Source organism: Streptomyces sp. NPDC058457 (genome assembly GCF_042720695.1).
In the GTDB taxonomy this organism is placed as follows: domain Bacteria; phylum Actinomycetota; class Actinomycetes; order Streptomycetales; family Streptomycetaceae; genus Streptomyces.
Map to the genome: position 1 here is coordinate 54,513 of NZ_JBHXLU010000009.1, position 55,572 is coordinate 110,084.

Consider the following 55,572-nt stretch of genomic DNA (forward strand, 5'->3'; position numbering starts at 1 on the left):
GTGTCCGCCCCGGGGCCCTGGGCCTACATGGGGGTCTACTCCTGTTGCGCGGCCCCCGCGCGACCGCGGGGGGGGGGGGGGGGGGCCCGGGGGCCCGGGCCCCCCCCCGCGCCGATGCACGAGCCACGGGTACGGGGGGAACCCCGGCTCTGTGCGACGGCCGATGACCAGTCGGCTCACTCAGTACTGCGCCGTCGCCGCCGAAAACGTCACACCCTGCGGGAAAAAAGTTCAGCGACTTTCAAAACCGCAGGTCACAGCGGTGCGTAAAGGTCAAAGTGCGCTGTAGGTGGGGCTGGGCGAGGTGGCGGGCTGGTTCGGCAGCAGGGGCACGAAGCCGGTCGGGGCGGGTGTGGCCACGCCGTTCTCGCGGGGGTCGTTGCCCTTGCCGCCGCTGGTGTCCCTGCCGGGCCGGCCCTCGTCGCCGCCCTGGCTGTTGCTGCCACCCTGGCCGTCGTTCTTGCCGCCCTGGCCGTTGCCGTCGACCTGACCGCTGCCGTCGCCCTTGTCGTCGCCGGAGACGTCGTACTTGCCGTTCAGTCCGGTGCCGAGGACGGCCTTGCAGAACTTGTCGACCCGGCCGGCGCCGCCCGCCAGGCCCTCCAGGGCGCGCTTGCGGTCGGCGCCCAGGGTCTTGCCGTTCTGGATCGCGCGGCAGGACGTCAGCGCACCGCTCCAGCCGCCGACCGGGAGGCCGGGCGAGCCGGTGCCCCTGCTCTTCGGCTCGCCGGACGGGGAGGGCGAGGTCTGCCCGGAGCCGCCGGACGCGGCACCGGAGGAGGGCGTGCCGGTCTCGCCGCCGAGCAGGGACTCGGGCGAGGACGAGCCGTCCGGGCGTGCCGGGGTGCCGGCGGCCGAGACGGAGGCGGCCGGTCCGGGATGGTTGTCGTCGAACGGCGTCGGCAGCACTCCGGTGCCGGCGGCCACCGCCACCCCGCCGAGCATGCCGGCGGTCAGCGCGGCGGCGAGGCCGAGCCGTGCGGGGCGGGCCCAGCCCGGGACCCGGGTCGGCCGGGAACCGGCGCCGAGGCGGAAGAGACCCGCGTCGGCGTCCCGCCCGCCCTTCGCCGGCTGTGCGGCCGCACCGGTCCGCATGGCCGCGGCGGTCCGTGCGTCCTCGGCGGATTCGCGCGCTTTGCGGAAGGCAGCCAGCGCGGCTTCCTCACCGGGGAGTTCAGCGGTGCCCGACTTGGCCGGCGCGGAGAGCGCGCCGAGCGTCCTGGCGAGGCGTTCTGCCTGGTCACGGGCGGAGGCATCGACGGTTTCGAGCGACTCACCGCGCAGCAGACGTTCCGCCGTCACCCGGTTCAGCCACTTGTACTGCTCGTCGGCCATCACATGTCCTTCTGCGTCCGCGAACGCGTATGCGTCACACTCGCGGACGTCACCGCACGTTCATTCGGTTCTCGCTGGGGCGGAAGCGCGTCGAGTACACCCGCCTTCTCCGGGTCGGCGCCGAGCAGTTCCGCGAGTTTCTTCAGGCCGCGGTGGGCGGCCGTGCGGACGGCGCCGGCGCGTTTGCCGAGGGTCTCGGCCGCGGTCTTGGCGTCGAGGCCCACGACGACCCTGAGGACGACCGCCTCGGCCTGGTCCTGCGGCAGCCGGGCGATGAGGGAGAGGGTGGAGTCGGTGGTCAGCGCCTCGATGGCCTCGCCGGCGGTGTCCGAGTCGGCGGCCCGGCCGGCCAGTTCCGTCTCGTCGCCGCCGATCGCGGGGCGGCGGCCGCGCATCCGTATGTGGTCGAGGGCTCGGTTGCGGGCGATCCGGGCGGCCCAGCCGCGGAACCGGTCCGCGTCACCGCTGAACCGGTCGAGGTCGCGGGCTATCTGCAGCCAGGCCTCGGAGGCGACGTCCTCGGCGTCCGGATCGCCGACCAGTGTGCGGACGTATCCGAGCAGGCGTGGCTGGACCGCGCGATAGACGATGCGGAACGCGGTCTCGTCCCCGTCCTGTGCCGCACGCACCGCCGCGGTCAACTCCGCGTCGTCCCCCAGCACCCGATACCTACTCTGCGCCTAAACCGGCGCCGCTCTCGCGGACGTGGTTCTCGCCGTCGTGGTTCCTCAATTGATGGTTGCGGCAGTCGGGACGCAGATGGTTGCGGTGGTCATGCGGCCTCCGCGGCCCGGCGCGAACTGCACGTTACGACCTGAAACCGTTCGCCGTCCACGTCCGTACAAAGTGCAACTACTTCGTGACGCCCTGGGGTGTGACAGAAAACGCAGTCATGGCGCTGAACAGAGTACGGGCCGCCGCGCGGTCCGTGCCGCGCGACGGCCGGGGCCTCTCCTGTGGGGGGTGGCGGCCCCGGCCGTTGCTTCGGTTCAGCTGCTCTGGCCTGCGTCGATGGACGAAATCGGCGGCCGGTACGGCCACCACGCGACCGACCGGTCAGACGCCTCAGGCGACCCTTCCCAGCACGATGCAGCGAGCCGTCCCGGACACCGGCCTGCGCACCTCTTCGACTCACGCTTGCCGTGCCCGGCCGCGCTCCAGCCCGATGTGTGGTGCCTCACATCGACCGAGACCTACGTGGGGTTCGTCCCGTGGCGACGGGAAGGGCGGCGCTCCCCGGCAGCTCGGCGTCCGGATCAGCCGGCCGTCGTCCGGGCGGGCCGCCAGTCGTCGCGGCGGCGGGGCCGCGCCCGGTGGGCGCAGGTGTCCCGGGCGGTGCGGAAGGCGGCCATCGCCCGCCGCTCGCCCTCGGTGTCGACGTCGTCCTCGCGGATGGCGGCGGCGAACAGGGCCTCAAGCAGCGGCCCGGCGGGCCCGGATCCGGGTCCGCGCACCGTGTGCCGACGGTCGCGGTCGGCGTCGTGGCCGTGCCGTTCACCCATGTCCCGGTCCCTCCCTCTCCGGCGGCGGCCGTCGTGGCCGCCCCTGACGTCCGCGACGCCGTCGGCGTTCAGTCCGGCTCCCCCGGCGTCCGGGGGTCCTCCCGCGTCCCCTCCGTGACACCGAGCCGCCTGGCCAGGGCCTTGAGCCCGCGGTGGGCGGCGGTGCGCACCGCGCCCGGGCGCTTGCCGAGGACCCGGGCGGCGGCGGGGCCGTCGAGTCCGACCACGACGCGCAGCAGCACGGCCTCGGCCTGGTCGGGGGGCAGCGAGCGGACCAGGTCCAGGGCGCGCTCGGTGGAGAGCGCCTCCAGCGCCTGCTCGTGGGTGCTGTGGAGGGCGGGCAGGTCCAGCAGGTCGTGCTCCGGTGCCGACGGCCGGGGCCGTACCCGCTGCCGGCGCAGGTGGTCCAGGGCCCGGTGCCGGGCGATGGTCGCCGTCCAGCCGCGGAAACCGGCCCCGGCGCCCTGGAACCGCCCCAGGTCCCGGGCGATCTCCAGCCAGGCGTCGGCGGCCACGTCCTCGGCGTCGTCCCCGACGATCCCGCGGAGGTAGCCGAGCAGACCGGGCTCAGGTGGCCGAGTCCACCGGTTCCGGGGCCCGCTCCGGCGCGGCCTGCGGGGTGGGTGCCCGGTCCGCGTTCACGACCACTCCGGCGATCAGGGCACCCAGCAGCAGCGCGGCCATCGCCCACCAGGTGGCCACGTTGAAGCCGTGCACCGCGGCCTTCGCCGCCAGCAGTGTCTTGTCCGGGATGCTCGCGGCGTGCGCGGTGGCGTACCGGGTGGTGACGCTCGCGGCAATGGTGTTGAGCAGTGCCGTACCGATCGAACCGCCCACCTGCTGGGCGGTGTTGAAGGTGGCCGAGGCCGCGCCCGAGTCCCGTGGGGCTACGTTGCCGGTGGCCAGGGAGACGGAGGTCATCATCGCCGTGCCCATGCCGAGGCCGAGCATCAGCATGCCGGGCAGGATGTGCGAGGCGTACGCCGGCTCGACCCCGACCTGGGCGATCAGCGCCAGCGCCCCGGCGGCCAGCAGCAGCCCGGGCACCAACAGCACACGGGGCGGAACACGGTGCAGCAACCGTGCGGCGACCTGGGTGGAGCCGGTGACCATGCCGACGGTGATGGGGAGATAGGCGACGCCGGTCTTCACGGGCGAGTAGCCGAGGACGCGTTGCATGTAGTACGTCAGGAAGAGGAAGACGCCGAACATGCCGACGGTCACCAGCAGCACGGTGAGGAACGCGCCGATGCGCTGCCGGTCCCGTACGACGGTCATCGGCAGCAGCGGGACCGGGGCGCGGGTCTGCCAGAACCCGAAGAGGCCGAGCAGCGCGACCCCGCCGATCAGCAGTGTCAGGACCAGGCCGTCGGTCCAGCTCCGGGACTCCGCCTCGGAGAAGCCGTAGACCAGGGCGAGCATGCCGGCCGAGCCGAGCAGTGCGCCGGGGACGTCGAGGCGGGCGTCGGGATGGCGGCCGCCGCCGGGCAGCAGGACCCAGGCGCCGGCGAAGGCGGCCAGTGCGATCGGCACGTTGACGTACAGGCACCAGCGCCAGTCCAGGTACTGGGTGAGGAAGCCGCCCGCGAGCAGCCCGACCGCGGCACCCGCGCCGATGATGGCGCCGAAGATGCCGAACGCCTTCCCGCGTTCCTTCGGGTCGGTGAACGTCGTCGCGAGCAGCGACAGCGCGGCCGGCGCGAGCAGCGCGGCGAACACGCCCTGCAGGGCCCGCGCCCCGAACAGCATCCCCTGGTTGGCCGCGGCCCCGCCGAGCGCGGAGGCGGCCGCGAAGCCGACCAGGCCGGTCATGAACGCGATCCTGCGTCCGGCGAGGTCGGCGATCCGGCCGCCGAGCAGCAGCAGTCCGCCGAAGGCGAGGGTGTAGGAGGTGATCACCCATTGCCGGTTGGCGTCGGACATGTGCAGAGCGACCTGGGCGGAGGGAAGCGCGATATTGACGATGGTCATGTCGAGCACGACCATCAGCTGGGCCAGTGCGATGACGACGAGGGCCCACCAGCGTCGGTTGTCGGCCATGGGCCAATCGTGCTCCCCCACCGACCACTTGGGAACGCCCGCGTCTCTTATTACGGTGTTTTTGCCGACCCGCTCGCCGCCGCTCGCCGCCGCTCGCCGCCATTCGCCGCCATTCGCTACCCCAGGGCGTCCCGGCACAGCAGCCGCAGCGAGCCCTGGCCGCCGTAGCACCGCCGGGCCTCGTCGATCGGGTCCCACAGCCGGCCGTCGGGGGTGCGGATCCAGTGGTCGCCGCCGGACGCCCACCACTCGGCGCCGGCCTGACGGACGATCACCTCACCTGCGTAGGCCCCGAGACCGCGCAGGGTCTCCCGGACGGCTTCGTACGGCGCGCCCTCCCGGCGTATCTCCTCGATCACCCGGTCGACCCGCCACAGGCTCTGCGCGGAGTAGTCGAGCCGGACCCGGGCGCCTTCGCGCATCACCGCCACCGCGTCCGCCGCCCACCGGGCCGGTCTGGCGGCGGCGTGCGGCCTGGTCTGCTGGTGCGCGGTCCCCTGGCGGGGTGTCACATGGCGGGCTGTCGCACGGGTCACATAGGTCACACAGGGAAGAGCGAGGCCGGCGGCGGTTTCGTCACCCGGATCCGGGTGAGTTCCCGCAACCGGCGCAGGACCCGCGCACCGCCCTCACGAATGGTTCACCCGCGCCCGCGGGTCCGCCGCGACACCACCGCGCGCAGCACCCGGCGGCCCTCGGTGGAGACGTCCAGCGCGCGGCGCAGCCCGGCCGCGCCGTGCCCCGCGAGCAGTTCGAGCACCGTGACCTGGCGGCGCAGTTCGGCGGCGACCAGCGGGGACATGCCCTCGGTGCCGCCCTCCCGGCGGCTGTCCACCGAGGGCGCCCTGTCCTCGGCGGGGTCGAGGAGCCGGTGGATCTGCAGCGAGGCGACGGAACAGGCGTCGGCCCACAGGCGGATACCGGCGGCCTCCTGCGACGCGGGCACTGCGTCGAGCATCCGCCGGGCGAGCGCCTCGGCCGCGTCGGCCTGCCCGCCGATCCCCTCGCCGGACTCCTCGCCGATGCCTAGCGAGCCGCGCGCCTTCTCCAGGCCCTCGCTCCAGTCGGAGCCGTCGGCGAGGCTCGCCCACAGCGGCCGCAGCACCAGGTCGTCCCCGCCCAGCAGGGGCACGCACCGATCCAAACAGGCCAACCCACTGGCAGCCAGTCCGCGTTCATCGGCCTGAGCGATCAGCTCCACCAGGCTCATCCCACGCCTCCCAGAAACGGTACATACCAAGGCCCGACATGCACGGAGCCCGTACTTTCCCTAACTGCGTGCGACGGTACGGCAGTGTCACACGGGCAGGACACCCAGGACCCGGAGGAGTCCGAAGAATGGGTTTTGAGCCAATGGTGCGTCCGGGTCGGGGTCGGCGGTCAGTACGGCGAGGAGTTCGTCGGCGCCGACGGTGTGCCCGGCCTCGGCGGCCCAGGCGACGGCGCGGTCGGCGGCGTCGCGGGGGTCGAGGAAGTAGTCGTCCAGGGACAGTCCCTGCTCCTCGACCGCCAGGAAGCGGGCCGCGGCCGCCCGGCCCAGGCAGGTGGTCCAGCCGCCGCTCTCCGGCGCCGCCGCCTCGACGACCACGCAGGCGCCGTCCATCACATAGCCGAACAGTGCCGGCGCACCGGTGCGCGCGGCGAGGGCGTTCATGCTGCCTACGTCGGCGTCGGGGCTGTCGTACTGCCAGACGCGCCAGCCGCCGGGGGCCGAGGTCCGCAGGATGCCCCCGTCGGGCGCCGGTTCGCCCCGGCCGACGACGAAATACCCCCAGTAGCCCATGTCCGTCCCCCTGTGTCCCCGACTCGTCCCGCGCCGAATACACCACAGGGGTACGGGAGTCCGCCAGACGCGTGCGGTCGTACGACCGTGCGTCAGAGCGCGGCCGGGGCGGTGCCCGCCATCGCCTTCTCGTGCTGCATCCGGGTCAGCCGCAGCACGACGAGGACCGCGAGGACCGCGGCGGCGATGTCCAGGGAGTCCGAGACGATCAGCCGCAGGGCGCCGTCACGGACCTGGGCGGCGCCCTCGGCTTCGTCGCCGGAGCCGGTCGTCGCGACGCGGTCGGCGAACAGCGAGGCCAGCCACAGCGTCCACCAGACGTTGACCAGCGTGTGCGAACGGGTCGTGCCCCAGGGGCTGCTGGCGTCCCAGATGTCGAGGGTGATCCGGCGCGGGTACCAGCAGTTCACGATCGGCACGAACCAGCCGCCGATCGCCCAGCCCGGCGACTTGCTCTGCCTGAGCGGGTCGAACACCTGCGCGTTGGCCCGCACTCGCTGGAACCAGCACAGGTACACGACCACGCAGGCGACCAGCGAGACGGCCTGGGCTCCGGCGGCGGCACCCAGCACCTGGTCGGCGCGGTCGGCCCGGCGGAACGCGGCGGCGCCGGTCTCGCCGTCGGCCAGCGCGCCCGTGGCGTCGTACTGGAGGAAGTCCGCCCAGACGGCGAACAGGTCGGCGGCTATGACCACCCCGAGCAGGACGGCGGCGGCCCAGCCGAGGCCCACGGGCGAGCGCAGCCACAGGCCCGGCGTGCTGCCGAAGGCCGGGACCGGCTCCGTCGAGTCGCCGAGGCAGCGATGGCAGAGGGTGGCGCCGGGCGCGGCGGCGAAGTGGTGACAGCGGGCGCAGATCAAGACGGGTCCCCCAGGACGCGGTAGGGCACGGAACCCTCCCCAGGCCCGCGCGCGGAATGCGGAACATACGGCCCGTCACCGCCGCACGTCCACCCTTGTCGCCATTGCCGCTGTGGCTTCGTCCCGACCGCGTCAGCCCAGTCTGTTCGCCAGGTTCCTGAAGTCCGTCCAGGACATCGCCGGGGTGCCCGGGTCCCACAGCTTCTGGATCGTGGCCCGCAGCGGCATCCGGATGCCGGCCGCGACCTGGTCCTGGGTCTGGGAGCCCGCGAGGTCGCACCAGACGGCGAAGGAGCCGCCGAGGACCTGGGGTTCGTACCGCGCGGCCACGGCGGTGGTGCCGCGCAGCATGCGCGGGATCCACTGCTCGTAGATCCGCTGCCCGGTCGGATAGACGAAGGTGTTGGGCTCGCCGAGGACGTAGTACAGGTACTCGTCGTTGTAGTTGAGCACCTTGCGGCCCGCCCTCAGGTACTCCACGGGCTGCCGGGCACCGTTCTCCTTGCCCGTCCAGTAGGCGACCTGGAGGTCCTGGGCGGGCTGCACGGAGGTGCCCCGCAGGAAGCCGTCGTTCCAGGCCCGCAGGGTGCGCTCGTGGGCGCGGACGGTGCCGGCGCGGGCATTGAGCCAGCCCGTGGTGAGGTCGGCGACGGTGCCCGAGGCGCCGTACGCCTGCCGGGCGGCGGCCGCGAGCTGCGGATAGGAGGCCTGCGGGTTCGCGACGGTCAGGGCCTGGTACTCGTCGCCGCCGAGGTTCCAGTAGGAGCCGGGGAACAGGTCGGCGTACTCGTTGAGCAGGTCGTCGACGAGCTTCGCAGAGGCGTCCTTGGAGATGTCGACGGCACCCCTGGTGGCCACGCCCTGGGCGTTGCGCAGCTGCAGCTCCGGGTGGGCGGCGAGGACGGCACCGAGGTGTCCCGGCGAGTCGATCTCCGGCACGACCTGGATGTGCCGGCTCGCGGCGACCGCGACGATCTCCTTGACCTGCGCCTTGGTCAGGTGGTCCCGGGAGACGATCTCGGGGTGGGTGTCGGACTCGATCCGGAAGCCCTGGTCGTCGGAGAAGTGCAGCCCGAACTGGTTGAACTTCAGGTCGCCGAGTTCTCGTATCCGGGACTCTATCCAGCCCGCGGTGAACGGCTTGCGCGCGATGTCCAGCATGAACCCGCGCTGCGGCTTGGCCGGCTGGTCCCGTACGACCCCCTCCGGGGCGGTGCCGCCGCCGTGCACCTCCTGCTTCAGCGTCCGGGTGCCGTAGAAGACGCCCGCGTCACCGGGCCCGCTGATCCGCACCGACCCGCCGCGCACGGTCATGGTGTACGACTCCGGGTCCCCCGTGCCGCCGAGGTCGAGCCGCAGGTCGCCCGGCCTGACGTCCTCGTTCGCGCCCTTCTGTCCTGCGTACGACAGCCCCAGCTCACCCGCGGTCAGCCGCCCCTCGTCGGCCAGCGCCGCATTGCTCACCACGACCCGGCCGCCCTGCTGCGGGCGCCAGCCGGGGCCGCGGGCGGCGGTGTGGGAGCGGACGGCGGGGATGGTGCGGGGGGCCTGGGAGAGGGGGTAGCTGCGGGTGGGCGTGGGAGTGGGGGTCGCCGCCCCGGAGCGCGCCGCGGAGGAGGCCGCCGGTGCGCTGCCCGAGGGCTGCCGGGCCGCTCCGGCGCCGCTGCCGCCGTCACCGCCGCCCGAGGAGGCCCATACGCCGATGCCCGTACCGAGCGCGACGGTCCCCGCGAAGGCCGCGGCGACCACCACCGCCCGCCTCCGCGCGTCTCGTCGTGCCGACGGCCTGCGCCTGTGCTGGCTCACAGCTACAACTTACGACGCATCAGCCGCGCAGCCGTCACCGACCCAATCCGAAACTCTCCCGTTCGGGTGAAATTCAGGCAACCGACGGACACCTCGTGAACGTCCTCGATAACGTCGACGACACATCTCGCACAGCACCCCCTGCCACACCGCACGTGACACGAGGATCCACGCTGCCCGCCCACCGCCTGCCCCGCCTCCCCACGCCGCTGGACGCCTTCAACGCCGCCCCCGACGACGAGGCCGGCGCGCTGCTCCTGCACTGCCTGCACAGCCTGCGCTGGTCCCACCGCATCGCCGACCACCGCCCCTACCCCGACGTGGAGTCCCTCCTGGCGGCGGCGGACGAGGCGACGTACGACCTGTCGCCGGGCGACCTCGCCGAGGCACTGGCGGGCGAGTGCCTGCCGCCGGTGCCCGACGGCACGTACTCGGCCGCCCACACCGCCCTCAGCGCGGCGAACGCGGCCTACGAGGCCCGCTTCGGACACGTATTCGTCATCTATCTGGGCGACACACCGCCCGCCGAGTCCCTGGACCGCGTCCTGGAAGGCATCCGGTCACGTTTGACAAACGATCCGGAAGAGGAACGGGTCATCGCGGCGGAGGAACTCCGGCGCCTTGCCAGAGGACGGCTGGCCGAGAGACTCAGGGGCGCGGGGCAGCATCCATCAGCGGCTCCGCCGCGGGGCGCGACCAGCCACGCACGGCCTGCACCCGGCAAATAACAGGACACCCCACCCCAGATGCCGCCCGGCTAACCCATACGCGTGCCACTTTGATCACACCGGTAGGCCCGGCGTAAGCCCAGCGCTGGCGCCTCGCTACGATGCTGGGGGCCGGTGGACCGTACCCGGCCGGGCCCGACCGACAGCACAAGCCGGCGCGGCCCCAATCCCCGCTCCCGGAGGGACTTCCGTGCCGGCTGGAACGCTGTACCGCGGCCGGGAAGGAATGTGGTCCTGGGTGGCTCACCGAGTCACCGGCGTCCTCATTTTCTTCTTCCTGTTCGTTCACGTGCTGGACACCGCTCTCGTCCGCGTCTCCCCCGAGGACTACGACAAGGTCGTAGCCACGTACAAGACGCCGATCGTCGCACTGCTGGAGTACGGCCTCGTGGCCGCCATCCTCTTCCACGCCCTCAACGGCCTGCGCGTCATCGCCGTCGACTTCTGGTCGAAGGGCCCGCGCTACCAGAAGCAGATGCTCTGGACGGTCGTCGGTGTCTGGGTCGTCCTGATGGCCGGGGCGATCTACCCCGTTCTCGGCCACGCCGCTCGTGTCCTGTTCGGGAGCTGACGCAGATGTCGACCACTGAAACCACCGCATCGGGCGTCGGCCCCGTCGAGGGCGCCCCCCTCTTCAACGTCGACAACCCGGCCCCCCTCATCGAGGCCCCACGCAAGCGCACCAAGAAGACCCCGCGCTCCACCCGCGGCAACTTCGAGATGGCCGCCTGGCTGTTCATGCGCCTGTCCGGCGTCGTGCTGGTCGTCCTGGTCCTCGGCCACCTGCTGATCCAGCTGGTGCTCGACGGCGGCGTGTCGAAGATCGGCTTCGCGTTCGTGGCCGGCCGCTGGGCGAGCCCCTTCTGGCAGGTCTGGGACCTGCTGATGCTCTGGCTCGCGATGCTGCACGGCGCGAACGGCCTGCGCACGATCATCAACGACTACGCGGAGCGCGCGAACACCCGGCTGTGGCTCAAGGGCCTGCTCTACACGGCCACGGTGTTCACCATCCTGCTGGGCTCGCTGGTGATCTTCACCTTCGACCCGAACATCCGCTAGGCACGGGGCTGAGGTACTAACGAAATGAAGATCCACAAGTACGACACCGTCATCGTCGGCGCCGGTGGCGCGGGCATGCGCGCGGCCATCGAGTCGACGAAGCGCAGCCGCACCGCGGTCCTGACCAAGCTCTACCCCACCCGCTCCCACACGGGCGCCGCGCAGGGCGGCATGGCCGCCGCGCTGGCCAACGTGGAGGAGGACAACTGGGAGTGGCACACCTTCGACACGGTCAAGGGCGGTGACTACCTGGTCGACCAGGACGCCGCCGAGATCCTGGCGAAGGAGGCCATCGACGCCGTTCTCGACCTGGAGAAGATGGGCCTGCCGTTCAACCGGACGCCCAACGGGACGATCGACCAGCGGCGCTTCGGTGGTCACAGCCGCAACCACGGCGAGGCGCCGGTCCGCCGGTCCTGCTACGCGGCCGACCGCACCGGCCACATGATCCTCCAGACGCTGTACCAGAACTGCGTGAAGGAGGGCGTGGAGTTCTTCAACGAGTTCTACGTCCTCGACCAGCTGATGACCGAGGTCGACGGCGTCAAGAAGTCCGCCGGTGTCGTGGCGTACGAGCTGGCGACCGGCGAGATCCACATCTTCCAGGCGAAGGCCGTCATCTACGCCTCCGGCGGCACCGGCAAGTTCTTCAAGGTGACGTCGAACGCGCACACGCTGACGGGCGACGGCCAGGCGGCGGTCTACCGCCGTGGCCTGCCGCTGGAGGACATGGAGTTCTTCCAGTTCCACCCGACCGGCATCTGGCGCATGGGCATCCTGCTGACGGAGGGCGCCCGCGGTGAGGGCGGCATCCTCCGCAACAAGGACGGCGAGCGCTTCATGGAGAAGTACGCGCCGGTCATGAAGGACCTCGCGTCCCGTGACGTCGTGTCCCGCTCCATCTACACGGAGATCCGCGAAGGCCGTGGCTGCGGTCCCGAGGGCGACCACGTCTACCTCGACCTCACCCACCTCCCGCCGGAGCAGCTGGACGCGAAGCTCCCGGACATCACCGAGTTCGCGCGTACGTACCTCGGTATCGAGCCGTACACGGACCCGATCCCGATCCAGCCGACCGCGCACTACGCGATGGGCGGCATCCCGACGAACGTCGAGGGTGAGGTCCTGTCGGACAACACCACGGTGGTCCCGGGCCTGTACGCGGCCGGCGAGGTCGCCTGCGTGTCGGTGCACGGCGCCAACCGTCTCGGCACCAACTCGCTCCTGGACATCAACGTGTTCGGCCGCCGGTCGGGCATCGCGGCCGCCGAGTACTCGCACAAGGCCGACTTCGTCGAACTCCCGGAGAACCCGGCCGAGTTCGTCGTCTCCCAGATCGAGGGTCTGCGCACCTCGACGGGCAACGAGCGGGTCGCCACGCTCCGCAAGGAGCTGCAGGAGACCATGGACGCCAACGTCATGGTGTTCCGCACCGAGCAGACGATCAAGACGGCGGTCGAGAAGATCGCGGAGCTGCGCGAGCGCTACAAGAACGTCTCGATCCAGGACAAGGGCAAGCGGTTCAACACGGACCTGCTTGAGGCCATCGAGCTCGGCAACCTGCTCGACCTCGCCGAGGTCATGGCGGTCTCCGCACTGGCCCGCAAGGAGTCGCGCGGCGGTCACTACCGCGAGGACTACCCCAACCGCGACGACGTCAACTTCATGCGCCACACCATGGCGTACCGCGAGGTGGGCGACGACGGCACGGAGTCCATCCGTCTCGATTACAAGCCGGTCGTCCAGACCCGCTACCAGCCGATGGAGCGTAAGTACTGATGGCAACTCCCGTTCTGGACAAGGTGGAGGCGGAGGCCGCGGCCTCGGACCACCTCATCACGGTCACCTTCCGGGTCCGCCGCTTCAACCCGGAGGTCTCCGCGGACGCCGTCTGGGAAGACTTCCAGCTGGAGATCGACCCGAAGGAGCGCGTCCTCGACGGCCTCCACAAGATCAAGTGGGACGTCGACGGCACGCTGACGTTCCGCCGCTCCTGCGCGCACGGCATCTGCGGTTCGGACGCGATGCGGATCAACGGCAAGAACCGTCTTGCCTGCAAGACCCTCATCAAGGACATCAACCCCGAGAAGCCGATCACGGTCGAGCCCATCAAGGGCCTCACGGTCCTGAAGGACCTGGTCGTGGACATGGACCCGTTCTTCCAGGCGTACCGGGACGTCATGCCCTTCCTCATCACGAAGGAGACGAACGAGCCCACGCGCGAGCGTCTGCAGTCGGCCGAGGACCGCGAGCGCTTCGACGACACGACGAAGTGCATCCTCTGCGCGGCCTGCACGTCCTCCTGCCCGGTCTTCTGGAACGACGGCCAGTACTTCGGCCCGGCCGCCATCGTCAACGCGCACCGCTTCATCTTCGACTCGCGTGACGAGGCCGGCGAGCAGCGCCTGGAGATCCTGAACGACCGCGACGGCGTCTGGCGCTGCCGCACGACCTTCAACTGCACGGACGCCTGCCCGCGCGGCATCGAGGTCACCAAGGCGATCCAGGAGGTGAAGCGAGCGCTGATCACGCGCCGCTTCTGAGCTCCGCTCGGCCACGACGCCAAAGGCCCCGCTCCCCCAGGGAGCGGGGCCTTTGGCGTACCCGTCACACAACGGCCTGTTTTGGCATGTCCCGCCCACTTCTGAATGGAATATTCCGCCGCCACACTGCCAGCACGACGTCTGGCCGGGCCGGTTGGGGGACGGATGACTGAAGAGTCGTCGGACGAGCGACGCAGTGCCCTGAAACCCCCGCCGCTGGGCATCGGAGCGGCGACGAAGGAAGCCCACTTCGTGGCGGCCCCGCTGCTCACGGCCGCGGCGCTCTCCCTTGCCGGCGTGGTGGGCGGCGCGGACGACGAGTTCCGCTGGCCGGGGCCGACGCTTCTGCTGCTGGTGGTCACCGCGCTGACGCTCATCTTCAGCATGCAGCTCGCCTACAACGCACGTACGTTCCTGTACTCGCGCCAGGACCTGGTCGACGATCTCGCCGAGGGGGAAGGCGGTCCGCCGTCCGACGCCTACGTCGGCGAGATGTTCGCAAACGCCCAGGCGCGCTGGCGGCGCGAGAACCGTCACGCGGTGATCGTCTACGACCTCGGCACCGTTCTCCTCGGTCTGGGTATCGCCGCCTCGCTCGCGCCGCCGGAATGCGGCAAGCAGGCGGCATGGCGCTGGACGGCTGCCGCCGTCGTCCTCGTCTGCTCGCTCGCGGACGGCGCCTGGGCCGCCTTCTGGAAGAAGTACTAGTCCCCTCCCGTCCGACCCGGAGGAACCATGCTGGACGAAGCAGTACTCCCCGGCCATCCGATCGTGGGCGAGCCCTGCCCGGGATGTCGCGTCAGGCTGCCGTGGCAAGCGGTCGGGCTCCACGTTCCGTTGCTGAACAAGCCCACAGTCCAGGAGGCGTACGACGCGGCGGTGGCCGGCGACCCCGCGGACCTCCTCAAGTACCTGGACCCGGGGAAGTACGCCACGGAGCACAACGAGGTCGAGTCCGAGGACGGCTCCCGGCACCCCTGCCGCTTCAGCGCCTACCCGTCATGGCTGTTGACCCACTGTCAGACGGCCAAGGACGTGGACGACTGGGTGGACCGTCTGAGGAAGCTGAAGGAGGAGCTGAAGCTGGACGCCCTGTGGCTGCCGTCCGCATGACCCGCGGCCCCCTGCCCTACTGCGCGTCACCCCTTCCGTGGTCGTACGGCAGGTCCGTCGCCCGGGTTCCGGACAGGAACTCGGAGAGCCGGTAGAAGGTGTCGTCCTCCGCGTCGCGATCCGGCGGCAGCCGGTGGTGGAGCGCGGTCAGCAGGTCGAAGCGGTGCAGGTCGTACGTGACGTGCATCAGACCGGCATACGCCTGGGCCGCGGTCACCGCGCCCTTGTAGGCCACCGCGGCCAGCGCGAGGCCCGCACCGCACCACCACCACACGGACCACTCGTCGTACAACGCCACCACGCCCGCCAGAGTGAGCGCGAGGAAGGACCAGCACAGGTTGACCGCGGTGTCGAGGGCGTCGCGGGCGGAGCGGAGTGTCTCCGCGAGGCGGTCGGACACCTGGGGGTAGATGCGGGGCCAGGAGGAGAGCGTGGTCAGACCGTAGCGCTCACCGGCGCTCAACTCGCCCGCGCGCAGGGCGTTCCCGAGCTCCGTGGGCAGCAGCACCTCGACCGGCGGACGGGCGGCGAGACGTCGTCGGGCGTCCCCGCTCACCCGTCGCGTCACGGTCCCGCCCTGTGTGTCGTCCGGGTGAGCCCGGCTGCGCAGTGCGTGCCAGCGTCTGCGCTGCAGCCGGACGAGCGCCTCCGCGAGGTGGGCCGTCGGCGTCCATCGGTCCCAGTACCCCTCCAGGACACGCACCGCGCGCACCTGGAACGGCTGGAGCAGCAGACCCAGCAGCGCGGCACCGCCGACGACCGTGAAGGCTCCCGTGACCAGGCCCTCGGGCCGCTGATGCCCGAGCACGTGCCATGCGCTCCGCCCCGAGAAACTCCCCGCCCGTACCAGCGCGAGCACCCCGGCGACGAACAGCGCGCACGGCGCGAAGTGCACCGACAGCACCCGTCGCACGTTGCCCGCCCTCCCCATACGCCCCTGAGCGGTGTTCAGTATGGGGCGTGCGGAGGAGGTGGTCGCCGTGGGGCCCGGCCTCAGCTCACGGCCGGTCTGCGCCACTCCCGGGCGCCCGCCGCGCGCATCAGCGACAGGGCCGTGTCCGGGTCGCCGGAGACCAGGGGGTGGACGAGCTCGACGTAACGGACCTGGCCGGCCAGGGACCTGCGGAGCTGGCGGAGGCTGCGGGCGCCGAAGGAGACCCCGCCACGGCGGTCCACGACGCCTGCCGTGACGGCCAGGCCCTCGATGCCGACCTTGCACTCGGTCAGCGGGGTCGTGCGGCAGACGTGGATCTCGACGTCCCCCTGCCACAGGCCGAGGACCGCCTTGTAGGTCACTCCCGAGCCGGCGTAGGTCGCGACGGCGAGATGCCGGTCCCCTTCGCCGCCGCCCGGCCCGTCAAGGCCCAGCCGTTGCGCGACCTCGGCGAAAGCCGTCCGCGCCTCGCCGTGGAAGGCCGCTGCTCCCGGAGCCATCCCCGCCCCCCCCTCGCTCGCCCGGCACCGACGACGGCTCAGCGTACCGACGCGGCGGCCCCCTTCTCGGCCCATTGAGTGACCCGACGGTCAGCCCGCCCGGCAACCGTCATCTCCACTCCTAATCTGATCGCATGTCAGATGACGAGTCGTACGAACTGCTCGGGTTCGACAACGTCGTGATGCCTGTCGGGAGGCTCGCGGATGCCGTCGCCTTCTACGAGCGGGCCGGGTTCACGGTCGGGTTCCGGTTCGACGAGGGCGGGATCGCCCTGCTGAAGGTCGGGGGCGAGACGCCCGGGATCCTGTTGCGCACCGAGGAGGGGCTGGGGCACCGGCCGGCGGTGTGGGCGTCGCCGCGCGTATGGCTGGAGGTGCCGGACGCGCGGGCCGCGGCCGTGCGGCTCAAGGAGGCCGGGATCGCCGTCCTCGACGAGCCGTTCTCCGTGGCCACCGGCTGGACCGTCGAGGTCGCCGACCCCTGGGGGAACATCCTCGGTTTCACGGACTACGGCAAGCGGCCGGAGCTGGCGCGGCGAGCGTGAACGGGGTCACTCCACAACCGAGTTGAACGTGTTCAAAAGCAGGTCTACAGTCATCCCCGTCAGCTTTTTGAACGCGTTCAAGAAGGGGTGGGGCATGGACCGTACCGTCATCGCCTACGTCATCTACCTGCTCGTCAGCATCGGTCTGACCATCTGGGTGGCCCGCACGCTCAGCCGCAACGGACGGATCTTCCTCGCCGACGTCCTGCACGGGAACGAGCAGCTCGCCGACGCCGTCAACCACCTGCTGGTCGTCGGCTTCTACCTCGTCAACCTGGGCTTCGTCGCGCTCTACCTGCACACCAGCGACACGGTCGAGGACACCCGTGGCATCTTCGAGGCGCTGTCCGCCAAGCTCGGGGTGGTGCTGCTGGTGCTCGGCGTGATGCACCTCGGCAACGTCTACGTGCTCAACCGGATACGGCGGCGCGGAATCATGGAGAAGGAGCAGTTCCCGCCGGTCCCGCCGCAGGGCTGGACCGCACCGGCGGCCGGAGCGTGAGCAGCGTGACCGCAACCGCCGACCGGGGCGCCGTGCGCGTCCCGGTCCACGGGCTCACCGTCCTCTACGACGCGCAGTGCACCCTCTGCACCCACCTGCGCGACTGGCTCGGGCGCCAGCCGCAGCTGGTGCCGCTCACCCTCGTGCCCGCCGGGTCGGACGAGGCCCGCGCCCGGTTCCCCGGCCTTGACCACTCGGCCACCCTCGACGAGGTCACCGTCGTCGGCGACGGCGGGCAGGTGTACCGGGACACCGCCGCGTGGATCGTGGTGCTCTGGGCGCTGCGGGAGCAGCGGCCGCTGGCCCACCGGCTGAGCACGCCGGCCGGGGCCCGGCTGGCGCGGGGCGCGGTGCTGGCCGCCTCCTGGTGGCGGGGCGGACAGGGGACCGGGCAGCCCTTCCGGCGGGAGGACGGGTGGCTCTACGAACCCGGTGTCGGGTGGCTCTACGACCCTCCGGGCTGTGACAGCGGCGTCTGCGCCACTCGTTAGGCTCTGTCCGTGTCCGCGAAGAACGACGGTCCTGTCGAGGCCGGTGCCCAGAGCAAGTCCGAGCAGACCCGCGCGCTGATCCTGGAGACGGCGATGCGGCTGTTCCGGGAGCGCGGCTACGAAAAGACCACGATGCGGGCGATCGCCACGGAGGCCGGGGTCTCCGTCGGCAACGCGTACTACTACTTCGCCGGCAAGGAACACCTGATCCAGGGCTTCTACGACCAGCTCGCCGCCGAACACCGGGTGGCGGTCCGCGAGGTCCTGGACAAGGAGACCGACCTGGAGGCGCGGCTCGCGGGCGTGCTGAAGGTGTGGCTGGACATCGCCCGGCCGTACCACGAGTTCGCGGTCCACTTCTTCAAGAACGCCGCCGACCCCGACAGCCCGCTCAGCCCGTTCTCCCCGGAGAGCGAGCACGCGCGCGAGGAGGCGATCCGCGTGCACCGGGAGGTGCTGGCCGGGGCGAGGACGAAGGTCGCCCCGGAACTGCGGGACGTACTGCCCGAGTTGATGTGGCTCTCGCAGATGGGCCTGGTCCTGTACTGGATCTTCGACCGGACCGAGGGCCGCGAGCGCAGCTACCGGCTGGCCGAGCGAGGGGCCCGGCTGACCGCGCGAGGAGTGTCCCTCGCGCGGTTCCGGGTGCTACGGCCGCTGGTCCTGGAGGTCCACGAACTGTTCACGGACTTCCTGCCGGGGATGACGCGGGTACTGCCGGATCCGGGAGGCAGGACCAGGGACCCGGCTAGTTGACCGCGTCCACCTCGTCCCCGGTCAGCTCCACGTCGTACACCAGCGGCCCCTCCACCACCGTCACATGCCGGGCCTTCGAGCCGTACGACGATGACGTCACCGCCAGCAGATACGCGCCCGGCGCCGGTACCGACACGATGTAGGAGCCGTCCGCCAGGGACGTGACGCGGTCCAGTTGGCGGCCGCCCTTGGACATCAGGGCGACCGAGGCCGCCTCCACCGGGTCGCCGTCCGCCGTGCGGATGAAGCCGTGGATCGCCGTGGCCGGGCCGGTGGGCCCGGTCGGCTCCGGGGCCGCCGTCTCCTGCGGCTCCACCGCGAGGTGCGGGAGCCGCTTGTCCAGCCAGGCCGGCAGCCACCAGTTGGAGTTGCCCAGCAGGTGCATCGCCGCCGGGACCAGGGCCGTACGGAGAATGAAGGCGTCCAGGGCGACCGCGGCCGCGAGGCCCACGCCCGCCATCGCCGCGCCCGAGTCGCCGCTCAGGACGAAGGCGAGGAAGACGCAGACCATGATCAGGGCCGCTGAGTTGATGACGCGGCTGGTCTCCGCGAGGCCCACCCGGACCGCCCGCGCGTTGTCCTTCGTGTGCACCCACTCCTCGTGCATCCGGCTCACCAGGAACACCTGGTAGTCCATCGAGAGGCCGAAGAGCAGGGAGAGCATGATGACCGGGAGGAACGCGTTGATCGGGCCCTCCTTGCCGAGGCCCAGCAGGTCCAGGCCCCAGCCCCACTGGAAGACCGCCACCAGGACACCGAAGGAGGCCGCCGCCGCGATCAGGTTCATCAGGGCGGCCGTCAGCGGGACGACCAGGGAGCGGAAGGCGATCAGGAGCAGCAGGAAGCCGAGGGTGATGATCGTCGCGATGAAGAGGGGCAGGCGGTCGCCGGTGACCGAGGCGAAGTCCTTGGACACCGCCGTCACACCGCCCACGTGCGCCTCCGCGCCCGCCTGCGGGATCACCTTGTCGCGCAGGGTGTCGATCAGGTCGTCCGTCTCCTTGGACTGCGGGGAGGTGGTCGGGACGACCTGGATGACCGTGACGCCCTGGGACGGGGGCAGCTCGGCCACCTGGGCGACGCCCGGGGTCGACTTCAGGCCCTGGACCAGCTTCGCCGTGTCGCCACCGACGCTGACCACCTGGAGGGGGCCGTTGAAGCCAGGACCGAAGCCCTCGGCGAGCAGGTCGTAGGCCTTCCTGGTGGTCGTGGACGCGTCGTCGTTGCCCTGGTCGGTGGCGCCGAGGCGGAGGGAGAGCACCGGGATGGCCAGCACGGCCATGACGACCACCGCGATGGCCGCGATGCGGCGCGGGCGCTTCTCCACGTTCGCCGACCAGCGGGCCGCGAGTCCGCTCGCCTTCTCCGGCTCCGGGCCCTCGGCGGCCAGCCGGCGGCGCTGGCGGCGGCTGAGGACGCGCGGACCGAGGAAGCCGAGGAGGGCCGGGAGGAGGGTGGTGGCCGCGAGGACGCTCAGCACCACCGTGAGGGACGTGCCGATGACCACGCCGTCCAGGAAGTGGAGCCGCGTGACCAGCATGCCGGCCAGCGCGATGCAGACCGTGCCGCCCGCGAACAGCACCGCCCGGCCGGAGGTGTTGAGGGCGGTGACCGCCGACTCCTCGGGATCCATGCCGCGCAGGATGCCCTTGCGGTGCCGGGTGACGATGAACAGGGCGTAGTCGATGCCGACGCCGAGGCCGATCAGGGAGGCCAGCAGCGGGGCGATGTCGGGGATGTCGACGGCGTGGCTGATCAGCTGCGTGGAGAACAGGCCCATACCGACGCCGAAGACGGCGATCGCGATGGGCAGGGTCATCGCGAAGAACGAACCGAAGGCGAGGAACAGCACGACGGCCGCCGCGATGATGCCGACCATCTCGGAGAGACCCTGCGGCGGCTCCTGGACGCGCTGGATGGCCTGGCCGCCCAGCTCCACCTGGAGACCGTCCCGCTCCGCGGCCTGCGCGGTGTCGAGGACCTTCTGCACCTGCTCCTTGGGTATCTCGTTCGCCCGCTTGTTGAAGGTGAGCTGGGCGTACGCGATCGTGCCGTCCTTGCTGATCTGCGCCGACCCGCGGGCGCCGGCGTAGGGGCTGGTGACCGCGCCCACGCCGGGCAGCTTCGCGATCGTGTCGAGGGCCGGCCGGACCCGGTCCTGGACCGCCTTGTCCGTCACCGAGCCGCTGTCGACCTTCCACACCACGGTGTCCGTGTCACCGGAGGTGTTCGGGAAGGCCTTCTCCATCAGGTCGTACGCGCTCTTGGAGTCCGTGTCGGGGAGGGAGAACACGTTCGCGTAGTTCGTGCCCGCCGCCGAGGCCGAGAAGCCCAGGCCGAGGAGTGCCCCCACCCACACCAACAGGACCACCAGCCGGTGCCGATAGCACCACCGTGCCAATGCCGTCACGCTCAACAGCTCCTTGTTCGTAGATCACTTCGGTCGGTCGGTCCCCCAGGTCCTGGGCACCAGGATCGGCAGCGGGCCGCGCGCCGGGACACGGGGCGCGCATGACTCTCAAGGAACTCCAAAGCTGCGCGCCCCCGGCTGTCGGTGGCGGCACCGATACTGGGGGCATGACGGCTCCAGGCAGCACCGTGCTGATCGTGGAGGACGAGCCGAGCATCGCGGACGTCCTCGCCATCGCCCTGCGCTACCACCGGTTCGAGGTGATGACGGCCGGCACGGTCCGGGACGCCCTCGCACTGGCCGAGCGCACCCGGCCGGACGCGGCCCTGCTCGACGTGATGCTGCCGGACGGCGACGGGCGCGCCCTGGGCCGCGAGCTGCGCGCCCGGCGACCGGACCTGGCGCTCGTGTTCCTCACCGCCCGGGACGCCCCGGCGGAGATAGTCGGGGCGCTCGGCTACGGCGACGACTACATCACCAAGCCGTTCAACATCGACGAGGTCGTCGCCCGGATCGGCGCGGTACTGCGCCGCACCCGCCCGGCGGACGTCATCCAGCAGCGCCCGCCGCTGCGCTACGGCGACCTGGAGCTGGACGAGACGACGTACTCGGTGCACCGCGCCGGCCGCACGGTCGAGCTGACCCCGACCGAGTACGCGCTGCTGCGCTTCCTGGTGCGCAACGGCGGCCGGATCGTGCCGAAGGAGCAACTGCTCAGGCACGTCTGGCAGTACGAGCACATACCGTCCGAGTCGACCGTCGTGGAGACCTACATCAGCTATCTGCGGCGCAAGCTCGACGCCCTGGGAGCGCCGGTGATCACCACCCGGCGGGGTGTCGGGTACGGCCTGACATGAGCCTCGGCAAGCGCCGGCACCGGCACGGAATGCACTCGCTGCGCGGCAAGCTCACTCTGGCCAACGTCGGGCTGCTCGCCGTCGGCATCGTGGTGGCGGCCGTCGCGAGCATCATGGGCATGCGGCTGTACCTGCTCGACCAGGTGGACTCCGAGCTGCTCAAGATGCGGACGTCACTGGGGAGTTCGGGACTCACACTGCGGCAGGTCGACTCGCTGAGCGCGCTGGGCGTGATCCGCGACCGGGTCATCCCCACCGAGTCCGACCCGACACCGGACTCGATCTTCGTGGTCATCGACGCCAAGGGCGACGCGATCTCCGTCTTCGACATGAAACCGACCGAGGCCCAGCGCTCCCTCGCGGCCGCCGTGTCCGACCCGCGCGCCCTCGCCGCCGCAGCCGACCCGCACGACATCGACGTGCACGGCGCGTCCTACCGGGTGACGGCGACCCGGCTCGCCGACGGCCCCTACATCCTGCTGGCCAACTCGACCGAGCTGCTGCACCAGGGCATCGCCAAGGCGCTCAAGCTCGACTTCGCGGTCGGCTCACTGCTGCTGGCGCTGCTGTGCTGTCTGACCATGTACAGCGTGCGGCAACGGCTGCTGCCGCTGGAGGACATGGTGGAGACGTCGTCGGCGATCGCCGAGGGCGACCTGACCCGGCGGGTGCCCTCCAGCCAGCATCCGACGGAGGAGGTCGAACAGCTGCGGCTCGCCCTCAACTCCATGCTGCACCAGGTGGAGACGGCCTACCGGACCCGCGAGCACAGCGCGGCCCAGCTGCGCCGGTTCGTCGGCGACGCCTCGCACGAGCTGCGCACCCCGCTCGCCGCCATCCGCGGCTACCTCCAGCTGTACGAGAAGGGGATGCTGAGCGAGCCCGGGGAGCGGCGGCGGGCCTGGGGCCGGATGCACGGGGAAGTGGACCGGATGGGCCGCCTGGTGGACGAGCTGCTGCTGCTCGCCCGGCTCGACCAGCGGCCGGAGATCCGGTTCCGGAACGTCGACGTGAGCCGGCTGGTGCGGGACGCGGCGGAGGACCTGCGGGCGCAGCAGCCGGGGCGGCCGGTGGCCGTGGAGGCCGACGGGGCGGTACTGGTGCGGGCGGACGAGTCGGGGCTGCGGCAGGTGCTGGGGAACCTGATGGCCAACGTGCGTATCCATACGCCTTGTGACGCCGCCGTGCGGTTGGGGGTGGAGCGGGCGGACGGGGTGGTGCGGGTGTGCGTGGCCGACGAGGGGCCGGGGCTGAAGGAGGAGGACGCGGGGCGGATCTTCGACCGGTTCTTCCGGGTGGGGAGTGCGGAGGGGAGCGGGCTGGGGATGGCGATCGTCCAGGGGGTGGTGGAGGCGCATGGTGGGGAGGTTTGTGTGCGGACGGCGCCTGGAGAAGGGCTGGCGGTGACGGTGACGTTGCGGTCGGTTTGAGTTTCGGGTGCGGGTGGGTGGGGGCTGGTCGCGCCCACGCGGCGGCAGCCGCACATCGATACAGCCCCGCGCCCCTTTGGGGCGCGTTCCCTAAGCGTCGGTCAAGATCAGAGCCCAGACGGTTTTGCCGTGGGACCCTCTGCTCCACACTCCCCACGCCGCCGCGATCGTCTCCACCAGGTGCAGGCCCCGGCCCGTCTCGTCGTCCTCTCTCACGATGCGCAGGCGGGGTTCCGCGCGGCCCTCGTCCGAGACCTCAATGAGGCAGGAGCCGTCCGCCAGAGCGGTGACCGCCACCTCGAACTCCCGCTCTCGCAAGGGGCCGTGGCGGACGACGTTGGTGGCCAGTTCGGAGACGAGGAGCAGGGCGTCGTCGACCGCCGGGGTGTCCGGACCATGGCCCCAGGCGGCCAGATGGTCCCGGACCCGGTGCCGGGCCAGGCCGACGGACGCCGGGTGCCGGGGGAGCCGGAAGGCGTTGCGTCTCAGCACGTCTGCTCCTCACCCGGCGCCCACCCACGTCACGTGGTGTGCGCCGGGTGTCCGCCCGTCAGATCCAGTTCAGACTCCACAGGCGGAAGATGCCCGTGCTGTCCGTGAGGTACTGGGCTCCCCCCACGTCCTCGCTGCTGAGGACGTAGTCGGTGCGCTGCCACAGCGGGATCAGCGGGACGTCGTTCGCCACGTCCGTCTGGACGGTGCGGAAGTCCTGCTCGGCCCGGCTGCGGTCGGCGTACTGCTGGCTGTTCTGGAGGAGGTGGTCGACGGCCTTGTTGCTGTAGCCGGTGCTCATCACGGAGTCGCTGCCGACGAGGGAGGCACCGAAGGTGTCCGGGTCGGGATAGTCGGCGACCCAGCCGACCGCCCAGGCGTCCATCTTCCCCTGGGCCCACGACTTCTGGAAGTCGGTCCACTCGTATCCCTTGACGTCGACCTTGAACAGGCCGCCCGCCTCCAGCTGCTTCTTCAGCGCGGCGGCCTCCTCGGCTCCCGCGCCGTGGCCGATCCCGTAGCCGAAGGAGAAGGTGACGGGGGTGCTGACGCCGGCCTCCTCCAGGAGTGCCTTCGCCTTGGCGACGCTCTGGGTCGGGTAGGTGTCGAAGAAGGACGTGGTGTGGCCGGTGAGGCCGGTCGGGATCAGCGAGTACAGCGGCTGCACCGTGCCGTCGTACACGGTCGAGGCCAGCTCCTCGCGGTTGACCAGCCAGGCGATGGCCCGGCGGATCAGCACGTCGTGCAGGGGCGAGCTCTTGCGGGTGTTCAGGTACAGGTTGCGGGTCTCGGAGCTGTCCGCCTTCAGGACGCGCTGGTCGGGGTCGCTCGGCGAGAGCTTGGAGACCATGCCGGGCGGCAGCGTCCGGGTCGCCACGTCGATCTGCTTGGCCTTGTACGCACTGGCTAGCTTGGCCGAGTCGGCGTAGTAGCGCAGCTCGACGGGACGGCCGGTGCCGCTCAGCTCACCTTTGTAGCTGCCGTTGGGCCGCAGGGCTGCCTGCTTGTCCTTCGTGTACGACGTCAGGGTGTACGGGCCGGTGCCGTCCACCGAGTTGTCGGTGCGCAGCTTGTCCGCCGGGTACTTGTCCTTGTCGACGATCGCGCCGGCGCCGGTGGCCAGCTTGAACGGGAACGTCGCGTCCGGGGACGACAGGTGGAAGGTGACGGTCTTGCCGGAGGCGGTCACCGAGCCGAGAGTCGAGAGCAGGGAGGCCGGGCCGACATCGGAGTTGATCTTCTTGACCCGGTCGAAGGAGTACTTCACGTCCTCGGCGGTCATCGCCCGGCCGCTCGGGAAGGTGATCCCGTCGCGCACCACGCAGCGGTACGTCTGCAGGCCGGAGTCCGTGAAGTCACAGCTCTGGGCGGCGTCCGGGACCGGCTGGACACCGCCGGGCTCAAAGGTCAGCAGCGTCTGGAAGACGTTGTTGAACAACGCCCAGGAACCGGCGTCGTAGGCGCCGGCCGGGTCGAGCGAGGTGACGGCGTCGGTCGTGCCGACGGTAATTGTCTTGTTCTTGTTCTCCTGCGACGGCAACAGCTGCCAGCCGCCGATTCCCACGACCGCCAGGACGACGAGCGTCACGAGAATACGCATGCGAACAGATCGCATGGTCGGTGCCCTCCCCAGGACCAGCACGGGTCCGCTCCAGGCCCTACCCAGGCCCTCCGCATATGCCACTCCCCTAAGTGACGCGGCTCACCTAATCACAGGTGTTTCATGTGGGGGAAGAGCGATCTGACTAGATGAGGAAGAACTTACCCAGGGCATGTTTCCGCCCGATTTCACAGCTCCTCCACAGCGAGTGCCAGGCGGTTTCGGTCAGGTCTGCTTCGACGCCAGTTCGATGACCGTGATGTCCGACGGGGCACCCACCCGGGTGGGCGGACCCCAGGCGCCGGCGCCCCGGGAGACGTACAACTGGGTGCAGGCCGAGGGTGCGCGCCTCCTCGACCCACTGCTGGGCGCCGGAGAAGTGCTCGTGGTTTCCGGTCGGGACCTGACCGCCGGCGGCTTCAAACCTTCCCGTGCCCCTTCGCCGCGGTGCGCCACTGGCGCAGGAGGCATGTAGCCCTGCGAGCCTGCCAAGACCATACGAACGAGTCGCCGAACCGCACGGTCCATACCTGCGGCTGCCGCCACAACCAGCCTCAGACGGGGGCGCTCAGGCTCCGAGACGGCGGGGGCGCCGTTCGCGAGCGCCAGCCGGCAGCGGCGTGCGCAGGACGCTCCCATCCCGCCTGCCATCGACCCGGGCAGAGCCGAGCAGACGCGGCCCATGGCGTCCAGGTCGTTCGTACAGTGGCGCGCTCCACCTGGACACCATGAACCACGCCCGCTCCACGATGTGCGGGCCGACGACGGACGGGATGGAAGCTGGGAGGTTGGGGGGAGCCTTGGCCTCTTGTCTGCGGGCCGCGTTTCTCTGGATCATGCGTACGGAGCAAGCGAGACGTAGAGGGGAATCGGCGTGAAGCCGCAACGAACACAGCTGTTGCTGTGGAGCACAGTGGCCGTAGGGCTGTTGACAGCGATCTTGCTAACGCCATTGACCCTTGAGCAAGCAGCGCCGACTCACAACGATTGGGGCCGGCTGAGTGATGTCAGTCAGACATACGGTGCCCTGTCGGTTCCGCTTTCGGCCATCGCGCTCTTGGGCGTAGCCGCTTCTCTGGCCTATCAGGCCCGGCAGACGAAGATGGCCAATGAGGAGTCACGGCGGTCGTCGCATCGGGAACTGCTGATGTACACGTTGGACAACCCGGAGTTCCTTGTGTGCTGGGAGCCCGTGAGTGGCATGTCGTCGGTCGAGATGCGACGGTTGATTTTCACGAACATGATTGTCAGTAACTGGCACTCGGACTACTTGCTACAGAGGTGGAGCGATCAAGAGGCCCGGGCCACGTTGGGCTTTCATTTTCAAGGAGCAGTGGCTCGTTCGCACTGGGAGAAGACCGCGTCCAGCTGGCGCCAGGTTGTTGAAGCTTCGGGTGACGCCCGGAGGATTCACTTCGTCAAGCTCGTCGATGAGAGCTACGCAGAGGCTGAGACTGCAGGGCCTGGCGTGTCTCCTGAGGCCTACTTCACCGCTCCAGAATGAAGATCGGTTAGGCGGCACGAGCGGTCGAATCGCCGGCTCTGCAAGCAGCACTCAACAGCCAACTCCTCAACCCTCGGCCCCTAGTTGGGCATGAGGACTGCGAGCATTCTTAAGCTTGGTTTCCGGTCGGGAACTGACCGCCGACGGCTCCAAACCTTCCGGACGCCCTGCGTACCCCGCCCAGACCATACGGACGAGTCAAGGTCACGTACGGCAGATCCGTGCGACGAGGGGTGATCGCACGACACGGCGGGCGGGTCGAAACGGGCGGGCTCAGGCGCCCGGGAACTCCGTTCGACCCGCCCGTTCCAAGATCGGTTGAGTTACGGCTTCCGAGGGGCCGGTGAGCCGCGGGTCATCGGAGGGTCCGGGTGAACTGGTATGCGCTCTGGGAGGTGCCACTGCAGCTGTCCGAGAGCTGTCCGTTGGTCGCGCAGGCCTTGTCCCGGCCCAATGACCAGAAGGAGAGCTCCTGGATGCCTTTGGAGGCTGCGAAGTTGGCGAGCGTGGACGCGTTGGCGGTGCTGAACACCTCCGACTGGGTGTCGTTGACCCCGATCATCGGAGTGTTTCCTTCCATGGCCCACAGCTGTGCGGAGGTCTTGGTCGTCCAGATCTTGCCGAGTTGGGTGTGCAGAGCAGTTGCCGCATCGGTTGCGGCCTTGCCCATGTCCATGGCCGATCCGTAGTCCATCGTCATGATGTTGACGAGGTTCACGGTCAGCGCGTTGCTCTTCGCGTTGTTGAGCAGCGAGATGGCGTTCTGCTCCAGGCCGGTGGGATTGACGGGGAGCGTGTATTGGACGTCGAGACGGCGTCCCGCTGCTGCGTAGTCGCTCTGCAACTGCGCGAGAGCCTTGTTCCGCCGGTCGTTGGCAGCGGTGTTGTCGAGTGTCGAGCCTTCGATGTCGAGGTCGATGCGGGTGAGGTTGAGGCTGTCCACCACCCGCTTGTACTGGGCTTTGAGAGAGGAGACCGAGGTACAGGCAGCACCCAGTTCCGTCCCTGAAGCACCTCCGAAGGAGACGATGACGTCTCCGCCTGCCGCGCGCAGCGAGTTGACGGCGGAGGTCCAGGAGGCGTCGGTGATGGACGTGTCGCCATTGAAGGTTGCGTTGCACCCGCTCCCGGCGATGACGAACGCCAAGGTGAAGTACTTCTGCCCCGTGGCGTTGCGGGCGTTGGTGAGAGCCGACGGGGAGTTCCAAGTTTCCGCGTAAGGCGCCGAGTACCGGGCAGGGAAGCCCGGGCCCGGGTTGGCTGCGGCCGGGGCGGCAGACGCCGGGGCGGCCAGGACAGCGACCGTAGTGCTGACCGTGGCGGCAACGCCCAGCACGTATCTGCTGATTCGACGCATGGGTCCTCCAGATGCAGCGCGGCACAAGCCGACGAGAGAGATCACGTATCTGAACATTTTCTGTTCACGTGAACAGTGGCGAGCGTCATTACGGTAAGGCCTAGACCAATGCCGTCGTCAAGCCTGCCGTGTAAATTTCCGTGGCCGATCGACCCGGCAACGAGCGCCGACCGCCGCCTCGTTGAGGTGTCGGGCTGGTGGTGGGCAGTGTCAGGGCCCGGCTGTCGCGTCGAGTGGGCGCCGGCTTCCCCCGGCTCCGGCGGGGTGGTGCCGGCCAGTGGAGGGCGAGGCGGAGGATGCGGCGGCTTCACACCGAGGTCCCAGACCAGTCGGCGGTACCTGTCGTGGTCGTAGCCACGGTCACCGAACACCACGTTCGGGGGGCGCCGAGGCTGACCGTGCTTGCCCCGCACCGGCGGCACGGCTTCGAGTAGCGGGCTGAGCCGGGTGACGTCGTTTCGGTTGCCGCCGGTCAGGGTGGGGGCGAGCGGGATGCCGGTGGCCTCGGTGATCAGCTGATGCCTGCTGCCCGTCCTGCCCCGGTCGACAGGGCTTCGTCCTGCACAGCACAGCACAGCACAGTCAACTCCACAGCCCCGAACTGTACTTGGGCATGAGGCCTGCGAGTATTCTCAAGCTCGGTTTCCGGTCGGGTAGGTGCGCCCGTTCGACGGAGTGATCCACCAACGATCCGGGCCGTTCGCGGCGTTGCTGCGGCAGATCACAGCACAGAACGTGATCGCCACCGAGTAGGCCCGCGTTCGCAGCGCGGGTCGGGAAGGCACGCCTGTGCTCAGCATAGTCACCGCCGACGGTTCCACCCAGTGTGACTCCTTGATCGACGAGATCGTCCGCGAGGGCGCCAACCGCATGCCGACCGCCGTTTCGGAGGCGGAAGTCAACCAATCCCTGGTCCGCTCGGATGCCCGGTTCAAGAACAGCGTCCTGGTCGAGCGAGAGGGTGCAGCCGCGTGAGTGAGATCCCCGGCCCCGGCAGCCGTGCAAGCAGCGTAGAACTGCAGATTGCCCGGGTCATCGTCGCATCCCTCGAACAGGCCACTGTCAATGTGCGCTGCCTGCGGGGACCGGTCCGCCGCGGTGCCCGCTTCAACCGGCTCAGCGGTTCAGCCCAGGCGATCGACCTGACGCTGACGCAGGCCGTCGTCTACAGACGTCGGGTGACAGCACTCGACACCGGCCTCACCGCCTTCGTGACACTCCGAGGAAAGGGCGTTCAGCATCTGAAGACGGGAACCTTGGCCTCCGGGTGGCAGGTCATCGAAGGCGCCAACCCGCTACCCTGACGCAACGATCCACAGGAATTGACGATTACTCCGACGCACCGTCGGCCTGACCGCGTCGTCGAGACTCCGCCGACCTTCGTGTGCGGCCGTCGGTTCGATGAGACTTGCTGGAGTACTAGGAGGTACGTAGCCTGCGAGCCTGCCGAAACTCGGACTCCGGGACGGCGGGGCGCCGTTCGCGAGTACCGGCGAGCAGGCGGCGGCGAACCTGATGCGCAGGGGATCGCCTACCACCGCGCTGTCAGCGCGTCATGGTCACCAGTCCGAGGATCACCAACCCGACTCCCATGAATCCGAACTGCACTCTCATGCGTTCGAGGCTCTTCCAGGGCGTCCCCCATCGCGTCCTGTAACGCGGCGAAAAGGTCACGTCTGCCCAGTCCCACACCCAGACGTCCACGCCGCGACAACCACAGGCCACCACGATGAAAACGCCGCCCACGATCAATGCGAGCACCCCGAGAAGCACGCCGTTCCTCCCCCTGCCCCGCCTCATGACCAGCGTCACCGTCGCGGCATTTTCGCAGGAGGCGCCGAAGACAACGGGGGCGGTCCCCCGCATGGCCGAGAGAGTGACCGTGCTTGCAGAGCCGAGCAGACACGGCCGACAGCAGACGGGATGGGTGCTGGGGTGAGTGGCGGGTCAAGGAGGAAAGCGGGTGCGGCCTGACACGGGCCTGTGCCGCCGGACCTTCAAGTCTGTGTCCGGCACGGGACGCTGTTCCAGCTATGGCCGGCGCTCCGTGGCTTGGCCCGATGATGGAAGCTCCGCCGCCCGGAGGGCGCGTGGATCAGCTGCTGACTACGAGGGAGGGGCGTAGGGGTTCCCGTCGGGCGCCGGTTGGCCACGCCACCACGCCCCCGGCGGCGGGACAGGAGCCCAGTCCGGGCCGCGGTGATCCAGCCACCATCTACCGATGGTGTGGAACTTCTCCTCGAAGCTGCGGTCCCAGCTGAGGAACCCGGTGATCGGCGCCCGCAGGCGAGTACAGCGGCCGCCCGCTTCGTAGATCACGACGGTCCGGCTTCCGAGGAGTGACTCGATCTGGATGGCTTGGACGTTCGACCACGGGACGGTCCTGCGGCGGAGGTTGTGCACGATGGCCGCCGACGGCGTGAGAGTGACCCCGAGGCGCCGCGAAGTGACCAGCACCACGGGCAACAGGACACCCCACATGAGCAACGAGGCAATTACAGGACCAAACGGTCCGTCGTCCAGCCAGAACAAGACCTGGACAGCCGTGATGATGATGGCGGGCGCCACGGACGGCAGACTTTGGAGAGGCGTCAACCGGTAACGGATGCGCTCCGACGGCATGGTCTCGACCTGCGACTGCTCCATCGAACCCCACCCCTCACGCAGCGCAGCCGGCGCTCTGGAGAACTCGCCTGATCACTTGCCGGGCCGTGGATCTTGAAACTGACGAACCCGCCTCCCCGCAGGGACAGGACCAGCCACAGGAAGCCCGGCCGGGCGAGGGTGCGCTGGAGGGTGAACGGCGCGTGGCCCACCTCCGCGAACAGGGCCGTCACCACGGCCAGGGCGAGGAACCCCAAGACGATGATCACCCTGCCGTGCCTCTGCCTCTGCCGTTGCTATGACGTGTGACGCAGTGCGCGTACGCCGCGCAACCCGATGACCCCGATGACCGTCCCCAATACGAAGGACACGACGGCCAGCGTCAGGTGGACCCAGAAGTACGCCGTGGGACGGCCGTCGTCGAAGGCGAGTCCGCTGCCGTCCTTGACGAGGTTCTTGACGAAAGTGATCCAGATGAACCAGCTCCACACCCCGAACACGAGCAGGAACCAGGAGACCGGACGGCTGAGCTTCATGGGTTCAGTATCTCCGGCCGCTGTCCGGTTCCGGCTCCGGGGTGGGGTCGGTGATGGGACTTCGGTCTCCGGGACAGGTACGTTCTCGTCCGTGTCCGCTCCGAAGCCGAAGGCCAGCCGTGTGCTGCTGGTCACCTCCGCCGCCCTGATGTCCCTGTCGCTCACCACGCCGGCCGCGCTCGCCGCGCCGACCCCCTCGACGACTCCGTCGGCCACTCCCCCGGCGGACATGTCGACGGTGGGCGGTACCCGGCTGGGGCAGCCCGGTACCCAGGTGAACCTGGCCGCCGGGGTGCCGGTGCTGCCGAAGGACATCACAGGGCGTTCCTGGATCGTCTCCGACGCCGAGTCGGGCGAGGTGCTCGCCGCGCACAACGCGCACTGGCGGCTGCCTCCGGCGAGCACCCTGAAGATGCTGTTCGCGGACACCGTGCTGCCCCGGTTCCCGAGGTCCACCCCGCACAAGGTGGTGCCGACCGACCTCGCGGGCATCGGCGCCGGTTCCAGCATGGTCGGGATAAAGGAGGGCCAGACCTACACGGTCCACGACCTCTGGCTCGGCGTGTTCCTGCGCTCCGGCAACGATGCCGTGCATGTGCTGTCCGCGATGAACGGCGGGGTCGAGCAGACCGTCCGGGACATGCAGGACCACGCCGACGGGTTGCAGGCGCTGGACACCCATGTGGTGACGCCGGACGGGTACGACCAGCCGGGGCAGGTGTCGTCGGCGTACGACCTGTCGCTGTTCGCGCGTTCCGGACTGCAGAAGAAGGACTTCCGGGAGTACTGCTCGACCGTGCGGGCCAGTTTCCCGGGCGACACGACGAAGAACGCGAAGGGCAAGTCGGTCCGCGGATCCTTCGAGATCCAGAACACCAACCGGCTGTTGAGCGGTGACACCGACGTCCCCGTGTACCAGGGCATCGCGGGGGTGAAGAACGGCAACACCACCAACGCGGGCGCCACCTTCACCGGGGTCGCCGAGCGCGACGGCAGGGTGCTGCTGGTCACCGTGATGAACCCGGAGAAGAAGGAGCACAACGAGGTCTACAAGGAGACCGCCAAGCTGTTCGACTGGGGTTTCCAGGCGGCCGGCAAGGTGACTCCGGTGGGTGAGCTGGTGCCGCCCAAGGGGGCCGTGGGTTCCAGTGCCGATCCGCAGGCCTCCGCCGTCGGGAAGGACGGCGGCGCGAGCTCGAAGCCCGTGGCCGCCGCCTCCGCCGAGGGTTCCGGCGGGATCGGGGTCGCGCTGGCGATCGCGGGCGGGGCGCTGGTGCTGCTGCTGGGCGCGGCGTTCCTGGTCAACCGCCGTTGGCCGCTGCCGGATCTGGTGCGCCGACGGACTCGTCCCTGAACTCGGTGCTGCTCTCCTCCGCCGTCCAGGCGGCGCAGTACAGGACGATCCTGGCCGTGAAGTTGATCCACAGCAGCAGGGCCACCGGGACGCCGAACGCGCCGTACATGCTCTTTCCGGCGACGCCCTGGATGTAGCCGCTGAGCAGGAGCTTGAGGAGTTCGAAGCCGACGGCGCCGATCAGGGCCGCGACCAGCAGGCGGCGGCGCGGTGGTTCGACGCCGGGCAGCAGGGTCAGGACGTAGAGCAGGAGCAGGAAGTCGGCCGTCACGGCGACGACGAACGCGGCGGTACGGAGCAGGAGGCTGCCCCAGCTGTGTTCGGCTATGCCGAGCTGCCCGGCGGCCCAGCCGACCGCCGCCGAGGCGATGGTGGACACGGCGAGCGTGACGAGCACCGCGCCGCCGAAGCCGATCAGGATGACGCCGTCCTTGGCCTTGGCCAGGATCGGGTTCTGGTCCCTGTCGGGCAGCTGCCACACCGCGCGCAGGCAGTCCCGCATCTGGCCGACCCAGTTGATGCCGGTGAACAGCAGGACGGCACCGGCGATCAGGCCGACCGTGCCGGCGTTCTGGACCAGGGAGTGGATGTCCAGCTGGTCGGAGATGCCGGGCACCTGGTCGGCGATCTTGTTCTGGAGTTCCTGCTGCCGGGACTCGCTGAGCGTGGCGGCCCCGATCGCGGCGCCCACGGTCAGCAGCGGGAAGATCGAGATGAAGCTGATGAAGGTCATGGCGGCGGCCAGCCGTGACCACTTCACCCGGTCGAGCCGCTCGTACGACCGCCACACGTGGGTGGTCATGAGCCAGCCCACGAAGGGGCCGACGACGGGGAGTCTTCTCAGCCAGTCCATGATCCGACTCTGCCCTCTCCGCGGAACACCAATGTGCGGGTACCCCAGAAGCGCAGGATCGTGGCCAGCGCCATGCCGACGACCGCGCCGGACACGGTGTCGGCGCGCTGTGAGGTGAGGCCGAGACCGTAGTGGCTGACGGCGAGGCAGAGCAACTGGACCAGGGCGCCGGCGAGGTTCACGGCGACGAAGACGGCGTAGGGGCGCATCCCGGTCGCCCGCGCGTGACGGTAGGTGCCGCAGGCGTTGCCGAGGTAGGCGACCGTGCAGCCCGCCACGAAGGACAGGGACTTGGCGGTGAGCGGGTCGAGGGCGGCCGGGCCGCGCAGCCAGCTGAAGAGGCCGAGGTCGGCGGCGTAGGCGAGCAGGCCGACGGTCGCGAAGCCGATCAGCTCGCGCGGGTGCGCGGTCACCAGTGGGCCACGGCGAGGCCGTACATCGCCAGCCAGGCCAGGCCGATCAGGGCGAGGGCGCGGTCGCGCAGGACGACGTCCTCGGGTTCGCCGGCGGTGCCCCGGTCGGCGAAGACGGCGTACCGCAGGATCGCCAGGATGAAGGCGACCATGGACAGCTGGCGCCAGGGCAGCAGGCCGGCGGCGGGCCCGCGGTGGCCTTCCAGGGCCCACAGGCAGTAGGCGAGGACGGCGACTCCGGCGGCCAGCTGCCAGACGAAGCGGAGGTAGCCGGTGGTGTACTCGGTGAGCAGCGCTCGGGTGGCGCCCGCCTTCCCGGCCATCTGCACGGCCTCGGAGTAGCGCTTGGCCGACACCATGAAGAGCGCGCCGAAGCCGGTGGTGATCAGGAACCAGCGGGACAGCGGGATACCGAGGGCGACCCCGCCGATCATCGCCCGCATCAGGAAGCCGGTGGTGACGACGACGAGGTCGACGACGAGGACGTGCTTCAGGGCGACGCAGTACGCCAGTTGCATGCCCAGGTAGGCGGTCAGCAGGACGGGGACCAGGGGCGGGGTCAGCCGGACCGCGAGCAGGGGGCCCAGGACCGTGAGGACGCCGCCCACGGCGTAGGCGACGGGGACCGGGACCTGCCCGGCGGCGACCGGGCGGCGGCACTTGACGGGGTGGGCGCGGTCGGCCTCGGCGTCCCGGGCGTCGTTGATCAGGTAGACGGCGGCCGCGCAGGCCGTGAAGAGGGCGAAGGTGAGGGTGAGGCGGGCGAGGGCGGGCCCGGAGAACAGCCGGCCGGCGGCGGCCGGGGCGGCGATGACGAGGGTGTTCTTGACCCACTGCTTGGGGCGGGTGGTCTTCAGCAGGCCGCGGAGGACGCCGGGGACGGTGACGGGGGCCCGGGGTGGCGCGGGCGGCCGGGCGGAGCGGGCGCGCTGCTCGTGCAGAGTCGTTTCAGCAGCGCCCTCGGCCAGCCCCTTCGCCAGCGTCGATTCGGCAACGCCCTCCGCCGCGGCGTGCGCGGTCTCAGTCACGCCCGCCTCCGCTCATCCAGCGCGCCCCGGCACGGGCCGTGAGCGCCCCCAGGGCCGCGCCCGCCGCCACGTCCGTCGGGAAGTGCACGCCGACGACCAGCCGGGACAGGCACATGGCGGTGGCGAGGGGCCCGAGGGCGGGCACGCCGAGCGCCCCGAAGGCGACGGCGGCGGCCGTGGCGGAGGTGGCGTGCGAGCTGGGGAAGGAGTGCCCGCCCGCGGTGCGCATCCGGGGCCGGACATGTGCGGGGCGCGCCCGGCGCACGACCCGTTTGACGCCCATGCTGCCGAGGTGCGCACCGGCCACGAGCACTGTGCCGCGCAACCAGGCGCCGCGCCGCGCGCCGTCCACGGCGGCCCCGGCGAGGCCCGCCGCGAGCCAGAGCGCGCCGTGCTCACCGGCGAGGGAGAGACCGCGCGCGGCCGACGCGACGCGTGGATCGGCGCCGCAGGCGTGCAGTGCGGAGAGGATCCGGTGGTCCATGTCGTCCATTGGACTCACTGTTCACCCTCGCCCCACCAAAGTTACGACCATATTGAGCGACATTCCGATAATCACCCATTTCGAGGAGTCGGGTGATCTTCCTTAACCAATCCCCTATAGCTCCCATAACACCCATACGGCAGCGATACGGTCGTCCCCATGCCTGGAAAGCCTGAAGGCCCCGCAGGTCCCGCCGCGCCCGAGACGACCGTCCCCGTCACCGGCTGGGGCCGCACCGCCCCCACCGCCGCCCGCCTGATCCGCCCCCGGACCTACCAGGAGGCGGCGAACGCGATCCGGACCTGCGGGGCGCGCGGCGGTATCGCGCGGGGCCTCGGGCGGGCCTACGGCGACGCGGCGCAGAACGCCGGCGGTGCCGTGCTCGACATGACGGGCCTCGACCGCATCCACGCCATCGACGCGGACGGCGGCACCGTGCTGTGCGACGCCGGGGTCTCGTTGCACCGCCTGATGGAGGTGCTGCTGCCGCTCGGCTGGTTCGTCCCGGTGACCCCGGGGACCCGCCAGGTGACGGTGGGCGGCGCGATCGGCGCCGACATCCACGGCAAGAACCACCATGTCTCGGGATCGTTCTCCCGTCACGTGCTGTCCTTCGAACTCCTCACCGCCGACGGCCAGGTCCGCACGGTGAGCCGCGGCACCCCGCTGTTCGACGCGACGGCCGGCGGCATGGGTCTGACCGGAGTGATCCTCACGGCGACCGTCCGCCTCCTCCCCGTCGAGACGTCGTACATGTCCGTCGACACCGAACGCGCCACCGACCTCGACGACCTGATGGCCCGGCTGACCGCCGCCGACCACCGCTACCGCTACTCGGTCGCCTGGATCGACCTGCTCGCGCGCGGGGCGGCGACCGGGCGCGCGGTGCTCACCCGCGGCGACCACGCGCCCCGGGAAGCACTCGGCAAGGGCACCCGCGCCGGGCGCGCCCCCCTCGCCTTCCGCCCCCGCAGCCTCCCACCCGCCCCCGCCCACGTCCCCGACGGCCTCCTGGGCCGCACCACCGTCGGCCTCTTCAACGAGCTCTGGTACCGCAAGGCCCCCCGCGCCCGCGTCGGCCAACTCCAGCCCATCTCCGCGTTCTTCCACCCCCTGGACGGCGTCCCGCACTGGAACCGCGTCTACGGCCGGGCCGGCTTCGTCCAGTACCAGTTCGCCGTCGGACACGGCCAGGAGGCCGCCCTGCGCCGGATCGTGGCCCGCATCTCCGAACGCCGCTGCCCGTCCTTCCTCGCCGTCCTCAAACGCTTCGGCGAAGCCGACCCCGGCTGGCTCTCCTTCCCCGTGCCCGGCTGGACCCTCGCCCTCGACATCCCCGCCGCGCTGCCCGGCCTCTCCGCCTTCCTCGACGAACTGGACGAGGAGGTCGCGGGCGCCGGCGGCCGCGTCTACCTCGCCAAGGACGCCCGGCTCCGCCCCGAGCTGCTCACCGCGATGTACCCCCGCCTCGACGAATTCCGTTCCCTGCGCGCCGAGTTGGACCCGCGCGGGGTCTTCGTCTCCGACCTGTCCCGCCGCCTCGGTCTCTAGCCCCAGGAGTTGCAGTGAAGGACGCCTTCGGAATGCCCCAGTCCCTGCTCGTCCTCGGCGGTACGTCGGAGATCGCGCTGGCCACCGCGCGCCGGCTGATCGCCCGCCGCACCCGCACGGTCTGGCTGGCGGGCCGCCCCTCCCCCGCACTCGAACAGGCCGCCGAGCAGCTGCGCGCCCTCGGCCCCGACGTGCACACCGTCCCCTTCGACGCGCTGGACCCCGAGTCCCACGAGGCGGCCCTCGGCAAGGTCTTCGCCAACGGCGACGTCGACCTGGTCCTGCTCGCCTTCGGCATCCTCGGCGACCAGGCGACCGACGAACGCGAGCCGGTGAACGCCGTGCGCGTCGCCCAGACCAACTACACCGGCGCCGTCTCGGCGGGCCTGGTCAGCGCACGGGCCCTGCAGACCCAGGGCCACGGCTCCCTGGTGGTCCTCTCCTCGGTCGCCGGGGAACGGGCCCGCCGCTCCAACTTCATCTACGGCTCCAGCAAGGCGGGCCTGGACGCGTTCACCCAGGGCCTGGGCGACGCCCTGCACGGCACGGGCGTGCACGTCATGGTCGTACGGCCGGGGTTCGTGCGGTCGAAGATGACAAAGGGGCTGGAAGAAGCGCCCCTCGCCACCACCCCGGAAGCGGTGGCGACGGCGATCGAGATCGGCCTGCGCAGGCGCTCGGAGGTGGTGTGGGTGCCGGGGGCGTTGAGGGTGGTGATGTCGGCGCTACGGCACGCGCCGCGGTCGGTCTTCCGACGGCTTCCGATTTGACACCGGCCCACTGAGACGCGCCCCTTCAGGGGCGCGGGGAACTGCGCGACCAGCCCCCACGCACCCGCGGACTACCGACTGGCGATGGACCCTCGCTCCACATGCCCCACCTGAGGCGGAACAACAGAGCCCCCGAAGACGTAGTCACGCAGCTTCCGCCACACCCCGTCCGCCCCCTGCTCGTACAACGCGAACCCCCTACACGGCCACTCGGCCTGGAAGTCCGCCAGCTCGGCGAACGCCCGGTCCATCGCGGCCTCGTCGATCCCATGAGCGACCGTCACATGCGGGTGGTACGGGAACTGCAGCTCCCTGGCGAGCGGCCCCGCCTCGTCCCGGACCCGCTCCTGCAGCCAGGCGCAGTCGTCCGCGCCCTGGACCACCCGGACGTACACCACCGGCGACAGCGGCCGGAACGTACCCGTACCGCAGAGCCGCATCGGGAACGGCCGGCCGGCCGCGGCGACCTCGCTCAGGTGGGCTTCCACAGCGGCCAGCGACCCTTCGGCGATCTCCGCCGGAGGCAACAGCGTGACGTGTGTGGGGATGCCGTGGGCCGCGGCGTCGCCGAAGCCCGCGCGCCGCTCCTGGAGCAGGCTGCCATGCGGCTCCGGGACCGCGATCGACACGCCGATCGTTACGGTCCCCACGTCATCTCCCGTCGGTCGTGGTGGGCGGACGCATGTCGGGTTCGTACCCGGCCGTCCGGCTATCGACTGTACGGCCACGGCCGCCTCCCGGGCAGCCGTGGCCGAAGTGATGTGCAGCGCTTCGCTTCGCTCAGTGCTTGGCGGGCAGGAAACCGACCCTGTCGTAGGCCTGGGCCAGGGTCTCGGCCGCGACGGCACGGGCCTTCTCCGCGCCCTTGGCCAGGATCGAGTCGAGGGTCTCCGAGTCGTCCAGGTACTGCTGGGTGCGCTCCCGGAACGGGGTGACGAACTCGACCATGATGTCGGCGAGGTCGGTCTTGAGGGCGCCGTACATCTTGCCCTCGTACTCCTGCTCCAGCTCGGCGATCGACTTGCCGGTGAGGGTGGAGTGGATGGTGAGGAGGTTGGAGACGCCCGGCTTGTTCTCGGCGTCGTAGCGGATCACGGTCTCCGTGTCGGTGACCGCGCTCTTGACCTTCTTCGCGGTCGCCTTCGGGTCGTCGAGGAGGTTGATGAGGCCCTTCGGCGTGGACGCCGACTTGCTCATCTTGATCGACGGGTCCTGGAGGTCGTAGATCTTCGCCGTCTCCTTGAGGATGTACGGCTTCGGGATGGTGAAGGTCGCGCCGAACCGGCCGTTGAAACGCTCGGCGAGGTCGCGGGTGAGCTCGACGTGCTGGCGCTGGTCCTCGCCGACGGGGACCTCGTTGGCCTGGTAGAGCAGGATGTCGGCGACCTGGAGGATCGGGTACGTGAACAGGCCGACGCTCGCGCGGTCCGTGCCCTGCTTGGCGGCCTTGTCCTTGAACTGGGTCATCCGGCTGGCCTCGCCGAAGCCGGTGAGGCAGTTCATGACCCAGGCGAGCTGGGCGTGCTCGGGGACGTGGCTCTGCACGAAGAGGGTGCAGCGGTCCGGGTCCAGGCCGGCCGCGAGCAGCTGGGCGGCGGCGAGGCGGGTGTTGGCGCGCAGGTCGGCGGGGTCCTGCGGGACCGTGATCGCGTGCAGGTCCACGACCATGTAGAAGGCGTCGTGGGACTCCTGGAGGGCTACCCACTGGCGGACGGCGCCGAGGTAGTTGCCCAGGTGGAACGAGCCGGCGGTGGGCTGGATGCCGGAGAGCACGCGGGGTCGGTCAGAGGCCATGTTCACCATTCTCTCAGAGGAGGAGGGCGGGAATGGCCCGGCGGTGGGGGGTGGTTTCGGAGCGCGGGGGACTGCGGGTCGCATGTGGTTGCTCGCGCAGTTCCCCGCGCCCCTGACGGGGCGCTGCCCCTTACGGCGTCGATCAGCCGAGGTCGATCTCCGGGTACAGCGGGAACCCGGCCACCAGGTCCGTCGCGCGCTGGGCGATCTCCGTCGACACCTTCTCGTCCAGGACGTGCGAGGCCTTGCTCGGCGCGCCCGACTTCGTCGTGCCCGGTTCGGTCGCCGTCAGGACGCGGTCGATCAGGCCCGCGACCTCGTCCATCTCGGCGGTGCCCAGGCCGCGCGTGGTGAGCGCCGGGGTGCCGATGCGGATGCCGGAGGTGTACCAGGCACCGTTCGGGTCGGCGGGGATCGCGTTGCGGTTGGTGACGATGCCGGAGTCGAGCAGGGCCGTCTCGGCCTGGCGGCCGGTGAGGCCGTACGACGTCTCGACGTCGATCAGGTTGAGGTGGTTGTCCGTGCCGCCGGTGACCAGCGTGGCGCCCCGGCGCAGCAGGCCCTCGGCCAGCGCGCGCGAGTTGTCGACGATGCGCTGGGCGTAGTCCTGGAAGGCGGGCTGCCGGGCCTCGGCGAGGGCTACGGCCTTGGCGGCCATGACGTGCGGGAGCGGGCCGCCGAGGACCATCGGGCAGCCGCGGTCGACCTGGTCCTTGAGGGAGTCGTCGCACAGGACCATGCCGCCGCGCGGGCCGCGCAGCGACTTGTGGGTGGTCGTGGTCACGATCTGGGCGTGCGGGACCGGGTCGAAGTCGCCGGTCAGGACCTTGCCGGCGACCAGACCGGCGAAGTGCGCCATGTCGACCATGAGGGTCGCGCCGACCTCGTCGGCGATCTCCCGCATGATCCGGAAGTTCACCAGACGGGGGTACGCGGAGTAGCCGGCGACGATGATCAGCGGCTTGAAGTCGCGGGCCTGGGCGCGCAGCGCGTCGTAGTCGATCAGGCCGGTGGCCGGGTCGGTGCCGTAGGAGCGCTGGTCGAACATCTTGCCGGAGATGTTGGGGCGGAAGCCGTGGGTGAGGTGGCCGCCGGCGTCCAGGGACATGCCGAGCATCCGCTGGTTGCCGAAGGCCTGGCGCAGCTCGGCCCAGTCGGCCTCGGAGAGGTCGTTGACCTGGCGGGCGCCGGTCTTCGCCAGGAAGGGGACCTCGACGCGGTCGGCGAGGACGGCCCAGAAGGCGACCAGGTTGGCGTCGATGCCGGAGTGCGGCTGGACGTAGGCGTGCCGCGCGCCGAACAGCTCGCGGGCGTGCTCGGCGGCGAGCGCCTCTACCGTGTCCACGTTGCGGCAGCCGGCGTAGAAGCGGCGGCCGACGGTGCCCTCGGCGTACTTGTCGCTGAACCAGTTGCCCATCGCGAGCAGGGTCGCCGGCGAGGCGTAGTTCTCGGAGGCGATCAGCTTGAGCATCTCGCGCTGGTCGGCGACCTCCTGGCCGATGGCGTCCGCGACGCGCGGCTCGACCGCGCGGATGACGTCGAGGGCGGCGCGGTAGGCCTTGGACTCGGTGGACAGGGGCGCAGACGGGTCAGACATTCGGGACCTCCGGACATGGCGTTCGGCATTCACGGTTCGGCCCAGGCGCACGGCACTCGGTCACGACGCGGGCCGCTCCCCGATGGTCGGTCCCATCCCAGCGCGCCAGTCACGGCCCGCGGATCACATTACCGGGCACGCCGGGCCCAAGGGCCGTGGCGTCCACCAGTCGGGCAGGGGCAGAGGGTAGGAAAGGGGACAGTCCGACCGCGTTCCCTGGAGTCGCCGTGACCACTACGGAAGCCCTCATCGCCGCCGCCGACGCGCACAGCGCGCACAACTACCACCCGCTGCCGGTGGTGATCGCGACGGCCGACGGCGCCTGGATGACGGACGTCGAGGGACGCCGGTACCTGGACTTCCTGGCCGGCTACTCGGCGCTGAACTTCGGGCACGGCCACCCCCGCCTGGTCGCGGCGGCGAAGGCGCAGCTGGAGCGGGTGACGCTGACGTCCCGGGCCTTCCACCACGACCGGTTCGCCGCGTTCTGCACCCAGCTGGCCGAGCTGTGCGGGATGGAGATGGTGCTGCCGATGAACACGGGGGTGGAGGCCGTGGAGACGGCGGTGAAGACCGCCCGGAAGTGGGGGTACCGGGTCAAGGGCGTCCCCGCGGAGATGGCGAAGGTCGTGGTGGCGGGCGGGAACTTCCACGGGCGTACGACGACCGTGATCAGCTTCTCCACGGATCCGGAGGCGCGGGCGGACTTCGGGCCGTACACGCCCGGCTTCGAGATCGTGCCGTACGGGGACCTGACCGCCATGCGGGCCGCGGTGACCGAGAACACCGTCGCGGTGCTGCTGGAGCCGATCCAGGGCGAGTCGGGGGTCATCGTGCCCCCGGAGGGCTATCTGGCCGGGGTGCGGGAGCTGACCCGGGAGCGGAACGTGCTGTTCGTCGCCGACGAGATCCAGTCGGGGCTGGGTCGGACCGGGCGGACGTTCGCGTGCGAGCACGAGGGGGTCGTACCGGATGTGTACGTGCTCGGGAAGGCGCTCGGGGGCGGGGTGCTGCCGGTGTCGGCGGTGGTGGCGAGCGCGGACGTGCTCGGGGTGTTCCGGCCCGGGGAGCACGGGTCGACCTTCGGGGGGAATCCGCTGGCCTGTGCGGTGGCACTGGAGGTGATCGCGATGCTGCGGACCGGGGAGTTCCAGGAGCGGGCGGCCGAGCTGGGGGAGCTGCTGCACCGGCGGCTGGCGGAGATCGCGGGCAGCGGGCGGGTGACGGCCGTGCGGGGGCGGGGGCTGTGGGCCGGGGTGGATGTCGATCCGGGGGTGGGATCGGGGCGGGCGGTCTCGGAACGGTTGCTGGAGCGGGGGGTACTGGTGAAGGACACGCACGGGGCGACGGTGCGGATCGCTCCGCCGCTGGTGGTCGAGGAGGAGGATCTGGAGTGGGGGGTGGAGCAGCTGTGGGGGGTGCTGAGCGCGTAGGGGGGCGGACCGGTGCGTACTCGGCTGCGGGCCGGTGGGGGCTTGTCGCGCAGTTCCCCGCGCCCCTAAGTCGGCAGAATCACGTGCGGCAGGAAGCGGGCGTAGTCGTCCGTCACCAGGCCCTCCGACTCACGTAGGCCGAGGCCCGCCGCCTCCTCCCCCACCACCCAGGCGCCCAGCACCACACGGTTGCCGTCGAAGTCGGGGAGCGGGGCCAACTCCTGGTAGCAGCAGGGCTCTTCGCGTGTGCCTGACGGCATTACTTCGTTGACGACGGGCTCCGCGCCCGGTGCATGCACCTGCACGCCCGCGCCCTCCCGCCCCAGCAGCGGCTTGCTGACGTACCCGCGTCCGGTCGCGAGCTCTCTCGGTCCGTCGACGTACGCCGGGAGCAGGTTCGGGTGGCCGGGGTACAGCTCCCAGAGGATCGCCAGCAGGGCCTTGTTGCTGAGCAGCATCTTCCAGGCCGGCTCGATCCACATCGTGGCGCCCGTGCCGCCGCCGTTGTCCAGGGTGTCGAGGACGTGGCCGGCGAAGGGGTCGGTGGTGAGCCACTCCCAGGGGTAGAGCTTGAAGCAGCTGCGGATGAAGCGGAGCCGGTTGTCGACGAAGCGGCCGGAGAGGGTGTCCCAGCCGATCTCCTCCATGGAGATCCAGTCGGTGGTGAGGCCCGCCTGTTCCGCCGTCTCCTTGAGGTAGGCGACCGTCATCAGGTCCTCGCCGAGTTCGTCGGCGCAGGAGTGGGCGAAGTGGAGCGGGGCGCCGGGCGGCAGGAGGCGGGCCTGCCTCCGCCAGCCGGCGACCAGGCGTTCGTGCAGGCTGTTCCACTGGTCGGCGCCCGGGAAGCGGTCCGCCATCCAGAACCACTGCGCCGACGCGGCCTCCACCAGGGAGGTGGGGGTGTCGGCGTTGTACTCCAGGAGCTTCGCCGGGCCCCTGCCGTCGTAGCGGAGGTCGAAGCGGCCGTAGAGGGAGGGGAGTTCGGTGCGGCGGTGCCAGGACTCGGTCACGGCGGCGGCCACCCGGGGGTCGGTGACACCGAGTTCGGCGAAACGATCCTTCGCCACGATGTGGTCGGCCGCCACGAGGCACATGGCGTGCAGTTCCTCGACGGCCTCCTCCAGCGTCTCCACCTCGTCGAGGGTGAAGACGTAGTAGGCGCTCTCGTCCCAGTAGGGGCGCAGCTCGCCGTCGGGGTGGCGGGTGAGGGGGTAGATCAGCCCCTGCTCCTCGACGGTCCTCTGCCAGCCGGGGCGGGGTTCGGTGGTACGGCGTTCCACGGCGCGGTCAGCCGCCGGAGCTGCCGTGGCCGCTGCCGAAGCCGCCCCGCTTGACGCTGTGGCCGCCACCGGAAGAACCGCCCGAACCGCTGCGCGGCTTGGTGAAGGAGCCGCCGCTGACCCAGCCGCCCTTCTTCCTGCCGCCGTAGTAGTAGTCCGCGTCGACGGCGGACTTGGCGGAGGCGCAGTTCTTGTCGGAGACGACCTGGTAGCCCTTGGCCGCGGTGTAGCTGTCGCGGTCGACGCAGCGCTTGTCGGGGTCCGAGGAGCAGGCCGTCAGGGCGGTGGCCAGCAGGCCCACACCGCCGAGGACGACCGTGCCCGAGCGCAGTTGCCGGCGTGCGTCTGCCATGTTCGTGCTCCCCCGTGCGGCGCGATGTCCGGCGACAGCCTAGACGAGCGGTTTCGAGCCACTGCCGGAGGCCCGACCTCGACTTGTCATGTCCAGGTAAGAAAATCATGTGAAGTCACCGGGGTCCTGTCGGCGCACCGCGTCCCGCGGGTACCGTCCAGCTGTCCCCAGGTGAACGATCAACTTCGGACTCTACGCGCGCAGAACAAGTCCTGCCCGGCAGAACCGCACTTCTCTCTACGCGCGCAGAACGACTCGTGACGCACCACCCGCACCGCCATCCCTCTCGCACCCCCCCACCGATGGAGGAATGACAGATGCCCGGCTTCGCCATCCCGCGCCGCAAACTCACCACGGCCCTGGCCGTGCTCGGCCTGCTCACCGCCGGTGCCGCCGTCCAGGCCACCAGTGCCGCGACCCCCGCCCACGCGGCCACCACCTACAAGGTCCTGTTCGACGACGGCCACGCCGAGGAGGCCGGCAACGCGGACTGGATCATCTCCACCAGCAAGCCCGACCCGCTCTCCCAGGACTCCTCCCCGTCCTCCGACAAGGACTGGACGGGCGCGCTGTCGTCGTGGGGCATCGCCCTGCAGAAGACCGGCAGCTACAGCCTGAAGACCGCGACGAGTGCCCTCACGTACGGGGGTTCGTCGGCCACCGACCTGTCGAAGTTCAACGCGCTCGTGCTGCCGGAGCCCAACACCAAGTTCACGACCGCCGAGAAGACCGCGATCATGAACTTCGTGAAGGCCGGCGGCGGGCTGTTCATGATCTCCGACCACACCGGGGCCGACCGCAACAGCGACGGCTACGACGCGGTCGAGATCCTCAACGACCTGATGACCAACAACAGCGTGGACTCGACCGACCCGTTCGGGTTCTCCATCGACTCGCTGAACATCAGCTCCGGATACCCGGCCGCCATCAGCGACAGCAGCAACGCGGTGCTGCACGGCGGCTTCGGGACCGTCACCAAGAGCCTGATCGCCAACGGGACGACGGCGACGCTCAAGCCCTCCGACAACTCCGCCGTCAAGGGCCTGGTGTACCGCAGCGGCTACTCCGGGAACACCGGCGCCTTCTTCCTGACGTCGACGTTCGGCAGCGGCCGGGTCGCGTTCTGGGGCGACAGCTCCCCGATCGACGACGGCACCGGCCAGTCCGGCAACACGCTGTACGACGGCTGGAACGACAGCGGCGCCACCAACGCGGCCCTCGCTCTCAACGCCACCGCCTGGCTGGCCGGCGCGAGCTGACGGCCAAGAGACCCGAGGGAGCCAAGGGAACCAAGGAGTCCAAGGAGTCCAAGGAGTCCAAGGGACCCTGAGCCACGGGACACAAGGGGAAGGAGCGGGTCCGGGGGTGCCCCGGGCCCGCTTCCTGCTCTTCTCCCGATCACCGCATGCTCCCCTCCCCTACAGTCCCTTTGTGCTCTTTGGAATGGTGTGCGCCCTCGCGGCCGCGATCTGCTTCGGTACGGCGACGGTCCTGCAGGCGATGGCCGCGCGCGCGGCCGGTGACGGCGCCGGCGGGGAGGCCGCGCTGCTGCTGCGGGCCGTGCGGCAGTGGCGGTATGTCGTCGGCCTCGGGCTGGACGGGCTCGGGTTCGTGTTCCAGATCCTCGCGCTGCGGTCGCTCCCCATCTACGCGGTGAGCGCGGCCCTGGCGTCGAGCCTCGCCGTGACGGCGGTGGTCGCGGCGCGGCTGCTGCGGGTGCGGCTGAGCGGGGTGGAGTGGGCCGCGGTGGGGGTGGTGTGCGCGGGGCTCGCGATGCTGGGGCTGGCGTCGGGGCCGGAGGGGGACCGGGCCGGGACCATGACGCTGAAGTGGGTGATGCTGGGGACGGCCGTGGGGGTACTGCTCCTCGGCCTGGCCGGCGGACGGCTGACCGGGAAGGGGCGGGCGCTGGCCCTCGGCCTCGGGGCGGGGTTCGGGTTCGGGGTGGTGGAGGTGTCGGTGCGGCTGATCGACACCCTGCGGCCGGCCGGGCTGCTCACCAACCCCGCGACCTATGCGCTGCTGATCGGGGGCGGCGGCGCCTTCATGCTGCTGACCTCGGCCCTCCAGCGGGGCTCGGTGACCACGGCGACGGCCGGCATGGTCATCGGCGAGACGATCGGCCCGGCGGCGGTGGGGGTGGTGTGGCTCGGGGACCGCACGCGGGAAGGGCTGGCCTGGCTCGCGGTGCTCGGTTTCGCGGTGGCCGTGGCGGGGGCGCTGGCGCTGGGCCGGTTCGGGGAGGCGCCGGTCACGGCCGAGGAGGGGTGAGCGGCGAGCCGCGTCCGGGCCGCCGGGGTGTCAGTCGGCCACGGCGTCACGGGTGCGCTGATAGTGGCGCCTCGCCTTCATGCGGTTGCCGCACACGGCCATCGAACACCAGCGGGCCTTGTTGGTCCTGCTGCGGTCGACGAGGAACAGCCGGCACTCCGGGTTGGCGCACGGCCGCAGCCGGCCGGGCATCGTCTGCTGCACCGCGCTCCACGCCATGATCGCCTCCGCCGCCATCCGGCGTTCCGCGGGTGCGTCCAGCTGCCATGAGACCCCCGTGGGGGAGAGTCGCGGGCGGGAGACGACGTCTTTCAGGAGCGGTGCCAGCGAAGTGGCCGGCCGGCTGCCGCGCACCACCTCCTGAAGGGCGTCGCGAGCGGCCACGAGAGCGCGGAGCTCGGCCGCGGTTCCGCTGCCGCCGTGCGCCCGCTGCCAGGACCGGGCCTCCTCCGGGTCCGCCAGCCGGTCCTCGGCGACGCCGTTGACCACCGGCGTGCTGTTGAGGAGCGCCAGCAGCAACGCCTCCTGCCGGTCCGGCTGTTCACTGTCGGCCACCACCACTCCTCCTAACCGTATCGATTCATTTGACAGGTTACACGAGCAGTCTCACACCTAACCTCTTTACTCGACTTGACAGGTTAGATGTGGCGTGCTCGACTGGATATATAACCGCTCAGGATCGACAGAAGGGTTAGGAAGATGGAACTCGCAGTCCACCACCGCACCGCCACCGTCGACGGCCTCGAGGTCTTCTACCGGGAGGCCGGCGACCCGAAGGCCCCCGTGGTCGTCCTCCTGCACGGCTTCCCGACCAGCTCGCACATGTTCCGCGGCCTCGTCCCGGCGCTCGCCGACCGCTATCACGTGATCGCCCCCGACCACATCGGGTTCGGCCAGTCCGCGATGCCCGGCCTGCGGGACTTCCCCTACACCTTCGACGCCCTCACCGACGTCACCTCCGGCCTGCTCCGGCAGCTGGGCGTCGACCGGTTCGCGATGTACGTGCAGGACTACGGCGCCCCCATCGGCTGGCGGCTCGCCCTCCGGGCGCCGGACCGCGTCAGCGCGATCATCACGCAGAACGGCAACGCCTACGAGGAGGGGTTCGTCAAGCCGTTCTGGGCCGCCGTCTTCGCCTACGCCACGAACCCGGGGCCGGAGACGGAGGCGCCGATGCGGGGTGCGCTGACCGTCGAGAGCACCCGTTGGCAGTACCTCAACGGGGTCGCCGACCCGACCCTGGTCAGCCCCGACAACTGGGTCCACGACCAGGCGCTCCTTGACCGCCCGGGCAACGACGAGATCCAGCTCAGGCTCTTCCGCGACTACCCCACCAACGTGGACCTCTACCCGCGGGTCCATCAGTACTTCCGCGACTCACAGGTCCCGCTGCTGGCGGTCTGGGGCGCGGGCGACGGGATCTTCGGCCCCGAGGGCGCGGAGGCGTTCCGCCAGGACCTGCCCGACGCCGAGATCCACCTCCTCGACACCGGCCACTTCGCCCTGGAGAGCCACCTGGGCGTCATCACCGGACACATCCGGGACTTCCTCGGCCGCACCCTCGCCTAATGGGACTTGCCGGGTCGGAGAGACTCGGTGCTGTAGCCGCCAGCGGGGGTGCCCCGGGCCCACCCGCGCTCACCCCATCGCCGTCAGGATCCCGTCCCACAGCCGGGACCTGGCCTCCAGGGCGAGGAGGACGGTCTCGGCGGCCTCGTGCCAGCGCCGGTCGTCGGTGCCGCACAGGTCGGCGACCATCTGGAGGGCCATGGGGGTGTGCTCCTCGCCGTCGACCTCGATGTGGCGGGCGAGGTAGTCCCGGAAGAGCGGGAATCGGTCGGTGCCCTCCTCCTTGATGACCTGGTCGAACATGTCCGGGATCAGGTCCTCGCGGGAGAAGGCGAAGGCGGCGGCCCGGCAGTGCAGCGGGCGGTCGGCGATGATGCCGAAGGTCGTACGCACGAACCCGGCCGCCGGGGCGGGGACCCGGGCCACCCGCAGGGCCGCCGGCACGTCGTGCCCCTCGGCGAGGAGCGCGACGAAGGTGTCGACGGGGGCGGTGTCGGCCGCCGCCTCGGTCATGGCCGCGCGGTACAGCTCGAAGTGGCTGGTGAAGCCCTCGTTCAGGGCGTCGCTCTCCTCGACCAGCACGATGTCGTTGATGAGCCGGCGGGCCACCGCGGAGCCGCGGGGCACCCAGGGGACGTCGACGCAGGTCAGCTCGCGCTGGAGCGACTTGAGCAGGGACATGAAGTCCCAGACCGCGAACACGTGGTGGGCCATGAAGACGGCCAGGTTCTCCCGGTCGGATATCCGCTGGTAAAGCGGGTGCGCGGTCACTTCTTTTCGCGCCGGTTCGATCACGGAACGCGCCTGATCGATTGCCTGTCGACCCTCTTCGGTCAAATTCCAGACGTACCTCGACATGGCGTCCTCCTTCGTTCTGAGACGGCGATCGTGCAACTTTCACGGCCGACCCGGCAAGCACTTTCCGGAATTACGGAGGAGTTACCCGAAGTAGTCGGCGGCAGACCACAGCAAGCTCACAGAAAGCGCTATAAAGAGTTACGATCCGGACAGCAAAAAAACTCGTTGAATCTTTGAACGCGGCTTGTGTCGATTCCGTAAAGGACACCGTGACCAGTAATCCCGTCACCGTCACCGTGGCCTATCACGTGATGCCGGGTCGCGAGGCCGACTTCCACTCGTGGGGGTGGGCCATGCTGGGCGCGAGCGCCCGCCGGCCGGGGTTCCTCGGTGGCGGCGTCCTAGTCGACCAGGAGGCGGAATGGCATGTCGTGTATCGCTTCGCCACCGAAGACTCAGCGCTGGCCTGGGAGAACTCCCCAGACCGCGGAGAGTGGGAGATCCGCGCGGACGGCATCGCCCGGCCCACCGGGCGCCGTAGCGTACGGGGGTCGAAGGCGTGGTTCGACTCGCTGACCGGGCCGCCGCCCGCACCGCCGCCGCCGACCCCGCCGGCGAAATGGAAACTGTGGTTCATCAACATGAGCGCGGTGTTTCCGCCGGTACTGCTGTTCAATCTGGTGGTGCTGCCCTATCTCGGCGGCGTCAATCCGCTCATTCGCACCCTGGTGCTCTGCCTCTGCGTGACAGCGCTTGTCACGTGGATTCTCATGCCGCGACTTCAGCGTTTCTTCAAGAAATGGCTGTATCCCCCGCTCCAAGCGCTGCGCGGGCGGCACAAACGACGGGCCGCATAGGCCCGGGAACGACCCGAGGGAGGTGGGCGGGTGAAGACCCTGCTCATCGACAATTACGACTCGTACACCTACAACCTGTTCCAGTTGATCGCCGAGGTCAACGGCGAGGAACCGGTGGTGATCCGCAATGACGAGCCGGCGCCGCCCGCTCTCGCGGGGTTCGACAACGTGGTGGTGTCTCCGGGGCCGGGGCATCCGGGCGACGGCCGTGACTTCGGCATCAGCGCCCGGATGATCGCCGCGGCCACGGTCCCCGTCCTCGGGGTGTGCCTGGGCCACCAGGGCATCGCGCTCGGGGAGCGGGCCCGGGTGGCGCCCGCCCCGCAGCCGAGACACGGGCACCTGACCAGGGTGCGGCACGACGGGCGGGACCTCTTCGAGGGGCTGACCCAGGACTTCACCGCCGTCCGCTACCACTCCCTCGCGGTGCACGAGCCGCTGCCCGCCGCCCTGGAGGCCACCGCCTGGGCCGAGGACGGTGTCCTGATGGGGCTGCGGCACCGCGAACGGCCGCTGTGGGGCGTGCAGTTCCACCCGGAGTCGGTGCTCACCGAGTACGGCCACCGCATGCTGGTGAACTTCCGCAACCTGACCGCCCGCCGCGCCCGCCGGGCACGCACCAAGAACACCGCCGTCCCGCCGACCGAGGCGGCGATCCCCCGGCCGAGGCCCACGACGAGAGCGACGGGCACAGCGGGCGCGACGGGCACAGCGGGCGCGGCCATCCCCCGGCCCCGCCACGGCGACGTGCCCGCGTACCGCCTGCACACCCGCCAGGTCGCCGGCGCCGTCGACACGGAGGCCGCCTTCGGCCGCCTCTTCGCCGCGTCGCCCCGCACGTTCTGGCTGGACAGCTCGCTCATCGAGGAGGGCCGCGCGCGGTTCTCCTTCCTGGGCGACGACAGCGGCCCGCTCGCCGAGTTCGTGCGGTACGACGTCACGGCCGGACGGTGTGTGGTCGAGCGGGCCGGACGGCCGGCGCGCAAGGTGTCCGCGAGCGTCTTCGACTATCTGAAACGGCAGTTGAGCAGCCGCCGGGTGGACGCGGACGGGCTGCCCTTCGACTTCACCGGCGGCTATGTCGGCTACTTCGGCTACGAGACCAAGGCCGACTGCGGCTCCCCGAACCGGCACCGCGCCGAAACCCCGGACGCCTGCTGGCTGTTCGCGGACCGGCTGATCGCAGTGGACCACGAGGAGGACGTCACCTACGCGGTCTGCCTGGCGGAGGACACCCCGCAGGCCGCGCGAGCGGCCACCGAGTGGCTGGCGGACACCCTGGCCCAGCTCAGCTTCCTGGCGCCGGACGCGCCCCGGCCGGCCCCGCCCGCCGCCGGGGAGCCTGACCTGGAGGCCGCCGAGCCGTGGCTGGTGCGCGACCGGGCGGCCTACCTCGCCGACATCGAGGCCTGCCAGCGGGAGCTGCGGGCCGGCACCAGCTACGAGGTCTGCCTGACCGACGCGGCCCGGCTGCCCGCCCCGCCCGACCCGTACGCCTTCTACCGGGAGCTGCGCCGCGTCAACCCGGCGCCGTACGCGGCCTTCCTGCGCTTCGGCGAGCTGGACGTGGCCGGTTCCTCGCCGGAGCGGTTCCTGCGGATCACCCGGGACGGGGTGGCCGAGGCCAGGCCCGTCAAGGGGACCGCGCCGCGCGGGGCCACGCCGTTCGAGGACGACCGGCTGCGGGACGCGCTGGCGACGGACGCCAAGACCCGTGCCGAGAACCTGATGATCGTCGACCTGCTCCGCAACGACCTGGGCAAGGTCTGCCGTACCGGAACCGTCCGGGTCCCGCAGCTCATGGCCACCGAGTCGTACGCGACCGTGCACCAGCTGGTCTCCACCGTGACCGGACGGCTGCGGGCCGGGACGGACGCCGTGGACTGCGTGCGCGCCTGCTTCCCGGGCGGGTCGATGACGGGCGCCCCGAAGCTGCGCACGATGGAGATCATCGACTCGCTGGAGACCGAGGCCAGGGGCGTGTACTCGGGGGCGCTCGGCTACCTCGGGTGCAGCGGCGGCGCGGACCTGAACATCGTCATCCGTACGGCCGTGATCGCGGACGGCCGGATGCAGCTGGGCGCGGGCGGGGCGATCGTCCTGGACTCCGACCCGGCCGCCGAGTACGACGAGATGCTGCTGAAGACGGCCGCGCAGATGCGGGCGCTGCGGGGGCACACGGCACCGGCCGCGGCGGAGACCGTGGAGGAGGCCGCCCGATGACCCAGGCACCCGCCCTCACCGCCACCGCCAACCTCGCCTCCCGTGTCGCCGACCTCTCCGGGCGGCACGGCTGGCACGGCCGTCCCGCCTTCCACCAGGGCCATCGCGCCTGGACCCACGGTGAGGTGCACGACCTCGGGGCGCGGGCCGCCACCGTGCTCGCCGCGCAGGAGGTGGCCCCCGGCGACCGGGTGGTGCTCGCGCTGCCGGACTCGATCGCCTGGGTGGTGGCCTTCCTCGCGGTCGCCCGGCTCGGTGCCGTGGCCGTCCTGGTCAACCCCGAACTGCCCGCCGCCGACCACGCGTTCATGGCCGCCGACACGGAGGCGGTGCTCTGCCTGACGGGACCGGGCCTGGAGGACCGCTTCACCGGGCGGGCCCGCCTCGGCGCCGACGATCTGCTCGCGCTCGCCCCCGCCGCCGAACCGGCGCCCGCGCACCCGGTCGACGCGGACAGCCCGCTGTACGTCCAGTACACGTCCGGCACCACCGGCCGCCCCAAGGGCGTCGTCCACACCCACGCCCACCCGGCCGCGTACCACGACCTCATCGGGCGGCAGCTGCTCGGCATCACCCCGGACGACGTCACCCTGTCCGTCTCCAAGCTGTACTTCGCGTACGGCTTCGGGAACGCCTTCGTCTTCCCGCTGTTCTCGGGGTCGAGCGCGGTCCTGGTGGACCGGCGCCCGGCGCCCGCCGCTGTGGACGAGCTGGTCGCCCGGCACCGGGTGACCCTGCTGTACTCGGTGCCGTCCGCGTACGCGGCGCTGGTCGCCGACCGGGGCACCGGGCACCGGGCGTGCTTCGCCTCGGTACGGGCCGCCGTGTCGGCGGGCGAGGGGCTGCCGGACGGGCTCGGGGAGCGGGTCGGCGAGCTGCTGGGCGCCCCGGTCCTTGAACAGATCGGCTCCACCGAGGCCGGGCACGCCTTCTGCGCCAACAGCCTGGACCACGACCACCCGGGCACCGTCGGCCGTCCCGTTCCCGGCTTCGAGGTGGAGCTGCGCGACCGCGACGGGCGGCCGGTGCCGGACGGCGCCGAGGGCGAGCTGTGGGTGCGCGGGCCGACGGTGACGACCGGCTACCTCAACCGGCCCGAGGAGACCGCGCGCACCCTGGTCGGCGGCTGGCTGGCCACCCACGACCGGGCGGTCCGCGAACCCGACGGCGCCTACCGGCACCTGGGCCGCACCGACGACCTGGAGATGGTCGGCGGGATCACCGTCTCCCCGCTGGAGGTGGAGGCCGTCCTGCGCACCCACCCGGCGGTACGGGAGGTCGCCGTCGCCGCGGTCCCGGACGCGACCGGCACCGGACGACTGCGGGCCTTCGTCGTCCCCACCGCCACCCCGGCGCCGGCCGGGCTCCAGGAGGAGCTGCTGGCGCTGGCCCGGGAGCACCTGGCGGCCTTCAAGGTCCCGCGCAGCGTCAGCCTCCTGCCCTCCCTGCCCCGCACCCCTACCGGGAAGCTCCGCCGCCATCTGGTCCGCCGGGGCGCGTGGTGACCCCGGCCCCGACCGACCCGACCGAAAGGAACGTCCCCATGCAGGAATCGCAGGTGTCCCTCGTCGGCGACCGCGGGTTCTACCTCGGCCCGCTGTTCCGGCGGGCGGCCGAGCGGCACGGCGGGGTGTTCGTCACCCTGGACCGGCCCCTGGAGACCCACCCGGACCTCGGCGTCCACCTCAGCTATGCGGAACTGGCCGACGCGGTCGAGGAGTTGTCGGCGCGGCTGTGGGCGGCCGGGGTACGGCCCGCCGAGCAGGTCGTCGTACACAAGACCGACAACGTCGACATCGTGCTGCTGACCTGTGCCGTATCCCGGATCGGTGCGGTGCCCGTACTGCTCTCCCCCGCGCTGGCCGGCGAGGTGGTCGGCAAGCTGCTCGCCCGGCTCCAGCAGCCGTGGCTGGTCACGGACGCGGCGAAACTGGCCGGCCTGGACGTCAGGGGCCTGGTCCGGCAGACCCTCACCGTCGACAGCGTGCCCGGCATGGTGTCCCTGACCGAGCACGCCGGCGCCGAGGTCCCGCCCGCGATCCGGCTGCACCCGCGCGAACCCGCCCTGATCACCCACAGCTCCGGCACCACCGGCGTCCCCAAACTCGCCGTGCACTGCCCGCAGACCATGTGGAACCGCCTCGTCCCGCAGCAGGCGATGGGCTGGCCCACCCGCGGCGAGGTCGCGGCCCTGCACATGTCCTTCGTGCACTCCCGCTTCTACCACCTGCTCGGCGTCCTGCTGCACTACGGCAGCCCGCTGCTGCTGATCACCGACCCCGACCCGGCGAAGGTCGGCCCGATGCTGGCCCGGCACCGCCCGGGCATCGTGGAGACCCACCCCAACACCTTCGTGCTCTGGGAGGAACTGGCCGACGCACCCGGCGCCCCGCTGTCCCGGGTGAAGTCCTACGGCTCGACGTTCGACGCCATCCATCCGCGGACGGTACGACGGCTCCTGGACGCCTCCCGGCGCCGTACGCCCTGGCTGCTCCAGCTGTACGGGCAGAGCGAGACCGGTCCCGTCGCCTTCCAGTGGTTCACGCGCCGGAGCGTGGCCCGCGCGGACGGGCGGCGGGTCGGCATCGGGATCCCGGGCTTCACCCGCGTCCGCGTCACCGGCCCCGACGGCCTGCCCGCCGCGCCCGGCACGCCCGGCCGGATCGAGGCCCGCACCCGGGGCCGGATCCTCACCTACCTCGGCGCCCGCGACCAGTACGAGCGACAGCTGGACGGCGAGTGGTGGCAGATGGGCGACATGGGGTACCGGAACCGGCTGGGCGCGCTGTACCTGATCGACCGGGAGATCGACCGGATCGACTCCGTGCACAGCAACCTGGAGGTCGAGGACACCCTCATGGACCGGCTGGAGGAGCTGCGTGAGGTGGTCATCGTGCCGGGTGCGGACCGGGAGCCGGTCCCGGTGGTGTGCGTGCGCGGGGAACGGCCGCTGGACCCGGAGCGCTGGCGGCAGGCGACCGCCGACCTGCCCGCGATGGCGGAGCCGAGGCAGTGGCGGTTCGAGGAGCTGCCGATGACGGCGACCTGGAAGGTGAAGCGGGTCGAGATCACCCGGATGCTGGCGGCGGGTGTCCGCGCGTGACCCCGGTCGTCGTGGTCGGCGCCGGTCCGGTGGGCCTGTCCGCGGCGCTGGCGCTCCGGGCGCACGGACTGCAGGCCATGCTCCTTGAGGCGGATCCCGAGGACCGCGAACGGCCGGGCAGCCGGGCCCTGTTCGTGCACCGGGAGACCCTCGCGCTGCTCGACGCCATGCGGCCGGGACTCGCCGACGAGATCAGCTCGTACGGCCGGACCTGGCACACCAGACGCACCCTGTACCGGGGGCGGGAGGTGTACTCCCGCACCTTCCCGCCCGCGTCCGGCCGGCCGCCCTTCACCAGCCTGCGCCAGGTGGACACCGAACGCTTCCTGCGGGACGCCTGCGCGGCGGCGGGCGTGGAGTTCGTGTGGAACGCGCGCGTGATCGGCGTCCGTACCACCGCCTCGGGCGCCTCGCTGAGCTGCGCGGACGGCCGGGAGCTGACGTGCGGGCACGTGATCGCGGCGGACGGCGCCCGCTCCGCTGTCCGGGCCGGGCTCGGCATCCCCATGGAGGGCACGCACGGCGAGGGCTTCCACGTGGTCGTCGACGTGGCGG

At 70.9% G+C, this 55,572-nt stretch carries 56 protein-coding genes, 3 pseudogenes and 1 riboswitch (1 of these 60 cut by a window edge); of the genes and pseudogenes, 28 read left to right on the forward strand and 31 right to left on the reverse strand.

Annotated features, from left to right (window positions below; translation table 11 throughout):
• Positions 1-273 precede the first annotated feature (273 nt).
• The 10 genes and pseudogenes from ACFWPS_RS10270 to ACFWPS_RS10315 all read right to left on the reverse strand — a co-directional run bounded on the left by ACFWPS_RS10270 (position 274) and on the right by ACFWPS_RS10315 (position 9,326).
• Entirely contained in the window at positions 274-1,335 is a 1,062-nt protein-coding gene (locus ACFWPS_RS10270; RefSeq protein WP_383703094.1) for a hypothetical protein, read from the reverse strand.
• Complete coding sequence (locus ACFWPS_RS10275; RefSeq protein WP_383703096.1) at positions 1,335-1,997, reverse strand: RNA polymerase sigma factor; 663 nt, start codon at positions 1,995-1,997, stop codon at positions 1,335-1,337. The genes ACFWPS_RS10270 and ACFWPS_RS10275 overlap by 1 nt, the downstream gene beginning before the upstream one ends.
• Positions 1,998-2,591: 594 nt before the next feature.
• Positions 2,592-2,837: a hypothetical protein gene (locus ACFWPS_RS10280; protein ID WP_383703098.1), complete on the reverse strand. Its 246-nt coding sequence runs from the start codon at positions 2,835-2,837 to the stop codon at positions 2,592-2,594.
• 68 nt (positions 2,838-2,905) lie between these two features.
• Positions 2,906-3,406 (reverse strand): annotated as a pseudogene (locus ACFWPS_RS10285) (RNA polymerase sigma factor); the annotation flags it as partial.
• The gene (locus ACFWPS_RS10290; protein ID WP_383703100.1) at positions 3,405-4,877 is read right to left on the reverse strand and encodes a DHA2 family efflux MFS transporter permease subunit; all 1,473 of its coding nucleotides are present in this window, start codon (positions 4,875-4,877) and stop codon (positions 3,405-3,407) included. The pseudogene ACFWPS_RS10285 and the gene ACFWPS_RS10290, both read right to left, overlap by 2 nt.
• A gap of 116 nt (positions 4,878-4,993) precedes the next feature.
• A complete protein-coding gene (locus ACFWPS_RS10295) occupies positions 4,994-5,389 on the reverse strand; it encodes a hypothetical protein (RefSeq protein ID WP_383703102.1) in 396 nt (131 codons plus the stop codon).
• Positions 5,390-5,517: 128 nt separating this feature from the next.
• Positions 5,518-6,087 carry a hypothetical protein gene (locus ACFWPS_RS10300; RefSeq protein ID WP_383703104.1) on the reverse strand — a complete coding sequence of 190 codons (570 nt, stop codon included), beginning with the start codon at positions 6,085-6,087 and terminating at the stop codon, positions 5,518-5,520.
• A gap of 87 nt (positions 6,088-6,174) precedes the next feature.
• Positions 6,175-6,660 (reverse strand): hypothetical protein, encoded by a 486-nt coding sequence (locus ACFWPS_RS10305; protein ID WP_383703106.1) that lies wholly within the window; start codon positions 6,658-6,660, stop codon positions 6,175-6,177.
• Positions 6,661-6,752: 92 nt separating this feature from the next.
• Complete coding sequence (locus tag ACFWPS_RS10310; RefSeq protein ID WP_383703108.1) at positions 6,753-7,520, reverse strand: DUF4328 domain-containing protein; 768 nt, start codon at positions 7,518-7,520, stop codon at positions 6,753-6,755.
• 132 nt (positions 7,521-7,652) lie between these two features.
• Positions 7,653-9,326: a glycoside hydrolase family 20 protein gene (locus ACFWPS_RS10315; RefSeq protein WP_383703110.1), complete on the reverse strand. Its 1,674-nt coding sequence runs from the start codon at positions 9,324-9,326 to the stop codon at positions 7,653-7,655.
• Between the two features lie 155 nt (positions 9,327-9,481).
• Between ACFWPS_RS10315 and ACFWPS_RS10320 the strand changes: the two genes are divergently transcribed.
• The 7 genes from ACFWPS_RS10320 to ACFWPS_RS10350 all read left to right on the forward strand — a co-directional run bounded on the left by ACFWPS_RS10320 (position 9,482) and on the right by ACFWPS_RS10350 (position 14,769).
• Complete coding sequence (locus tag ACFWPS_RS10320; protein WP_383703112.1) at positions 9,482-10,054, forward strand: 2-oxo-4-hydroxy-4-carboxy-5-ureidoimidazoline decarboxylase; 573 nt, start codon at positions 9,482-9,484, stop codon at positions 10,052-10,054.
• Between the two features lie 190 nt (positions 10,055-10,244).
• On the forward strand, positions 10,245-10,625 hold the full coding sequence (gene sdhC, locus ACFWPS_RS10325; protein ID WP_043406142.1) for a succinate dehydrogenase, cytochrome b556 subunit: 381 nt from the start codon (positions 10,245-10,247) through the stop codon (positions 10,623-10,625).
• Between the two features lie 5 nt (positions 10,626-10,630).
• Complete coding sequence (locus ACFWPS_RS10330; RefSeq protein WP_217554202.1) at positions 10,631-11,113, forward strand: succinate dehydrogenase hydrophobic membrane anchor subunit; 483 nt, start codon at positions 10,631-10,633, stop codon at positions 11,111-11,113.
• Between the two features lie 24 nt (positions 11,114-11,137).
• Positions 11,138-12,892, forward strand: a complete 1,755-nt coding sequence (gene sdhA, locus ACFWPS_RS10335; protein ID WP_383703114.1) for a succinate dehydrogenase flavoprotein subunit — start codon at positions 11,138-11,140, stop codon at positions 12,890-12,892.
• Entirely contained in the window at positions 12,892-13,656 is a 765-nt protein-coding gene (locus ACFWPS_RS10340) for a succinate dehydrogenase iron-sulfur subunit (protein WP_383703116.1), read from the forward strand. Before sdhA ends, ACFWPS_RS10340 begins: the two co-directional genes overlap by 1 nt.
• A gap of 165 nt (positions 13,657-13,821) precedes the next feature.
• A complete protein-coding gene (locus tag ACFWPS_RS10345) occupies positions 13,822-14,364 on the forward strand; it encodes a hypothetical protein (RefSeq protein WP_383703118.1) in 543 nt (180 codons plus the stop codon).
• 27 nt (positions 14,365-14,391) lie between these two features.
• The gene (locus tag ACFWPS_RS10350) at positions 14,392-14,769 is read left to right on the forward strand and encodes a hypothetical protein (protein WP_383703120.1); all 378 of its coding nucleotides are present in this window, start codon (positions 14,392-14,394) and stop codon (positions 14,767-14,769) included.
• A 16-nt stretch (positions 14,770-14,785) separates the two neighbouring features.
• Here ACFWPS_RS10350 and ACFWPS_RS10355 read toward each other — a convergent pair whose 3' ends face one another.
• Positions 14,786-15,682 (reverse strand): hypothetical protein, encoded by an 897-nt coding sequence (locus tag ACFWPS_RS10355; RefSeq protein ID WP_383703122.1) that lies wholly within the window; start codon positions 15,680-15,682, stop codon positions 14,786-14,788.
• 80 nt (positions 15,683-15,762) lie between these two features.
• The gene (locus ACFWPS_RS10360) at positions 15,763-16,203 is read right to left on the reverse strand and encodes a hypothetical protein (RefSeq protein ID WP_383703124.1); all 441 of its coding nucleotides are present in this window, start codon (positions 16,201-16,203) and stop codon (positions 15,763-15,765) included.
• A gap of 134 nt (positions 16,204-16,337) precedes the next feature.
• Between ACFWPS_RS10360 and ACFWPS_RS10365 the strand changes: the two genes are divergently transcribed.
• From ACFWPS_RS10365 to ACFWPS_RS10380, 4 genes are all read left to right on the forward strand, one after another.
• Positions 16,338-16,748 carry a VOC family protein gene (locus tag ACFWPS_RS10365; protein ID WP_383703126.1) on the forward strand — a complete coding sequence of 137 codons (411 nt, stop codon included), beginning with the start codon at positions 16,338-16,340 and terminating at the stop codon, positions 16,746-16,748.
• A gap of 94 nt (positions 16,749-16,842) precedes the next feature.
• The gene (locus tag ACFWPS_RS10370; RefSeq protein WP_383703128.1) at positions 16,843-17,250 is read left to right on the forward strand and encodes a hypothetical protein; all 408 of its coding nucleotides are present in this window, start codon (positions 16,843-16,845) and stop codon (positions 17,248-17,250) included.
• The gene (locus ACFWPS_RS10375) at positions 17,247-17,741 is read left to right on the forward strand and encodes a thiol-disulfide oxidoreductase DCC family protein (protein ID WP_383703130.1); all 495 of its coding nucleotides are present in this window, start codon (positions 17,247-17,249) and stop codon (positions 17,739-17,741) included. Before ACFWPS_RS10370 ends, ACFWPS_RS10375 begins: the two co-directional genes overlap by 4 nt.
• A 9-nt stretch (positions 17,742-17,750) precedes the next feature.
• Positions 17,751-18,497, forward strand: a complete 747-nt coding sequence (locus ACFWPS_RS10380) for a TetR family transcriptional regulator (RefSeq protein ID WP_383703133.1) — start codon at positions 17,751-17,753, stop codon at positions 18,495-18,497.
• On the opposite strand, the gene ACFWPS_RS10385 is transcribed toward ACFWPS_RS10380, so the two are convergent.
• Positions 18,490-20,898, reverse strand: a complete 2,409-nt coding sequence (locus ACFWPS_RS10385; RefSeq protein ID WP_383703339.1) for an MMPL family transporter — start codon at positions 20,896-20,898, stop codon at positions 18,490-18,492. The two genes, ACFWPS_RS10380 and ACFWPS_RS10385, sit on opposite strands and share 8 nt — an antisense overlap.
• A 176-nt stretch (positions 20,899-21,074) precedes the next feature.
• On the opposite strand from ACFWPS_RS10385, the gene ACFWPS_RS10390 reads away from it, so the two are divergent.
• Positions 21,075-21,764 (forward strand): response regulator transcription factor, encoded by a 690-nt coding sequence (locus ACFWPS_RS10390; protein WP_234535435.1) that lies wholly within the window; start codon positions 21,075-21,077, stop codon positions 21,762-21,764.
• A complete protein-coding gene (locus ACFWPS_RS10395) occupies positions 21,761-23,194 on the forward strand; it encodes a sensor histidine kinase (RefSeq protein ID WP_383703135.1) in 1,434 nt (477 codons plus the stop codon). Before ACFWPS_RS10390 ends, ACFWPS_RS10395 begins: the two co-directional genes overlap by 4 nt.
• 90 nt (positions 23,195-23,284) lie before the next feature.
• Here the strand turns inward: ACFWPS_RS10395 and ACFWPS_RS10400 are convergent, their stop codons facing one another.
• A complete protein-coding gene (locus ACFWPS_RS10400) occupies positions 23,285-23,686 on the reverse strand; it encodes an ATP-binding protein (RefSeq protein ID WP_383703136.1) in 402 nt (133 codons plus the stop codon).
• Between the two features lie 58 nt (positions 23,687-23,744).
• Positions 23,745-25,301: an ABC transporter substrate-binding protein gene (locus tag ACFWPS_RS10405; RefSeq protein WP_383703138.1), complete on the reverse strand. Its 1,557-nt coding sequence runs from the start codon at positions 25,299-25,301 to the stop codon at positions 23,745-23,747.
• Between the two features lie 859 nt (positions 25,302-26,160).
• Between ACFWPS_RS10405 and ACFWPS_RS10410 the strand changes: the two genes are divergently transcribed.
• Complete coding sequence (locus ACFWPS_RS10410) at positions 26,161-26,790, forward strand: DUF6082 family protein (protein ID WP_383703140.1); 630 nt, start codon at positions 26,161-26,163, stop codon at positions 26,788-26,790.
• Between the two features lie 355 nt (positions 26,791-27,145).
• Here the strand turns inward: ACFWPS_RS10410 and ACFWPS_RS10415 are convergent, their stop codons facing one another.
• Together ACFWPS_RS10415 and ACFWPS_RS10420 are read right to left on the reverse strand one after the other, a co-directional pair.
• Positions 27,146-28,147 carry a chitinase gene (locus ACFWPS_RS10415; RefSeq protein WP_383703142.1) on the reverse strand — a complete coding sequence of 334 codons (1,002 nt, stop codon included), beginning with the start codon at positions 28,145-28,147 and terminating at the stop codon, positions 27,146-27,148.
• 302 nt (positions 28,148-28,449) lie between these two features.
• Positions 28,450-28,707, reverse strand: a pseudogene (locus ACFWPS_RS10420) (transposase); the annotation flags it as partial.
• 274 nt (positions 28,708-28,981) lie between these two features.
• Here ACFWPS_RS10420 and ACFWPS_RS10425 point away from each other — a divergent pair.
• Together ACFWPS_RS10425 and ACFWPS_RS10430 are read left to right on the forward strand one after the other, a co-directional pair.
• A complete protein-coding gene (locus ACFWPS_RS10425) occupies positions 28,982-29,122 on the forward strand; it encodes a hypothetical protein (RefSeq protein WP_383703144.1) in 141 nt (46 codons plus the stop codon).
• Positions 29,119-29,451 carry a hypothetical protein gene (locus ACFWPS_RS10430; protein WP_383703146.1) on the forward strand — a complete coding sequence of 111 codons (333 nt, stop codon included), beginning with the start codon at positions 29,119-29,121 and terminating at the stop codon, positions 29,449-29,451. The genes ACFWPS_RS10425 and ACFWPS_RS10430 overlap by 4 nt, the downstream gene beginning before the upstream one ends.
• A 241-nt stretch (positions 29,452-29,692) precedes the next feature.
• Here the strand turns inward: ACFWPS_RS10430 and ACFWPS_RS10435 are convergent, their stop codons facing one another.
• From ACFWPS_RS10435 to ACFWPS_RS10445, 3 genes are all read right to left on the reverse strand, one after another.
• Positions 29,693-29,920 (reverse strand): hypothetical protein, encoded by a 228-nt coding sequence (locus ACFWPS_RS10435; protein WP_383703148.1) that lies wholly within the window; start codon positions 29,918-29,920, stop codon positions 29,693-29,695.
• Positions 29,921-30,253: 333 nt separating this feature from the next.
• Positions 30,254-30,793: a hypothetical protein gene (locus tag ACFWPS_RS10440; protein WP_383703150.1), complete on the reverse strand. Its 540-nt coding sequence runs from the start codon at positions 30,791-30,793 to the stop codon at positions 30,254-30,256.
• Positions 30,794-31,047: 254 nt separating this feature from the next.
• Positions 31,048-31,287, reverse strand: coding sequence for an SCO4848 family membrane protein (locus ACFWPS_RS10445; RefSeq protein WP_383703152.1), 240 nt, complete (start codon positions 31,285-31,287; stop codon positions 31,048-31,050).
• A gap of 91 nt (positions 31,288-31,378) precedes the next feature.
• Here ACFWPS_RS10445 and ACFWPS_RS10450 point away from each other — a divergent pair, with 91 nt between their 5' ends.
• On the forward strand, positions 31,379-32,641 hold the full coding sequence (locus ACFWPS_RS10450; RefSeq protein WP_383703154.1) for a D-alanyl-D-alanine carboxypeptidase: 1,263 nt from the start codon (positions 31,379-31,381) through the stop codon (positions 32,639-32,641).
• On the opposite strand, the gene ACFWPS_RS10455 is transcribed toward ACFWPS_RS10450, so the two are convergent.
• From ACFWPS_RS10455 to ACFWPS_RS10470, 4 genes are read right to left on the reverse strand one after another with little or no spacing between them, the layout of a single operon-like run.
• Positions 32,589-33,494: a YihY/virulence factor BrkB family protein gene (locus ACFWPS_RS10455; protein WP_383703156.1), complete on the reverse strand. Its 906-nt coding sequence runs from the start codon at positions 33,492-33,494 to the stop codon at positions 32,589-32,591. The genes ACFWPS_RS10450 and ACFWPS_RS10455 overlap by 53 nt on opposite strands.
• On the reverse strand, positions 33,482-33,907 hold the full coding sequence (locus ACFWPS_RS10460; RefSeq protein ID WP_383703158.1) for a GtrA family protein: 426 nt from the start codon (positions 33,905-33,907) through the stop codon (positions 33,482-33,484). The genes ACFWPS_RS10455 and ACFWPS_RS10460 overlap by 13 nt, the downstream gene beginning before the upstream one ends.
• Positions 33,904-34,875, reverse strand: a complete 972-nt coding sequence (locus tag ACFWPS_RS10465; protein ID WP_383703341.1) for a decaprenyl-phosphate phosphoribosyltransferase — start codon at positions 34,873-34,875, stop codon at positions 33,904-33,906. The genes ACFWPS_RS10460 and ACFWPS_RS10465 overlap by 4 nt, the downstream gene beginning before the upstream one ends.
• Before the next feature lie 52 nt (positions 34,876-34,927).
• On the reverse strand, positions 34,928-35,428 hold the full coding sequence (locus ACFWPS_RS10470) for a phosphatase PAP2 family protein (protein ID WP_383703160.1): 501 nt from the start codon (positions 35,426-35,428) through the stop codon (positions 34,928-34,930).
• A 150-nt stretch (positions 35,429-35,578) separates the two neighbouring features.
• Between ACFWPS_RS10470 and ACFWPS_RS10475 the strand changes: the two genes are divergently transcribed.
• Positions 35,579-36,970 carry an FAD-binding protein gene (locus ACFWPS_RS10475; RefSeq protein WP_383703162.1) on the forward strand — a complete coding sequence of 464 codons (1,392 nt, stop codon included), beginning with the start codon at positions 35,579-35,581 and terminating at the stop codon, positions 36,968-36,970.
• Positions 36,971-36,984: 14 nt separating this feature from the next.
• Entirely contained in the window at positions 36,985-37,740 is a 756-nt protein-coding gene (locus tag ACFWPS_RS10480; RefSeq protein WP_383703164.1) for a decaprenylphospho-beta-D-erythro-pentofuranosid-2-ulose 2-reductase, read from the forward strand.
• A 71-nt stretch (positions 37,741-37,811) separates the two neighbouring features.
• Here ACFWPS_RS10480 and ACFWPS_RS10485 read toward each other — a convergent pair whose 3' ends face one another.
• From ACFWPS_RS10485 to ACFWPS_RS10495, 3 genes are all read right to left on the reverse strand, one after another.
• Positions 37,812-38,390, reverse strand: a complete 579-nt coding sequence (locus ACFWPS_RS10485; protein ID WP_383703166.1) for a 2'-5' RNA ligase family protein — start codon at positions 38,388-38,390, stop codon at positions 37,812-37,814.
• A gap of 130 nt (positions 38,391-38,520) precedes the next feature.
• A complete protein-coding gene (gene trpS, locus ACFWPS_RS10490; RefSeq protein WP_383703168.1) occupies positions 38,521-39,534 on the reverse strand; it encodes a tryptophan--tRNA ligase in 1,014 nt (337 codons plus the stop codon).
• A 142-nt stretch (positions 39,535-39,676) separates the two neighbouring features.
• Positions 39,677-41,131: a glycine hydroxymethyltransferase gene (locus ACFWPS_RS10495; RefSeq protein ID WP_383703170.1), complete on the reverse strand. Its 1,455-nt coding sequence runs from the start codon at positions 41,129-41,131 to the stop codon at positions 39,677-39,679.
• Positions 41,132-41,163: 32 nt separating this feature from the next.
• A riboswitch (ZMP/ZTP riboswitch) is annotated at positions 41,164-41,254 on the reverse strand.
• A 104-nt stretch (positions 41,255-41,358) separates the two neighbouring features.
• On the opposite strand from ACFWPS_RS10495, the gene rocD reads away from it, so the two are divergent.
• Positions 41,359-42,564, forward strand: a complete 1,206-nt coding sequence (gene rocD, locus ACFWPS_RS10500) for an ornithine--oxo-acid transaminase (RefSeq protein WP_383703172.1) — start codon at positions 41,359-41,361, stop codon at positions 42,562-42,564.
• A 65-nt stretch (positions 42,565-42,629) separates the two neighbouring features.
• On the opposite strand, the gene ACFWPS_RS10505 is transcribed toward rocD, so the two are convergent.
• Together ACFWPS_RS10505 and ACFWPS_RS10510 are read right to left on the reverse strand one after the other, a co-directional pair.
• Positions 42,630-43,844 (reverse strand): glutathionylspermidine synthase family protein, encoded by a 1,215-nt coding sequence (locus ACFWPS_RS10505; protein ID WP_383703174.1) that lies wholly within the window; start codon positions 43,842-43,844, stop codon positions 42,630-42,632.
• Positions 43,845-43,851: 7 nt separating this feature from the next.
• Positions 43,852-44,196 carry a hypothetical protein gene (locus tag ACFWPS_RS10510; protein WP_383703176.1) on the reverse strand — a complete coding sequence of 115 codons (345 nt, stop codon included), beginning with the start codon at positions 44,194-44,196 and terminating at the stop codon, positions 43,852-43,854.
• Positions 44,197-44,513: 317 nt separating this feature from the next.
• Here ACFWPS_RS10510 and ACFWPS_RS10515 point away from each other — a divergent pair.
• Positions 44,514-45,452, forward strand: a pseudogene (locus tag ACFWPS_RS10515) (hydrolase); the annotation flags it as partial.
• 187 nt (positions 45,453-45,639) lie between these two features.
• Entirely contained in the window at positions 45,640-46,467 is an 828-nt protein-coding gene (locus ACFWPS_RS10520; RefSeq protein ID WP_383703343.1) for a DMT family transporter, read from the forward strand.
• Between the two features lie 30 nt (positions 46,468-46,497).
• Here the strand turns inward: ACFWPS_RS10520 and ACFWPS_RS10525 are convergent, their stop codons facing one another.
• Positions 46,498-47,025 carry a CGNR zinc finger domain-containing protein gene (locus ACFWPS_RS10525; RefSeq protein ID WP_383703178.1) on the reverse strand — a complete coding sequence of 176 codons (528 nt, stop codon included), beginning with the start codon at positions 47,023-47,025 and terminating at the stop codon, positions 46,498-46,500.
• 141 nt (positions 47,026-47,166) lie between these two features.
• On the opposite strand from ACFWPS_RS10525, the gene ACFWPS_RS10530 reads away from it, so the two are divergent.
• Entirely contained in the window at positions 47,167-48,036 is an 870-nt protein-coding gene (locus tag ACFWPS_RS10530) for an alpha/beta fold hydrolase (protein WP_383703180.1), read from the forward strand.
• A 69-nt stretch (positions 48,037-48,105) separates the two neighbouring features.
• On the opposite strand, the gene ACFWPS_RS10535 is transcribed toward ACFWPS_RS10530, so the two are convergent.
• Positions 48,106-48,831: a DUF3050 domain-containing protein gene (locus ACFWPS_RS10535; protein WP_383703182.1), complete on the reverse strand. Its 726-nt coding sequence runs from the start codon at positions 48,829-48,831 to the stop codon at positions 48,106-48,108.
• Positions 48,832-49,103: 272 nt separating this feature from the next.
• Between ACFWPS_RS10535 and ACFWPS_RS10540 the strand changes: the two genes are divergently transcribed.
• The 5 genes in view from ACFWPS_RS10540 to ACFWPS_RS10560 are tightly spaced (at most 38 nt apart) and all read left to right on the forward strand, a layout consistent with a single transcriptional unit that may run on beyond the window.
• Positions 49,104-49,691 carry a hypothetical protein gene (locus tag ACFWPS_RS10540; protein WP_383703184.1) on the forward strand — a complete coding sequence of 196 codons (588 nt, stop codon included), beginning with the start codon at positions 49,104-49,106 and terminating at the stop codon, positions 49,689-49,691.
• Positions 49,692-49,721: 30 nt separating this feature from the next.
• Positions 49,722-51,914 carry an aminodeoxychorismate synthase component I gene (pabB, locus tag ACFWPS_RS10545; protein ID WP_383703186.1) on the forward strand — a complete coding sequence of 731 codons (2,193 nt, stop codon included), beginning with the start codon at positions 49,722-49,724 and terminating at the stop codon, positions 51,912-51,914.
• A complete protein-coding gene (locus tag ACFWPS_RS10550) occupies positions 51,911-53,419 on the forward strand; it encodes an AMP-binding protein (RefSeq protein ID WP_383703188.1) in 1,509 nt (502 codons plus the stop codon). Before pabB ends, ACFWPS_RS10550 begins: the two co-directional genes overlap by 4 nt.
• 38 nt (positions 53,420-53,457) lie before the next feature.
• Positions 53,458-55,017, forward strand: a complete 1,560-nt coding sequence (locus tag ACFWPS_RS10555; RefSeq protein ID WP_383703191.1) for a class I adenylate-forming enzyme family protein — start codon at positions 53,458-53,460, stop codon at positions 55,015-55,017.
• Positions 55,014-55,572, forward strand: partial view of an FAD-dependent monooxygenase gene (locus tag ACFWPS_RS10560; protein WP_383703194.1) — the 5' portion only. Its footprint extends 620 nt past the window's final position; the window shows 559 of its 1,179 coding nt (coding positions 1-559); it begins with the start codon at positions 55,014-55,016; its stop codon lies beyond the right edge, outside the window. Before ACFWPS_RS10555 ends, ACFWPS_RS10560 begins: the two co-directional genes overlap by 4 nt.

What these genes read in the sequence shown, in the direction of transcription:
- ACFWPS_RS10440 (WP_383703150.1), bottom strand. Translation starts at nt 30,793, where the DNA reads ATGGAGCAGTCGCAGGTCGAGACCATGCCGTCGGAGCGCATCCGTTAC.
- ACFWPS_RS10510 (WP_383703176.1), bottom strand. Translation starts at nt 44,196, where the DNA reads ATGGCAGACGCACGCCGGCAACTGCGCTCGGGCACGGTCGTCCTCGGC.
- ACFWPS_RS10470 (WP_383703160.1), bottom strand. Translation starts at nt 35,428, where the DNA reads ATGGACGACATGGACCACCGGATCCTCTCCGCACTGCACGCCTGCGGC.
- trpS (WP_383703168.1), bottom strand. Translation starts at nt 39,534, where the DNA reads ATGGCCTCTGACCGACCCCGCGTGCTCTCCGGCATCCAGCCCACCGCC.
- ACFWPS_RS10455 (WP_383703156.1), bottom strand. Translation starts at nt 33,494, where the DNA reads ATGGACTGGCTGAGAAGACTCCCCGTCGTCGGCCCCTTCGTGGGCTGG.
- ACFWPS_RS10520 (WP_383703343.1), top strand. Translation starts at nt 45,640, where the DNA reads ATGGTGTGCGCCCTCGCGGCCGCGATCTGCTTCGGTACGGCGACGGTC.
- ACFWPS_RS10405 (WP_383703138.1), bottom strand. Translation starts at nt 25,301, where the DNA reads ATGCGATCTGTTCGCATGCGTATTCTCGTGACGCTCGTCGTCCTGGCG.
- ACFWPS_RS10360 (WP_383703124.1), bottom strand. Translation starts at nt 16,203, where the DNA reads ATGGCTCCGGGAGCAGCGGCCTTCCACGGCGAGGCGCGGACGGCTTTC.
- ACFWPS_RS10365 (WP_383703126.1), top strand. Translation starts at nt 16,338, where the DNA reads ATGTCAGATGACGAGTCGTACGAACTGCTCGGGTTCGACAACGTCGTG.
- ACFWPS_RS10350 (WP_383703120.1), top strand. Translation starts at nt 14,392, where the DNA reads ATGCTGGACGAAGCAGTACTCCCCGGCCATCCGATCGTGGGCGAGCCC.
- sdhA (WP_383703114.1), top strand. Translation starts at nt 11,138, where the DNA reads ATGAAGATCCACAAGTACGACACCGTCATCGTCGGCGCCGGTGGCGCG.
- ACFWPS_RS10555 (WP_383703191.1), top strand. Translation starts at nt 53,458, where the DNA reads ATGCAGGAATCGCAGGTGTCCCTCGTCGGCGACCGCGGGTTCTACCTC.
- ACFWPS_RS10305 (WP_383703106.1), bottom strand. Translation starts at nt 6,660, where the DNA reads ATGGGCTACTGGGGGTATTTCGTCGTCGGCCGGGGCGAACCGGCGCCC.
- ACFWPS_RS10300 (WP_383703104.1), bottom strand. Translation starts at nt 6,087, where the DNA reads ATGAGCCTGGTGGAGCTGATCGCTCAGGCCGATGAACGCGGACTGGCT.
- ACFWPS_RS10290 (WP_383703100.1), bottom strand. Translation starts at nt 4,877, where the DNA reads ATGGCCGACAACCGACGCTGGTGGGCCCTCGTCGTCATCGCACTGGCC.
- ACFWPS_RS10415 (WP_383703142.1), bottom strand. Translation starts at nt 28,147, where the DNA reads ATGCGTCGAATCAGCAGATACGTGCTGGGCGTTGCCGCCACGGTCAGC.
- ACFWPS_RS10395 (WP_383703135.1), top strand. Translation starts at nt 21,761, where the DNA reads ATGAGCCTCGGCAAGCGCCGGCACCGGCACGGAATGCACTCGCTGCGC.
- ACFWPS_RS10330 (WP_217554202.1), top strand. Translation starts at nt 10,631, where the DNA reads ATGTCGACCACTGAAACCACCGCATCGGGCGTCGGCCCCGTCGAGGGC.
- ACFWPS_RS10270 (WP_383703094.1), bottom strand. Translation starts at nt 1,335, where the DNA reads ATGGCCGACGAGCAGTACAAGTGGCTGAACCGGGTGACGGCGGAACGT.
- ACFWPS_RS10475 (WP_383703162.1), top strand. Translation starts at nt 35,579, where the DNA reads ATGCCTGGAAAGCCTGAAGGCCCCGCAGGTCCCGCCGCGCCCGAGACG.
- ACFWPS_RS10390 (WP_234535435.1), top strand. Translation starts at nt 21,075, where the DNA reads ATGACGGCTCCAGGCAGCACCGTGCTGATCGTGGAGGACGAGCCGAGC.
- ACFWPS_RS10370 (WP_383703128.1), top strand. Translation starts at nt 16,843, where the DNA reads ATGGACCGTACCGTCATCGCCTACGTCATCTACCTGCTCGTCAGCATC.
- ACFWPS_RS10495 (WP_383703170.1), bottom strand. Translation starts at nt 41,131, where the DNA reads ATGTCTGACCCGTCTGCGCCCCTGTCCACCGAGTCCAAGGCCTACCGC.
- ACFWPS_RS10280 (WP_383703098.1), bottom strand. Translation starts at nt 2,837, where the DNA reads ATGGGTGAACGGCACGGCCACGACGCCGACCGCGACCGTCGGCACACG.
- ACFWPS_RS10345 (WP_383703118.1), top strand. Translation starts at nt 13,822, where the DNA reads ATGACTGAAGAGTCGTCGGACGAGCGACGCAGTGCCCTGAAACCCCCG.
- ACFWPS_RS10340 (WP_383703116.1), top strand. Translation starts at nt 12,892, where the DNA reads ATGGCAACTCCCGTTCTGGACAAGGTGGAGGCGGAGGCCGCGGCCTCG.
- ACFWPS_RS10550 (WP_383703188.1), top strand. Translation starts at nt 51,911, where the DNA reads ATGACCCAGGCACCCGCCCTCACCGCCACCGCCAACCTCGCCTCCCGT.
- ACFWPS_RS10530 (WP_383703180.1), top strand. Translation starts at nt 47,167, where the DNA reads ATGGAACTCGCAGTCCACCACCGCACCGCCACCGTCGACGGCCTCGAG.
- ACFWPS_RS10445 (WP_383703152.1), bottom strand. Translation starts at nt 31,287, where the DNA reads ATGAAGCTCAGCCGTCCGGTCTCCTGGTTCCTGCTCGTGTTCGGGGTG.